The following is a 40,987-nucleotide window of genomic DNA, read 5'->3' on the forward strand; positions in this document are numbered from 1 at the left end:
CGACCGTGACGCCGGCCGCCAGCAGGACCCAGATCGGGTAGACCGTCCAGGCCCCGCCGACGGTGCCGGGGTAGGGGCTCGGTGCGGGCGTCCCGACCACGTCCACCAGTCGGGTCCAGGCGCGGTACGGCATGGCGTGAGCGGCGACCGCGGTCCAGTACCGGTCGGTGCTCAGGAAGATCGGCACCAGCAGCAACAGGACGGTGGAGCCGACCACGGCGCCGGCGCCGTGCCGCACCAGCGCACCGACGGCCATCCCGGTCAGCGCCGACAGCGGTGCCAGCAGCGCGGACGCCGCCACCAGCCGCAGCGCGCCGGGACGGTCGAATGACACCCCGGCGCCGTGCTCGGCGAACACCGCCTGGGTCAGCACGAACGAGGCGGCCGCGAGCACCGCGCCGAAGACCGTGCTGACCAGCCCGACCACGACCACCTTGGCCGCCAGCACCGAGCTCCGGGCCGGGACGGCCGCGAAGGTGGCCCGGATCAGACCGGTGCCGTACTCGCCGGTGACCGCCATCGCGCCGAAGGCCCCGAGCGCGAGCATCAGCACCATCGCCCCGTTCGAGGTGAAGGCGGTCATCAACGACAGCCCCTCCCGGATGAACTCGGCCTGGTCCGCCAAGGTCCGCTCGGCCCAGTAGTGGTTCTGGTCGTAGGCGGTGCCGACGTTCAGACCGAGCACCGCCAGCGCGGCGATCAGCAGCGACCCGGCGGTCGAGCGCAGCGACCAGAGCTTGATCCACTCGGCGGCCACCAGGTCCGCGAACCGGGCGTGGGGTTCGGTGGTCGTCATCGGGTCTCTCCTGCGAGGTATTCGACGCTGTCGGCGGTGAGTTCCATGAAGGCCTGCTCCAACGAGGCGGTCCGGGGGGTCAGTTCGTGCAGCAGCAGCCGGTGCTCGAAGGCGAGCTCGCCGATCCGGGCCGCACTCGCGCCGGTCACCGAGAGCAACCCGTCATCCGTCCGCACCACGGCGCCGTGGGCGGTCAGCACGGTGGCCAACGCGGCACCGTCGGGCGTACGGACCGTCACGCTCGCGCCGCTGCGGGCCGCGAACTCCGCCAGGCTCTCGGCCGCGATCAGCTCGCCCCGGCCGACCACCACCAGATGGTCGGCCGTGTGCTCCATCTCCGTCATCAGGTGGCTGGAGACGAACACCGTGCGGCCCTCGGCGGCCAGCCGCCGGAACAGCCCGCGCACCCAGCGCACGCCTTCCGGGTCCAGCCCGTTCAGCGGCTCGTCGAACAGCAGCACCGGCGGATCACCGAGCAGCGCGGCGGCGATGCCCAGCCGCTGGCGCATCCCGAGCGAGTACCCGCTGATCCGCCGTCCGGCCACCTCGGCCAGGCCGACCTCGCGCAGCACCTCGGCCACCCGGCCGCGCGGGATGCGGTTGCTGACGGCCAGCGCGGACAGGTGCGCCCGCGCACTCCGCCCGCCGTGCAGGTCGCCCGCGTCCAGCAACGCGCCGACGTGCCGCAGTCCGCGCGAGCGGTCCCCGAACGGCCGGCCCTCGACCAGCGCCGAGCCACTGGTCGGTCGGTGCAGTCCGAGGATCATCCGGAGGGTGGTGCTCTTGCCCGCCCCGTTCGGGCCGAGGAACCCGGTGACACACCCGGGCCGCACGGTGAAGGTCAGGTCGTGGACGGCCGTGGTGCTGCCGTAACGCTTCGTCAGTTCGTTCACTTCGATCACCCGGCCAACCCTGCCGATCCACGCCCCCGTCCGACATCGGACCAGCGCTGTCATTCCACCGGAGCTCTGTCGACCCAGGGTGTACGACCACGGTCCGATGACCCGTCAGGTCCGGCTGGCTAGGATCGATCGCATGCTGCTCCCGCTGTTCAAGCGCATATCGCCGGGTGCCTGGACGGCCCTCGCCTGGTCCGTGGGCACCGTGCTGACCTTCCTGTTCCGGATCAGGCTGCCCGGTGAGGGCAGCTCCGCCGTCATGTCCGGCGTACTGATCTACCGCTGGGACGGTCTGGCGATCCTGGCAGTGGCCGCCGCCGTCACGGTGACCGCCGGTCACCGTCTGACGCACCGTCCGCTGGGTGCGCTGGCCGGGGTGCTCGTCGGAGCCGTGTTCGGCACCACCCCGCTCGGCGCCGGGGAGATCCCGCTGCTGCAGTTCCTCGCGGTCGACGTCGCCCTCTACTTCATCGCCGCCGCCCGGCCCCGCCGGACCTCGCTCACCGCCCTCGGGGCGGCGCTCGGCGTGCTGGCCGCTTTCCTGGCCTTCCGGCTGCTGTCCGGCTGGTCGGTCGGGGTGTCGACCGAACTGACGGTCGCCCTGACCGCCGTCGTCGCCTGGCTGGCCGGCAACTCGACCCACCAGGCCCGGTCGTACGCCGAACGGTCCAGGGCCCAGGCCACCGCCCAGGCGATCACCACCGAGCGGCTCCGGATCGCCCGCGAGCTGCACGACGTGGTCGCGCACAGCATCGGCATCATCGCGCTGCAGGCCGGTGCCGCGAAGCGGGTGATGGAGAGTCAGCCGGCCGCCGCCCGGGAGGCACTGGGCACCATCGAGTCCACCGGCCGGGAGACCCTGGCCGGACTGCGCCGGATGCTCGGTGCGCTCCGCGAGGGCGAACCGGAGCGGATCACCCCCGAACTCGGCCTGGCCGACCTCGACCGGCTCGCCGGCCGCACCACCGCGGCCGGGGTCCGGGTCGACGTGGAGTGGCTCGGCGAGCCGCACCCGCTGCCGCCGGAGATCGACGTCTCCGCCTACCGGATCGTCCAGGAGGCGATCACCAACGTGGTCCGCCACTCCGGCACCGACACCTGCCGGGTCGTCATACACCGCCGGGCCGACGAACTCGCCGTCGAGATCACCGACCGGGGCCGGGGCCACGGCCAGGGCCCCGACAGCGGCTACGGTCTGGTCGGCATGCGCGAACGCGCAGCCCTGCTGCACGGCGAGTTCTCCGCCGCGCCGCTTCCCGGCGGCGGCTTCCGGGTCGCCGCTCGCCTCCCTTTCCCGACTGGAGTCCGATGACCGTCCGTGTCCTGCTCGCCGACGACCAGCCGCTGGTGCGCGCCGCCCTGCGGATGGTGATCACCGACGCTCCCGACCTCGAGCTGGTCGGCGAGGCCGGCACCGGCGCCGAAGCCGTCGAGCTGACCGGGGAGCTGCACCCCGACATCGTGGTGATGGACATCCGGATGCCCGGGATGGACGGCATCGAGGCCACCCGGCGGATCATGGCGGGCCCGGGCACCGCCCACGTCATCGTGCTGACCACCTTCGACGACGACGAGTACGTCTACGGCGCGCTGCGCGCCGGGGCGTCCGGGTTCCTGGTCAAGGACATGGCCCTGGAGGAGATCCTGGCCGCCGTCCGGGTGGTCGCCGACGGGGACGCACTGATCGCCCCGAGCGTGACCCGCCGGCTGATCACCGAGTTCGCCGACCGGCCGGCCGCCCCCGTCCGACGGCCCGTCAGCGGGATCACCGACCGGGAGCGCGAGGTGCTCACCCTGGTCGGCAGCGGCCTGTCGAACACCGAGATCGGCGAGCGGCTGGGCATCAGCATGGCCACCACCAAGACCTACATGACCCGCCTGCTCACCAAGCTCGACGCCCGGGACCGGGTCCAGCTGGTGATCATCGCGTACCGGGCCGGTCTGGTGACGGTCTGAACCAGGTCTACCGGGCGAACTCCACCGCGCGGCTCTCCCGGACCACGGTGATCCGTATCCGGCCCGGGAAGGTGAGCTCCTCGGCGACCCGCTTGGCCACCTCGCGGGCGATCACCTGGGCGCCGAGGTCGTCGACCAACTCGGGCTGGACCATCACCCGGACCTCGCGGCCGGCCTGCATCGCGTACACCTTGGCGACGCCGTCGAACTCCCGGGCGATCTCCTCCAGCCGCTCCAGCCGCCGGACGTGGGCCTCCACCGACTCCTTCCGCGCGCCGGGCCGCCCGCCCGAGCAGGCGTCGGCGGCCTGGGTCAGCACCGCCTCCACGGTCTGCGGCTCCACCTCGCCGTGGTGCGCCTCGATCGCGTGCACCACCTCGGCCGACTCGCCCCAGCGCCTGGCGAACTCGGCCCCGACCGCCGCATGACTGCCCGTCACCTCGTGGCTCAGCGCCTTGCCCACGTCGTGCAGCAGAGCGGCCCGCCGCACCAGCGTCGCGTCCGCGCCCAACTCGGCCGCCATCAGCCCGCCCAGGTTGGCGCTCTCCACCAGGTGCCCGAGCACGTTCTGCCCGTACGAGGTCCGGTACCGCAGCCGCCCCAGCATCCGGACCAGCTCCGGCTCCATCTCGCCGACCCGGGCCGCCAGCAGCGCGTCCTCGCCCGCCCGGGTACAGAGCCGCTCGATCTCCCGCAGGCTGCGGGCGTGCACCGTCTCGATCCTGGCCGGCTGGATCCGGCCGTCCGAGACCAGCACCTCCAGGGTGAGCCTGGCCGCCTCCCTGCGCACCGGGTCGAAGCAGGACAGCTGCACCACGCCGGGGGTCTCGTCCACCACCAGGTTGACGCCGGTGACGGCCTCGAAGGCGCGGATGTTCCGCCCCTCCTTGCCGATGATCCGGCCCTTCAACTCCTCGCCCGGCAGCCGGAAGACCGAGACCGCGGTCTCCGCCGTCTGCTCACTGGCCAGCCGCTGCACCGCCCCGGCGACGATCTCCCTGGCCCGGGCCTCGCCGTCCTCGTGGGCCCGCCGCTCGATCTCCCGGACGGTGACCACCGCCGCCCGGCGGGCCTCGGTCTCGGCCGCCTGCAGCACCTCGGCCCTGGCCTGACCGGCCGTCAGACCGGCCAGCCGCTCCAACTCCCGGCGCCGCTCGGCCTCCAGCTCGGCGACGGCCGCCTCACGCCGCTCCAGCTCCGCCCGCCGCCGGCCCACCTCGGCCTCGACGAACTCCACCGCGCCGACCGTCCGTCGCTCGGTGGCCCGCACCCAGCGGAACACCGCCCAGCCCAGCAGCAGCAACGCCCCGACGCACCCCATCGCGATCCACATCGGGCACCGCTCCGTCCTGCTCAGCACATATTTCTGTGAGGCTAAGCGCGGGTCACGAAACGGTCAAGATGCGTCGATGATCCATCACATCCGGGGCCTGAAAGTCCATCAGTCCTGCTCCGCCAGCACCTCCTTCACCACCCGGAACGCCAGACCCCCGGAGTAACCCCGCCGGGCCAGCATGCCGACCAGCCGCCGCGTCCTGACCTGCGGGTCGAGATCCCGCACCGTCCGCAGCTTCCGGCGGACCAGCTCGCGCGCGGCCTCCTCCTCGTCCTCGCTGTCGACCTGCTCCAACGCGCGCTCGACCAGCTCCCCGGTCACCCCGCGCTGCCGCAGCTCCTGGGCCAGCGCCCGGCGCCCGAGACCGCGGACGGCGTGCCGGGACTCGACCCAGGCCGCCGCGAACGCCCCGTCGTCGATCAGCCCGACCTCCTCGTAGCGGTCCAGCACCTCGGCCGCCACCTCGTCGGGGATCTCCTTCTTGCGCAGCGCGTCGGCCAGCTGCTTGCGGGTCTTGGCCGTGCCGGTGAGCAGCCGCAGGCAAATGTCCCTGGCCTGGGCCGCAGGGTCGGTGGGGGTGGCGGCCGGGCGGCGCTCCCGCTTCGGCTGCCGCTCCCGCTTCGACCTGGACGGCTCGGACGGCTCGGGGGGCTGCTCCGCCGGCAGCGGCGCCAGCTCCGTCCGGCGCCGCCGTCGGCCGGCGGTCAGCTCGGAGGCCCGCAGCAGCTCCGGAAACACCTCGGCGCCGGGTTCACCCGAACCCGGCACCTCGATGTCACGCTCGTGCTTCACCGTCGGATCAGCTCTTCGCCGCCGCCGTCTTCTTCGCGGCCGCGGTCTTGGCGGCCGGCTTGGCCTCCCCCTCGACGGGGCCCGCGACGGTGCCCGCGGCGGCCTCGGCCGGGGCCTCCTCCTCCGCCACCTTCGGGCCGATGCCGAGCTTCCGCTTGATCTTCAGCTCGATCTCCTCGGCCAGCTGCGGGTTGTCCCGGAGGAAGTTCCGCGCGTTCTCCTTGCCCTGGCCGAGCTGGTCGCCCTCGTACGTGTACCAGGCGCCGGCCTTGCGGACGAAGCCGTGCTCGACACCCATGTCGATCAGGCCGCCCTCCCAGCTGATGCCGTGGCCGTAGAGGATGTCGAACTCGGCCTGCTTGAACGGCGCGGCGACCTTGTTCTTGACGACCTTGACGCGGGTGCGGTTGCCGACCGCCTCGGTGCCGTCCTTCAGGGTCTCGATCCGGCGGATGTCCAGCCGGACGGAGGCGTAGAACTTCAGCGCACGGCCACCGGTGGTGGTCTCCGGCGAGCCGAACATCACACCGATCTTCTCGCGGAGCTGGTTGATGAAGATCGCGGTGGTGTTCGACTGGTTCAGCGCACCGGCGATCTTCCGCAGGGCCTGGCTCATCAGGCGGGCCTGCAGACCGACGTGCGAGTCACCCATCTCACCCTCGATCTCGGCCCGCGGCACGAGCGCCGCGACCGAGTCGATGATGATCAGGTCGACCGCGCCGGAGCGGATCAGCATGTCGGTGATCTCGAGGGCCTGCTCGCCGGTGTCCGGCTGGCTGACCAGCAGGGCGTCGGTGTCCACGCCGAGCTTCTTGGCGTACTCCGGGTCGAGGGCGTGCTCGGCGTCCACGAACGCCACCGTGCCGCCGAGCTTCTGGGCGCTGGCCGCCGCGTGCAGCGTCAGCGTGGTCTTGCCGGAGGATTCCGGGCCGTAGATCTCGATCACCCGGCCACGCGGCAGCCCGCCGACGCCGAGCGCGACGTCCAGCGCGGTGGACCCGGTCGGGATCACCTCGATCGGCTCGTTGGCCTTCTCGCCGAGGCGCATCACCGAGCCCTTGCCGAACTGCCGCTCAATCTGGGCGAGTGCGGTCTCAAGGGCCTTCTCGCGGTCCGTACCTGCCATGGGTTCCACCCTCGGGTTCTGTCCTGTGCGCTTCATCGTTCTCGACGCTAGCGCGTCCCACTGACAATCCACCCCGAATGGGTCGTGCCTGTGGAAAACTCGCCGCAAGCCAGTATAGGGAACATCAGTTCGATTCGTGTCAACCGACCGACCCACACACCCTCGGCCGGGGTGATATCCGTCAGCTGTCGCCCTTGTCGTCGCTGTCGCGCCGGTCATCCCGGTCGTGCCGGTCCGCCGAGGAGCCGCGCACCATCTGCCGCAGTCGCCGGGCCGCCTGCCGTCGGCGCTCCCGCCGTCCCTTGCGGTCCGCGCCCCGGTCGATCCGGGGGTCGGTGGCCACCTCGTACCGCCGTACGTACGTCCCCACGAAACCCTGCAGGGTGGCCGCCACCGGGATCGCGATCAGCGCGCCGACCGCACCGAGCAGCGCCGCGCCCGCGATCACCGAACCGAAGGCCACCGCGGGGTGCACGTCCACCGTCCGGGCGGTGATCCTCGGGTGCAGCAGGTAGTTCTCGATCTGCTGGTAGACGATCACGAAGCTCAGCACCCAGAACGCGTCCACCGGCTCCACGGTCAGTGCCACCAGGATCGGCAGCGCGCCCGCCAGGTACGTCCCGATGGTCGGCACGAACTGCGACATGACGCCGACCCAGACCGCCAGCGCCGCCGCGTACGGCAGGCCGATCACGGTGAACATGATCCAGTGCGCGAGGGTCGAAGCGATCGCCAGCAGCGCCCGCGAGTAGAGGTACCCGCCGGTCTTGGCCAGCGCGATCTCCCAGGCCCGGAGCACCTCGGCCTGCTTGGCCGGCGGCAGCAGCGAGCAGACGGTGCGCCGCACCCGGGGCCCGTCGGCGGTGAAGTAGAAGGTGAACAGGCCGACCGTGAAGGCCTGGAACAGCCCGCCGATCAGGGTGCTGGAGACGCCCCAGACGTTGTCGGCGGCCTGTTGTGCGTACTTCTCGATGTTGCCGGAGTCCTTGAGCAACTTCTCCTGAAGTTGGTCCAGCGAGACGTTCTGATGGAACGTCCGGTTGAACCAGCCGAGCAGGTTCTCCACCAGGTGCGGCAGGTCACCGGCGATCTTCGCGACCTGGTCGACCAGCAGGGTGCCGAGTGCAGTGAGGAACCCGGCGATGGCGACCGCGAGACCGATGAAGACCAGGAAGGTCCCGAGCCCCCGGCGCACCCCGCGCGCCGCCATCCGGTCCACGGCCGGTTCCATCGCCAGCGACAGGAAGAACGCCACCAGCAGCATCACCAGCAGGTCGATCAACTGCCGGAACGCCCAGTCCACCAGCTGGAACGCCCCGACCAGCAGCAGCGCCAGCACCATCGCCCGGGGCAGCCACTTCGGCATCCCCTGCCCCCACAGCGAGTCACCTCTGGCCGCCATCTCGGCGGTCGGGGCGGTCTGCGCGTCGGACGGGTGTTCGGGATTCTGGGGATCAGAGCTACTGGCCACCCGCCCAGTCTTACCCAAAGCTCAGCGCAGCAGCGCCGACACCCCCTGGGTCAGGCACACCACCCGCCAGACCTCCTTCGCCTCCCAACCGGCCTCCAGCGCCTGACGGACCGTCCGCCCGCCCAGCTCGGCCATCAGGTGGTCGGCGGCGAACGACTCCGCGTACGCCTCGCCGAAGTGCTCGTACATCCGTCGCCAGAACTCCGTCAGCCTCATGCCTCCAAGTATCCCGAACCGGCGGTCGGCCCGGCCTCAGGGCCGAAGCTCACGCAGGGTGTACGCGGTGAGCAGCAGCGCGAGGCCGTGCGCCGTGCCGACCTCCGCCCCGGTCAGCTCGCCGATCCTGGCCAGCCGGTTGTCGACGGTGTTCGGGTGCAGCCCGAGCACCCGGGCGGTCCGCCGCCGGTCCTGCCGCTCGGCCAGGTGGGCCCGCAGGGTGGCCAGCAGCTCGGGCCGCTCGTAGACCGGGTCGAGCAGTGCGGCCAGCCCGGCGCTGCTCTCGTCCGGCCGGGACAGGTGGTACTCCAGCTGAACGTCCGCCAGCCGGTGCAGGCCCGGCGGCCGGCCCAGCGCCCCGGCCAGCCGCAGCACCTCGGCCGCGGTCCGGGCCGCCGCCGCGATCCCGGCCCCGCTGTCGGCGGGCAGCACCGCCACCCGCACCGGAGCGCCGGCCGCGCGGTCCAGACGCTCGGTCAGCTCGCCCGGCAGCTCCGGCAGTTCACCGTTCTCGTCCCGGGGCAGCACCAGCACGCCGCCGTCCGCCTCCAGCCAGACCAGCGGGTCCGGGCCGAACAGCCGCTCCACCGCCGTGCCCAGCCGCCTGGCCAGCCGCCGCCCGGCCACCGGCTCCGGCGCCCCGCCCGGCAGCTCGGCCCGCAGCCGCAGCACCAGACCGCCGCCGCTCACCCCGAGCTGCTGGTACCTGGCCGGAGTCAGCGGGAAGCCCTCGACCAGGGCCCGGACCAGCGTCCGGCGCTCCTCCCTGGCCTCCGAGTCCAGCGCCGCCCGCTCCTCCAGATAGCTCTCCGCCACCGCCGGGACGATCCTGGCCTGCCCGAGCAGCAGCCAGCCGGCCAGCTCGTTCAGCGCCGCCTCCTCCCCCGGCTCGGCACTCTCGCAGAGCGCCTGCCAGAGCACGTGCTGCCCGAGCAGATGCGTCCCCAGCAGCAGGTGCAACGGCACCCCCTCCTCGGCCCGCTGCGCCGCCCGCTCCCGGAAGTACCGGTACTCGAGATCCCCCTCCTCGGCCCGGCCCTCGACCCGCCGCAGAAACAGCCGGACGGCATGCCGGGCCGTGGCCGCCATCTCGACGTCCTTGACCTCCCCCGGCAACTCCTCGTACCTCGGCAACCGCTCGAACGCCTGCTGCGTCATCCGCCGGGCCAACTCGTTGATCCGACCCTCACACCGCGCAGCAACGGCCAACGCCGCAGCCGACAACTCCACCCGCTCCTCCTCACCTTTTGGCACGTGTTCAGGCATCTACGGTCAGGGGCTCGGGGAACTGCGACGCCGACCCTTGCAAGGTGATCCGTCCGTAAATGGCCAGGCACTTTCGCATGTGACCCCGGCGCCAGATCTCCTCGCAGTTCCCCGAGCCCCTGGGTAGTAGACGGCTGAGCGCGGTGCAAAAGGAACCTAGCCGGTGGCAGGAAGCGCCAGCACCCCGGAGCCGAAGAACTGCCGCTCCACGCAGGCCCCCGCCCCGTACGGGCAGTTGCCCCCCGCCGCGTCGGCGAGCAGCGCCACCAGCCGCTCCGGCCGCCAGTCGGGATGCCCCGCCGCCGCCACCGCCACCGCACCGGTCACGTGGGCGGCCGCCATCGAGGTCCCGGCCAGCGCGGCGTACTGCCCGCCGGGCCAGTCCGAGACCACCGCCCCGGACGCCCCGCCCTCGGGTTCGCCGCCGGGCGCCGCGATGGAGATCCGGCCCCGCCCGTAGTTGCTGTAGGCGGCGGGCAGACCGAAGCGGTCGAGCGCACTGACCGTCAGGACCCCGGGCAGCTCGCCGGGCAACCGGATGCACTCGGTCCCGAGCAGCCGGTTCTGCGCCGGACCGGTGAGCCGGTCGTTGGGGCTGCGCTGGTCGCGGCGGGCGGCGCCGAGGTCCTGGCCGTCGTTGCCGGCCGAGGCGACCACCACCGCGCCCTGCCGCTGGGCGTAGCCGACGGCGCGGCCGACCGCCTGGATCAGCGCGGCCTGGTCGGGATCGCTGGGGCAGTTGTACTTCCAGGGGTCGGCGAAGTAGCTGTCGTTGATCGCCTTGGCCCCGTGGTCGGCGGCCCAGAGCATGCCGCAGATGATGTTCTCGGTGTAGTACTGCCCGAGCGGACCGAGCAGCCGGACGGCGGCGATCCGGACGCCTGGCGCCACGCCGGTGACACCCCGCCCGTCCCTGGCCGCTCCGACGATCCCGGCGACGTGGGTGCCGTGGCCGCTCTCGGTCACGCCCCGGTCGGGGCGCCAGGCGCCGTACCGGGCGTCGGGGCGGCCGTCGGCGCAGGACACCGAGGCCCTGGGGTCGACCGCCGAGCGGAGGTCGGGGTGGGTGTCGTCCACGCCGGAGTCCAGTACCGCGACCAGCACCCGACGGAGCGCCTCGCCGGACGGGGCCTCACCCGTCGTACGGAGCAGCGCGGCGGGCAGCGGCCCGATCTGCCGTCCGGCCGGGCCGGTGGCGCCGATCATCGCCAGGTTCCAGTCGGCGGACTCGGCCGGGTCGGGTGTGAGCGACTCGGCGTCGTCCCCGCTGTCGAAGAAGTCGCCCCCGGTGGCGCGAAAGTCGCCCGCGCCGTCCAGCGCCCCGGGCGGGCCCGGCACGCCGGTGGTGCGGCTGGCGCCGACGGCCGCTATCCCGGGGTGGCCGCGCAGCCGGTCGGCGAAGCTGCCGGTGGCGTAGGCCAGCACCACACCGATCTGCGGGTACTCCTGGACCACCTTGCCGCCGGTCGCCCTGACCTGCCGCGCGGCGGCGGCGGAGCCCTCGGCGTCCTGACGCTCCGCCAGCACCAGGTAGCTCAGGTACGAGCGTCCCGGCCCGGCCACGTACGGCACCGCGCCGCCGATCAGCAGCCCCACCATCAGGACCCCGAGCAGGATCCGGATCCTGACCTTGCGCGCTCCAGGCCGTCCCGGCCGTGCAGCGTCGCCCAGACCCATCCGCACGGCGAGACCCAGCCGTTCCATCGCGCGACCTCCACTCGTCGGTGCGCCCGCCAAGATCACGGGTCCGATACATCACCATATGAGCGGATATTCGGGCTTGCCTGATCTGGCTAGGGCAGACGGGCAGCGGAGGCCCTCCCGGACTGTCGGTGCGGACGGGCACCATGGGGGGATGGCGGAACGTGACCTGACGGACTCTCGTGATCTGACGGCTTCTCTGGACGGCTTCGCTCCGGCGACCAAGGCCTGGTTCACCGGAGCGTTCAGCACGCCCACCGCCGCCCAGGCCAGCGCCTGGGGCGCGATCAACCGGCAGACGGACGTCCTGGTGGTCGCCCCCACCGGCTCCGGCAAGACGCTGGCCGCCTTCCTGTCCGCGCTCGACCGGCTCAGCCACACCCCGCCGCCCGCCGACCCGAAGCGCCGCTGCCGGGTGCTCTACATCTCGCCGATCAAGGCCCTCGCGGTCGACGTCGAGCGCAACCTGCGGGCTCCGCTGGCCGGGCTGCGCCAGGCGGCCGTCCGGCTCGGGCTGCCGGAGCCCGACGTCCAGGTCGGCATCCGCTCGGGCGACACCCCAGCCGCCGACCGCCGCCGGTTCGCCACCCACCCGCCGGACATCCTGATCACCACCCCCGAGTCGCTCTTCCTGCTGCTCACCTCGGCCGCCCGGGACGCCCTGCGCGGCATCGACACGGTGATCCTGGACGAGGTGCACGCGGTCGCGGGGACGAAGCGCGGCGCCCACCTCGCCCTCAGCCTGGAGCGGCTGGACGAGCTGCTGGGCCGCCCGGCCCGCCGGATCGGCCTCTCCGCAACGGTCCGCCCGGTGGACGAGGTGGCCCGCTACCTGAGCCCGCAGCGCGGCGCGGTGGTGGTCCAGCCACCGGCCGACAAGCGGTTCGACCTCTCGGTGGTGGTCCCGGTCGCCGACCTGGACGAGCTGCCGAACGACACCGATGACCCGGCCAGGCAGGCCTCGATCTGGCCGCACGTCGAGGAGCGGATCGTCGACCTGGTGCAGGCGCACCGCTCGACCATCGTGTTCGCCAACTCCCGCCGGCTGGCCGAGCGGCTCTGCAACCGGCTCAACGAGATCGCCCACGAGCGCGCCACCGGCAGCGCGCTGCCCGAAGCGCACTCCCCCGCCCAGCTGATGGGCGGCTCGGGCGCCGCCGCCGGAGCACCCGCGGTGATCGCCCGGGCACACCACGGCTCGGTCTCCAAGGAGCAGCGCGCCTTGGTGGAGGAGGAGTTGAAGGCCGGTCGGCTGCCCGCCGTGGTGGCCACCTCCAGCCTGGAGCTGGGCATCGACATGGGCGCCGTCGACCTGGTGATCCAGGTCGAGTCACCGCCCTCGGTCGCCTCCGGCCTGCAGCGGGTCGGCCGGGCCGGCCACCAGGTCGGCGCGGTCTCCACCGGCGTGGTCTTCCCCAAGTACCGGGCCGACCTGGTGCAGTCCGCCGTGGTCACCGAGCGGATGCGCTCCGGTGCCATCGAGGCGCTCCGGGTCCCGCGCAACCCGCTGGACGTGCTGGCCCAACAGCTGGTCGCGATCACCGCCCTGGAGTCCTGGGACGTCGACGAGCTGCTCACCCTGGTCCGCCGGGCCGCCCCGTTCGCCACCCTCCCGCAGTCCGCCTTCGACGGCGTGCTGGACATGCTGGCGGGCCGTTACCCCTCGGACGCCTTCGCCGAGTTGAGGCCCCGGCTGGTCTGGGACCGGGTGGCCGGCACGGTCACCGGCCGCCCCGGGGCCCAGCGCCTCGCGGTCACCTCCGGCGGCACCATCCCGGACCGCGGCCTGTTCGGCGTCTTCATCGTCGGCAGTGACCCGAAGAAGGGCGGCGGCCGGGTCGGCGAGCTGGACGAGGAGATGGTCTACGAGTCCCGGGTCGGCGACGTCTTCACCCTGGGCACCACCTCCTGGCGGATCGAGGAGATCACCCACGACCGGGTGCTGGTCACCCCCGCCCCCGGCGTCCCCGGGCGGCTGCCCTTCTGGAAGGGCGACAGCCTCGGCCGCCCACTGGAGCTCGGCCGCGCGGTCGGCGCCTTCGTCCGCGAGCTGGGCGCCCTGACGCCCGATCAGGCCACCGAGCGGCTGCGGGCCGCCGGTCTCGACGACTGGGCCGCGAGCAACCTGCTCACCTACCTGGCCGAGCAGCGCACCGCCACCGGCCACCTGCCGGACGACCGCACCATCGTGGTCGAGCGGTTCCGGGACGAGCTCGGCGACTGGCGGATCGTCATCCACTCCCCCTTCGGCGCCCAGGTGCACGCCCCCTGGGCGCTCGCCCTCGGCGCCCGGCTGCGCGAGAAGCACGGCCTGGACCCGCAGGTGATGCACGCCGACGACGGCATCGTGCTCCGCCTGCCCGACGCCGACCTCCTCGACTTCCCCTCCGACAAGCCGGTCACCGAGGAGGCCCCGGTCGGGGCCGACGCCGCCCTCTTCGACAAGGGCGAGATCGAGCAGCTGGTGACCGATCAGGTCGGCGGCTCGGCCCTGTTCGCCGCCCGGTTCCGCGAGTGCGCGGGCCGCGCCCTGCTGCTGCCCCGCCGCAGCCCCGGCAAGCGCACCCCGCTCTGGCAGCAGCGCCAGCGCGCCTCCCAGCTGCTGGAGGTGGCCAGCGAGTACGGCTCGTTCCCGATCGTGCTCGAGGCCGTCCGGGAGTGCCTGCAGGACGTCTTCGACGTGCCGGGCCTGGTCGAGCTGATGGGCGATCTGGAGTCCCGCGCCGTACGGCTGGTGGAGGTCACCACCCCCGAGCCCTCGCCCTTCGCCCGCTCACTGCTGTTCGGTTACGTCGCGCAGTTCCTGTACGAGGGCGACTCCCCGCTGGCCGAGCGGCGGGCCGCCGCGCTGGCGCTGGATTCACGCCTGCTCTCCGAGCTGCTCGGCCAGGCCGAGCTGCGCGAGCTGCTCGACCCGGCGGTGCTGGCCGAGCTGGAGGCGGAGCTGCAACGGCTCACCCCGGAGCGCCGGATCAAGGACGCCGAGGGCGTCGCGGACGCGCTACGGCTGCTCGGCCCGCTCGGCACCGAGGAACTGACGGTCCGTGGGGCCGCGCCCGAGTGGGCGGTCGAACTCCAGGCCGCCCGCCGGGTGATCCAGGTCCGGATCGGCGGCGAGCAGCGCTGGTCCGCGATCGAGGACGCCGGGCGGCTGCGGGACGCGCTCGGCACCCCGCTGCCGGTCGGCGTCCCCGAGGCCTTCACCGAGCCCGTCCGGGACCCGCTCGGCGACCTGCTGGCCCGGTACGCCCGTACCCACGGCCCGTTCACCGCGCCCGAGGCGGCGGCCAGGTTCGGCCTGGGCAGCGCCGTGGTCACCGGCATCCTGCACCGGCTGACCGCCGACGGGCGGCTGGTGCAGGGCGAGTTCCGGCCCGGCGAGGGGCACAGCGGCCAGGTCGAGTGGTGCGACGCCGAGGTGCTGCGCCGCCTGCGCCGCCGCTCGCTGGCCGCGCTCCGGCAGGAGGTGGAGGCGGTGCCGCCCCGGGCGCTGGCCGCCTTCCTGCCGCAGTGGCAGCACCTGGGCGGCCACCGGCTGCGCGGCGCGGACGGCCTGCTCCGAGTGGTCGAGCAACTCCAGGGGACCGCTCTGCCCGCCTCCGCACTGGAGAAGCTGGTGCTGCCCGCCCGGCTGCTCGACTACACCCCCGCGCTGCTGGACGAGCTGATGGCCGCCGGCGAGATCGGCTGGTCCGGCGCGGGCGCGCTGCCCGGCAAGGACGGCTGGATCGGCCTGCACCTGCCCGAGACCGCCCACCTGCTGCGTCCCGAGCCCGTGCCGCCGGCCGTCACCCCCGTGCACACCGCGCTGCTGGCGGCTCTGGCGGGCGGCTACGGCCTGTTCTTCCGTCAGCTGACGGAGCGGCTGCCCGAGGTACAGGACGTCGAGTTGACCGAGGCACTCTGGGATCTGCTCTGGGCCGGCTATGTGACCAATGACACACTCGCTCCGCTGCGCGCCCTGCTCGGCTCCGGCCGGACGGCGGGCGCCACCGCGCACCGGGCACCCCGGGCCGCCCCGCGCGGCCGGTACGGCGGAATGGCCAGGCCGGCCGCCCGGGCAGGCTCGCCGACGGTGGTCGGGCGGTGGTCGCTCCTGCCCGAACCGGCCACCGAGCCGACCCTGCGGGGCACCGCGCAGGCGCAGACCCTGCTGGACCGGCACGGCGTGCTGACCAGGGGCGCGGTGGCCGCCGAGCGGGTGCCGGGCGGCTTCGCCGGGGTCTACCGGGTGCTGAGCGCCTTCGAGGAGCGCGGCCGGGCCCGCCGGGGCTACTTCGTGGAGGGGCTCGGCGGCGCGCAGTTCGCGATGGACGGAGCCGCCGACCGGCTGCGGTCGGTCAGCGCGCGGCTGGAGCGCGCGGGCGAGGCGGCCTGGGCGCCCGCACCGGCCGCCGAGGCGGCCCAGACGCTCGTCCTGGCGGCCGCCGACCCGGCGAACGCGTACGGGGCCGCGCTGCCCTGGCCGGAGTTGCCGCCCGCTGCCCAGCAGCACCGTCCTGGCCGGAAGGCGGGGGCGCTGGTGGTGCTGGTGGACGGCGAGCCCGCGCTGTACGTGGAGCGGGGCGGCAAGTCGCTGCTGGCCTGGACGGAGCAGCCGGTGGCGGTGGCGGCCCTCGCGGACGCCGTCCGGGGCGGGGCGCTGGGCAGCAGCGTCACCGTCGAACGGGTCAACGGGGAAGCGGCGTTGACGGCCCCGCTGGGGGCGGTGCTGGAGGAGGCGGGCTTCCATCCGACGCCGCGGGGGTTCCGGCTGCGGGGGTGAGCGGCGCGGGGGCCTTGTGGTGGCTGCTGTGGATCGGGATCAGGCTGAGGCTCCAGCCGCCGGCCAGCAGGCCCAGGGCGGCCCGCCCGGCCCCGAGGCCGGTGCCCAGCAGGGCGGCCAGGCACAGGGCGCCGAACAGCACGGCGGGCCACCACCGTCTGGCAGTGGCCCGCGCGGACCGTACGTTCTGCATCGCAGCCTCCAGATCGGAGGCCGGGGGTCAGGCTGCCACCACGTCCACGGCGGCGGCCTTGGGCGAGATGGAGCTCATCCGGTCGACACCGGGAGCCGGCAGCTGAACCGGTTCGAGTACCGGCCTCAGCAGCTCACCCTCCGAGAGAGTGGCCATCGCCGCAAGTTCGGCGAGCGACAGCTCGTCGCTGACCTCGCGCATCACCTCGGACATCCGGACGTCCAGCGCGTCGCAGATCGCGGAGAGCAGCTCGGAGGAGGCCTCCTTCTGCCCTCGCTCGACCTCGGAGAGGTAACCGAGCGAAACCCTGGCGGCTGCCGACACCTCGCGAAGTGTGCGGCCCTGGCGTTGGCGCTGCCGACGCAGTACATCGCCCAGTAGGCGACGGAGCAGGATCATCGGTGCCTCCCTCCTCGGACTGCGGATCGAGATGTCACGCCCCCACCGTACCGCCTTGTCCGCATCGCGTGCGGGGACCATGGTCGTGTTCACTCTGGGCTGCAATGCTGCCCCCTCCCCTGATTGTTCCCCGCCCGACTACCTGACTACTGCCCATTCGGGGTATCCGATGTAACACGATCCTGCTGCCGCACCGGGTGGTTCAACGGGTTTTCGGGAAAGCCCGGCACGGGACGGCCTCAACGCGCTACGCGATCCAGCATCAGCCGTAGGGCCGCCCGTACGGTGTCCTGCCGGATTGTTTCACGTGTTCCTGACAAGTTGAGCGAATCCGTCCCGGCTCCGTCGGGTCCGGACCAGCCGAGGTGGACGGTGCCGACCGGGCGGCCGTCCTGCTCCTCCGGGCCGGCCACACCGGTGGTCGCCAAACCGTAGTCGGCGCCGAGCAGCCTGCGGACGCCGTCGGCCATCTGACGGGCCACCAGGGGGTGGACCGGGCCGTGCACGGCGAGCAGGCCCTCGTCCACGCCCAGCAGCTCGGCCTTGAGCTCGGTGGCGTACGCGGTCACGCCGCCCCGGTAGCTCGCGGAGGCGCCGGGGACGTCGACCAGGGCGGCCGAGAGCAGGCCGCCGGTCAGCGACTCCGCGACGGCCAGCGTGGCGCCCCGGTCGCGCAGGGCCCGGTGCAGGTCGGCGGCGAGCTGACGGTCGGTCACTTCGCGGCGTCCTGTCGCTGCCCGGCCCGGCGCAGCACGATCGCCTGCCGGACGTAGTCAAGACCAGTGCCGACGGTGAGCAGCACGGCCAGGCCCATCACCAGGGCCCGCAGGGTGGCCAGCCAGCCGGTCAGCTCCAGCACGTACATGCCGACCGCGACGCCCTGGGTGAGGGTCTTGAGCTTGCCGCCCCGGCTGGCCGGGATGACGCCGTAGCGGATCACCCAGAAGCGCATCAGGGTGACGCCGAGCTCACGGGCCAGGATCACCGCGGTGACCCACCAGGGCAGGTCGCCGAGGATCGAGAGGCTGATCAGGGCGGCGCCCATGATGGCCTTGTCGGCGATCGGATCGGCGATCTTGCCGAAGTCGGTGACCAGGCCCTTGCGCCGGGCCAGCTCACCGTCGAACACGTCAGTGATCATCGCGATCGCGAACGAGGCCCAGGCCACCGCGCGCCACTTGGGATCGTGCCCCCCGTCGGCGAACAGCAACAGTACGAAGACCGGGACCAGCAGCAGCCGGATCATGGTCAGCACGTTGGCGATGTTCCACAGGGAGGGGACGGGCGGCGTGTCCGCGGCGCCCGTCGGCTGGGCCGGGGCGGAGGCGCCTGGCCCTCTGGTCATGCCTCGACCCCCACGCGCTCCAGCGCCTCGGCCACCAGGTCGACACCCTCGGTGCCGACCACGGTGGCCCGGTAGTACTGGCCGATCTCGGCGTCGTCGGCGCCCAGCAGGGTGGTCAGACCGTCGGTCTCCGGGGCCTGGTGGGCCGCCCGGCCCTCGACCACACCGTCCTCGACCGACTCGACCAACACCTCGACCTCGGTGCCGATCCGCTGCTCGGCGCGCTGCGCGGTGATCTCCTCGGCCAGCTTGGTGAGCCTGGCCAGCCGGTCCGCGACCACGTCCTCGGACAGCTTGCCGTCGAAGGTGGCGGCCTCGGTGCCGTCCTCGTCGGAGTACCCGAAGACGCCGATCGCGTCCAGACCGGCCTCGGTGACGAAGCGCTCCAGCTCGGCGAAGTCCTGCTCGCTCTCGCCGGGGAAGCCGACGATGAAGTTGGACCGGGCACCGGCCTGCGGGGCCTTGGAGCGGATGGTGGCGAGCAGCTCGAGGAACTGCTCGGTGTTGCCGAAGCGGCGCATCTTCCGCAGCACGGCCGGGGCCGAGTGCTGGAAGGACAGGTCGAAGTACGGCACCACGCCGGGGGTGGTGGTCATCACGTCGATCAGGCCCGGACGCATCTCGGCGGGCTGCAGGTAGCTGACCCGGACCCGGCGGATGCCGTCCACGGCGGCGATCTCGCTCAGCAGGGTCTCCAGCAGGCGGATGTCGCCCAGGTCCTTGCCGTACGAGGTGTTGTTCTCGCTGACCAGCACCGCCTCGGTGACGCCCTGCTCGGCCAGCCACTGGGCCTCGCCCAGCACGTCGGAGGGGCGGCGGGAGATGAACGAGCCGCGGAAGGCCGGGATCGCGCAGAACGAACATCGCCGGTCGCAGCCGGAGGCCAGCTTGACCGAGGCGACCGGGCTGTCGTCCAGCCGCTTGCGCAGGGTGCGCGGGCCCGACGCCGGGGCGACGCCCTCGGGCAGGTCGGCGGGGGTGCCGTGGCCGGGCAGCGCCACCTCGGCGGCGGCGGCCTGCCGCGCGACCGGGGTGAGCGGGAGCAGCGTGCGGCGGTCGCGGGGCTTGTGGGCCTCGATGTTGCCACCGGACAGGATGGTCTGGAGCCGGCTGGAGATGTCGGTGTAGTCGTCGAAACCGAGCACCCCGTCCGCCTCGGGCAGCGCGTCGGCGAGCTCCTTGCCGTAGCGCTCGGCCATGCAGCCGACCGCGACCACGGCCTGGGTCCGGCCGTGACCCTTGAGGTCGTTGGCCTCCAGCAGGGCGTCGACGGAGTCCTTCTTGGCGGCTTCGACGAACCCGCAGGTGTTGACGACGGCGACGTCGGCGTCGGCGGCGTCCTCGACCAGCAGCCAGCCATCCGCCTCCAGTCGCCCGGCGAGTTCCTCGGAGTCCACCTCGTTGCGGGCGCATCCGAGCGTGACAAGGGCGACAGTACGGCGTTCAGGCATAGGGACAAGGTTAACGCGCGGCCCCCGGTGCCGTTCGCCCCGGAGTCCGCGCGCCCTGGATCAAGGGCGGATTGTTGTGAATCAGCCTGCTTGCGGGTCGCCGGGGGTGTAGGTCAGGTGCTTGACCTGACCGTCCTGGCCGGCCGGGCCGAGGTCCTTGCCGTTGACGTACACGTGCACGGCGCCCGCGTTGCCGATCACCAGCTTGACCTGCTTGGGGTCGGTGAAGGTCTGGGCCTCGCCCTGCTCCAGGTTGTTCTGGAACAGCGACTTCCCGGCGCCGTCCGTCGCGGTGACCCAGCTGGTGCCGCCCTCGGCGACCAGCTTGACGGTGACCTTGTCGGCGGGGGCGGCCGCGATCGCCTGGACGCTCGGCGCGGGCGCCGGGGGCTGCACCGAGGGCGAGGCGGACGCCGAGGGGCTGGGCAGCGGGGCGCTGGCGGAGCCGGCGGTGGTGGCGGTCTTCTCGTCGGAGAACAGGTTGAAGCCGATCAGCGCGACCACCGCGACGATCGCGGCCACCATGGCGCCCGTCCAGTTCGGACGGCGGTGGTCGGTGACCTTGATCGGGCCGGTGTCCAGCAGCTGGGTGGGCCGCTGCGCGGACGGGGCGCCGCCGTGCGCGGCGTCGTACTGGGCGACCAGCGCCTCGCCGTCCACCCCGACCGCCTTGGCGAACGCCCGGATGTGGCCCCTGGCGTAGAAGTCGCCACCGCAGCGGGAGTAGTCGTCCTCCTCGATGGCGTGCAGGATCGGCACCCGGACCCGGGTGTCGGCGCTGACCTGATCGATCGTCAGCCCGGTCTGCCGGCGGGCGTCGGCCAGCACCCGGCCGATCGCGGGCAGCTCGACGACCGGCTCCGGCGTGGCCGGGGCTGCGGTCACGGAGTCGGGTGCGGAGGATCGGCGGTTGTCGCGGGGCGAGGACTTGCCGATGGTCACTGGGCGCGCCTTTCGAGCGTTGGCCACCTGCTGAGAAGACAGTCTAGGGGTGGGCCGGGAGGCTTTCTCAAGCGGAGTAGGCCCGAACGTGCGGCACCACCCACCCGCCCTGACACCGGGTCAGCCGGATCGGAGTGCCGTGCACGGTGGGACGTACCCGTTCGGCCGATGGTTCCCCTCCTCCGAACGAGTGAGGAGGGGCCCAGGTCACCCGCGGAGCGTGATCAGGACGGCGTCGAGTTCGTCGGGCGTGATCAGTACGTCCCGGGCCTTCGAACCCTCGCTCGGACCCACGATGCCACGCGACTCCATCAGGTCCATCAGCCGCCCCGCCTTGGCGAAGCCGACCCGCAGCTTGCGCTGGAGCATCGAGGTGGAGCCGAACTGGGTGGAGACCACCAGCTCGGCCGCCTGGATCAGCAGGTCGAGGTCGTCGCCGATCTCCTCGTCGACCTCCTTCTTCGGGCCGCCGCCGACCACCACGTCCTCGCGGTAACGGGCCGTCAGCTGGTCCTTGCAGTGCTGGACCACCCGGGCGATCTCCGCCTCGGTGACGAAGGCGCCCTGCATCCGGACCGGCTTGGAGGCCCCCATCGGCAGGAACAGCGCGTCGCCCTTGCCGATCAGCTTCTCCGCTCCCGGCTGGTCCAGGATGACCCGGGAGTCCATCATCGCGGAGGTCGCGAAGGCCAGCCGGGACGGCACGTTGGCCTTGATCAGGCCGGTCACCACGTCCACCGAGGGCCGCTGGGTGGCCAGCACCAGGTGGATACCGGCCGCCCGGGCCAGCTGGGTGATCCGGACCACCGAGTCCTCGACGTCACGCGGGGCGACCATCATCAGGTCGGCCAGCTCGTCGACGATCACCAGCAGGTACGGATACGGCGTCAGCTCCCGCTCGCTGCCCAGCGGCGGCTTCAGCGTGCCGGCCCGGACGGCCGCGTTGAAGTCGTCCACGTGCCGGAAGCCGAACGCCGCCAGGTCGTCGTAGCGCATGTCCATCTCGCGCACGACCCACTGCAGCGCCTCGGCGGCCTTCTTCGGGTTGGTGATGATCGGCGTGATCAGGTGCGGGATGCCCTCGTACGCGGTCAGCTCGACCCGCTTGGGGTCGACCAGCACCATCCGCACCTCGTCCGGGGTGGAGCGCACCAGCACCGAGGTGATCAGGCAGTTGATGCAGGAGGACTTGCCCGCGCCGGTGGCACCGGCGACCAGGATGTGCGGCATCTTCGCCAGGTTGGCCATCACGGTGTGGCCCTCGACGTCCTTGCCCATGCCGACCATCAGCGGGTGCATGTCCTCGGCGGCGGTGCGCGAGCGCAGCAGGTCACCCAGGTTGACCATCTCGCGGTCCCGGTTCGGGATCTCCACGCCGACCGCCGACTTGCCGGGGATCGGGCTGATGATCCGGACGTCCGCGCTGGCCACCGCGTAGGCGATGTTCTTGGCCAGCGCGGTGATCCGCTCCACCTTCACGGCCGGGCCGAGCTCGACCTCGTACCGGGTGACCGTCGGGCCCCGGGTGAAGCCGGTGACCTTGGCGTCCACCTTGAACTCCGAGAACACCCCGCTGAGCTGTGCCACCACCTCGTCGTTGAGCGCACTGCGGGCCTTGCCGGGAGCGCCGCGTTCCAGCAGGTCCAGCGAGGGCAACGCGTAGCCGCCGGACCCGCCGAGCTGGAGCTGCTCCATCCGCGCCGGAGCCTCCCCGTGGCCGTCCGGGGCGTCGGAGGCGCGGGCGGCCGGAACGGCCGGTTCCTCGGGCGGGGCGGTGTTGTCCTTGACCTGGTGCAGCATGCTCGCCACCGCCGGGGAGGCGGGCACGCCGTAGAGCAGCGCACCGTCCAGGTCGGCGGCCACCCCGGCCGCGATGTCCCTGGTCTGGTACGGGTCCTGGTCCCCCGTCAGCGGCTCCGGCGCGGGCTCGTCGAGCTTCCTGCGCCGACGGCGGCGCCGGGCGCCGATCTCGTCCTCGGGGGTCTCCACGGTGTACGGCAGCGCGTCCGGGTCGGCGTCCTCGGGCGGCGCGGTGGAGTACTCGCGCTCGTGCTCCGGGCTGTCCGGGTCCTCGGGGCCCTCGACCACGCCGAGCTTCTGGCCAAGACCGCGCAGCCGCTCGGGGATCTTGTTGACCGGTGTCGCGGTCACCACCAGCAGGCCGAAGAAGGCGACCAGCAGCAGCAACGGCACCGCCAGCGGCGGCCCGGCGGCGGCCATCATCGGCGTGGACGCGGCCCAGCCGACGATCCCGCCCGCGGACCTTATCCGGGTCGCCCCGCTGCCCATGGCCGGTGCGCCGCAGCCGATGTGCACCAGGCCGAGCACGCCGACCACCAGCGCGCTCAGACCGACCGCGATCCGGCCGTTGGCCTCCGGGAGTTCGGGGTGCCGCATCAGGCGGACGGCAATCGCCGCCAACAGGAACGGGACCAGCACGTCGACCCGCCCGAACAGCCCCGACACCACGGCGGTCGCCGCCTCGCCGAGCCACCCCTGCGGGCTGAACCACGTCCCGGCGGCGGTCACCAGCGCGAGCGCCAGCAGCAGCAGCGCGACGCCGTCCTTGCGGTGCGCCGACGGCAGGTTCTTCGCACCGTCGCCGAAGCCGCGGAACAGGGCGCCTACGGCGTGCGCCAGGCCCAGCCAGACGGCACGTACGGCGCGGAAGAGTATCGGCTTCGGCGGGGGCGGCGGAGCGACGGGCGGTTTGGCCGCCGCCTTCTTCGCAGCGGGGGCCGGCGCCTTCTTGGCGACTGCCTTCTTCGCGGGCGCCTTCTTGGCCGGAGCCTTCTTGGCCGGCCCGGGCTTCGGGTTACGCGCCGCAGCGCCGGGCGTACGAGTGGCCATGGGACAGCACCCTACCGGGGCCCAGGCTCACCGGGCATGTGACGCACACTCAGGGCGCATAACCTTTTGCGCACGCCCCTTCAGTAGGGACAGTGCACGTTACGCAGAGCCGGGACGCAGCGCGTCAAGTGCCTTCCGCAGCCCCGCGAGCTTGCGCTCCAGGTGCGCCGCCGTGGCGGCGGCTGCGGTGTCGGCCGAGCCGTCGAGCTGCTTGACCAGCGCCTCCGCCTGCTCCTCCACCGCGGCGAGCCGGGCGGAGAGTTCGCCGAGCACCGGCGTCTCGCCGGCCTCCAGCTGGAGCCGGAGCAGCGCGGCCTGCTCCTTGAGCTGGCAGTTCTTCACGTACAGGTCGACGAAGACCGAGACCTTGGCCCGCAGCACCCAGGGGTCGAACGGCTTGGAGATGTAGTCGACCGCCCCGGCCGCGTAGCCGCGGAAGGTGTGGTGCGGCCCGTGGTTGATCGCGGTCAGGAAGATGATCGGGATGTCCCGCGTCCGCTCCCGGCGCTTGATGTGCGAGGCGGTCTCGAAGCCGTCCATGCCGGGCATCTGGACGTCCAGCAGGATCACCGCGAAGTCGTCGGTGAGCAGCGCCTTCAGCGCCTCCTCACCGGACGCGGCCCGGACCAGCGTCTGATCCAGCGCCGAGAGGATCGCCTCCAGCGCCAGCAGGTTCTCCGGCCGGTCGTCGACCAGGAGGATCTTCGCTTTCTGCACCACGACCCGCCCTCCTGCCGGTTGTCTGCCGATGGCGGCCGCCTTCGCGCCGCCCACCACTGCCCCGGTCATGCTAGCCGCACCCCCTCACCCGCCACGTCGCTCCCGGCGATCGGCAGCGCGACAGTGCCGAAGCACACAGCAGTGCCGGAGCACCACGTCACCATTCGGTCACTGTTCGCAACGATGCGCGACCTTACCCGGTTCCCGTCCGAACCCGCCAGTGCGGCGGGAGAGCGCGGCCCCGGCGGTTACCTGCCCCTGGCGGACGGCAGCCAGTGGCGCATCACCGCCAGCAGGTGATCGGTCTCGACCGGTTTGGTGACATGGTCGGTCGCGCCCGCCTCCAGGCTCTTCTCCTTGTCGCCCTTCATCGCCTTGGCGGTGAGCGCGATGATCGGCAGACCGGCGTACTGCGGCATCCGGCGGATCGCCTCGGTGGTCGCGTAGCCGTCCATCTCCGGCATCATGATGTCCATCAGCACCAGTGCCACGTCCTCGTGCTGCTCGAGCACCTCGATGCCCTCGCGGCCGTTCTCCGCGTACAGCACGGTCAGGCCGTACTGCTCCAGCACGCTGGTGAGCGCGAAGACGTTGCGGATGTCGTCGTCGACGATCAGCACCTGCTCACCGTCGAACCGGCCCTGGAACTGTGCGGGCACGGTGCCGGACGGCTCCTGACGGGGCGTCGGGTCCGGCTCCTGGGCGGCGGCCCGGCGGCGTTCGGCCGCGCCGCGGCGGCGGACCTCGGCCAGCTCGCGGACCTCCTGGGCCCAGTGCTCGGCCGGGTTCTCGCCGATCGGGACGGGGGTGCCGACCGGGGTGACCGCGATGGTGGCGCGGACCGGCTGCAGCTGCCGGTCCTGGCCGGCGGCGTCCGGCGCCTCGCTGCGCAGCGGCAGGTAGAGGGTGAAGGTGGAGCCCTCGCCGAGCTCGCTCTCGGCGTGGATCTCGCCGCCGAGCAGCCGGGCGATCTCCCGGCTGATCGAGAGCCCCAGGCCCGTGCCGCCGTACTTGCGGCTGGTGCCGCCGTCCGCCTGCTTGAAGGCCTCGAAGATCTCCCGGAGCTTGTTGCCGGGGATGCCGATCCCGGTGTCGGAGACCGAGAAGGCGATCAGCGGCTCGTCCGGGTCGTTGATCGCGCCGTTCTCCAGCAGCTGTTCGCGGACGTGCTGCGGGACGGCGCCGTCGGCCCGGCGGATCCGCAGCTCGACCGCGCCGCTGTCGGTGAACTTGACCGCGTTGGAGAGCAGGTTGCGCAGCACCTGCTGGAGCCGCTGCTCGTCGGTGTGCAGGGTGACCGGGAGGTCGGGCGAGACCACCACCGCGAAGTCCAGGCTCTTGTCCGCGGTGAGCGGGCGGAACGCCGCCTCCACGTAGTCGACCAGCTGGACCAGCGCGATCTTGGCCGGGCGGACGTCCATCTTGCCCGCCTCGACCTTGGACAGGTCGAGGATGTCGTTGATCAGCTGGAGCAGGTCGGAGCCGGCGCCGTGGATGGTCTCGGCGAACTCGACCTGCTTGGAGGAGAGGTTGCCCTCGTTGTTGTCGGAGAGCAGCTTGGCCAGGATCAGCAGCGAGTTGAGCGGGGTGCGCAGCTCGTGCGACATGTTGGCGAGGAACTCGCTCTTGTAGCGCGAGGCCAGCGCGAGCTGCTCGGCGCGCTCCTCCAGGACCTGCCGGGCCTCCTCGATCTCGCTGTTCTTGATCTCGATGTCCCGGTTCTGCTGGGCGAGTTGCTCGGCCTTCTCCTGGAGCTCCTCGTTGGTCCGCTCCAGCTCCTCCTGGCGGGCCTCCAACTCGGCGGAGCGCATGGAGAGTTCGGCGGTGAGCCGCTGGGACTCCAGCAGCAGGCCCTCGGTCTTGGTGTTGACGCTGATGGTGTTGACGGTGACGCCGATCAGGTCGGCGATCTGGTTCAGGAAGTCGATGGCGACGGTGGTGAAGGAGGAGAAGGTGGCCAGCTCGATCACGCCGAGCAGCCGGCCCTCGAACAGCACCGGCAGGACCACCACATGGGCCGGGCTGGCCTCGCCCAGGCCGGAGGCGATCTTCAGATAGCCGGGCGGGGTCTCCTTGAGCATGATCGAGCGCTTCTCCACCGCGGCCTGGCCGACCAGGCCCTCGCCGGGGCGGAAGGTGGTGGGCATCGAGCGGCGCTGGTAGCCGTAACTGCCGATCAGGCGCAGCACGGTGTCGTTCTCGTCGTCGTCCTCGGTGATCAGCTCCGCGGTCCGGCCGGCCGGCTGGGCCAGGAAGAAGGCGCCGTGCTGGGCCGAGACCACCGGGGTGAGCTCGGTCATGATCAGCGCGGCGACCGCCTCCAGGTCGCGGCGGCCCTGCAGCAGACCGGAGATCCGGGCCAGGTTGGTCTTCAGCCAGTCCTGTTCCTGGTTGGTCCTGGTGGTCTCGCGCAGGTTGGCGATCATCTGGTTGATGTTGTCCTTGAGCTCGTCGAGCTCTCCGGACGCGTCCACGTCGATCCGCAGGCTGAGGTCGCCGCGGGTCACCGCGGTGGCGACCTGGGCGATCGCGCGGACCTGGCGGGTCAGGTTGTCGGCGAGTTCGTTCACCGAGACGGTGAGGTCCTGCCAGGTGCCGTCCACGCCGGGCACCCGGGCCTGGCCGCCGAGCCGGCCGTCGGTGCCGACCTCGCGGGCCACCCGGGTCACCTCGTCCGCGAAGGCGCCGAGCTGGTCGACCATGATGTTGATGCTGGTCTTGAGTTCGAGGATCTCGCCCCGGGCGTCCACGTCGATCTTCTGGGACAGGTCGCCGCGCGCGACGGCGGTGATCACCAGGGCGATGTTCCTGACCTGTCCGGTCAGGTTGTTGGCCATCTGGTTGACGTTGTCGGTCAGGTCCTTCCAGATGCCGGCCACGCCCGGTACGCCGGCCTGGCCGCCCAGGATGCCGTCGGTTCCCACCTCGCGGGCCACTCGGGTCACCTCGACGGCGAACGCCGACAGCTGGTCCACCATGGTGTTCAAGGTGCCTGCCAGGGCGGCGACTTCGCCCTGCGCCTCGATGGTGATCTTCTTCGACAGGTCACCCCGGGCCACCGCCGTGGCGACCTCGGCGATGTTCCGGACCTGGGAAGTCAGGTTGGAGGCCATGAAGTTGACGTTGTCGGTCAGGTCCCGCCAGATTCCGGAGACCCCGCTCACCCGGGCCTGGCCGCCGAGGATGCCCTCGGTGCCGACCTCGCGGGCCACCCGGGTCACCTCGTCTGCGAAGGCGGACAGCTGGTCGACCATGGTGTTGACGGTGAGCACCAGCTCGCGGATCTCGCCACGGGCGTCGACGGTGATCTTCTTGGAGACGTCGCCGCGCGCCACGGCGGTGGTCACCTCGGCGATGTTGCGGACCTGCGAGGTGAGGTTGTTGGCCATCAGGTTGACGCTGTTGGTCAGGTCCTTCCAGGTCCCGGAGACCCCGGGCACGCTGGCCTGGCCGCCGAGGATGCCCTCGGTGCCGACGTCCCGGGCGACCCGGGTCACCTCGTCGGCGAAGGCGCCGAGCTGGTCCACCATCGTGTTGATGGTGTTCTTCAGCTCCAGGATCTCGCCGCGCGCATCGACCTTGATCTTCTGCGACAGGTCGCCCTTGGCCACCGCGGTGGTCACCTGGGCGATGTTCCGCACCTGGGAGGTCAGGTTGTTGGCCATCGAGTTGACGTTCTCGGTCAGGTCCTTCCAGACCCCGGCCACGCCGGGCACCTGGGCCTGCCCGCCGAGGATGCCCTCGGTACCGACCGCGCGGGCCACCCGGGTGACCTGCTCGGCGAAGCCGGAGAGCTGGTCCACCATCGTGTTGATGGTGTTCTTCAGCTCCAGGATCTCGCCGCGCGCATCGACCTCGATCTTCCGCGACAGGTCGCCCTTGGCCACCGCCGTGGTCACCTCGGCGATGTTGCGGACCTGGGCGGTCAGGTTGTTGGCCATGAAGTTCACCGAGTCGGTGAGGTCACGCCAGACCCCGGCCACGCCCGGCACCTGGGCCTGGCCGCCGAGCCGTCCCTCGGTGCCCACCTCGCGGGCCACCCGGGTCACCTGGGCGGAGAAGCCGTTGAGCTGGTCCACCATGGTGTTGACGGTGTTCTTCAGCTCGAGCATCTCGCCGGCCACGTCCACCGTGACCTTGTGCGAGAGGTCACCCTTGGCCACCGCGGTGGTCACCTCGGCGATGTTGCGGACCTGGGCGGTCAGCCGGCCGGCCATGGTGTTGACCGAGTCCGCCAGGTCCTTCCAACTGCCGGTCGCACCACGCACCCTGGCCTGACCGCCGAGCTTGCCCTCGGTGCCCACCTCGATGGCCACCCGGGTCACCTCGTCGGTGAACTCGGAGAGCTGGTCCACCAGCCCGTTCACCGTCCGGCCGACCTTGAGGAACTCGCCGCGCAGCGGGTGGCTGGCCCCGTTGGTGTGGACCGAGCGCAGCTCCATCCGCTGGTCCAGGTCGCCCTCGGAAATCGAGGTGAGCACCCGGCCGACCTCGGCCATCGGACGGGCCAGGTCGTCGATCAGCGCGTTGCAGTTGTCGACCGCCGCCATCCAGGCGCCCTCGCCGACCCCGCTCTCCAGCCGCTCGGAGAGCCGCCCCTCCCGGCCCACCGCCCGCCGGACCCGGGCCAGTTCACCGGTCAGGTGCTGGTTACGCTCGGCCACCTCGTTGAAGACCGCCGCGATCTCGGCCAGCGCGCCGTCGCCGGGCACCGTCAGCCGCCGCCGGAAGTTGCCGTCCCGCATCGCGGTCAGCGCACCGAGCAGCTTGCGCAGATCGGCGGGCTCGGCCCCCCGGTTGTGGTTCGGGCGCCGCCCCGAGGCGGCCCGCACCGTCGGACGGCTGCCCTGGCGGGCGACCGTCGGGGTGGTACCGGGTACGTCCTTGGTGGCCGAACTCAACGAGGCCCTCCCAGATTGTGACCGTCTCCACGCCACCCCCTCGGGGTGACCACCGACCCGCCGCACTCGGGGCGGACGCCGGCGCACCTCGACCGTAACCCTTCGGCCGGGTGCTGCGGACCCCCCAGTCTGACAGGACCGCCGCCGGGTGTCCGTCCCGTTGCACAGGGTCTGCACCCGGCCAGCGCAAAGCAACCCCCCGGAGCAGGCCGGTCCCCGGTCAGCCGGGTGGCCGGAATCACCCGCAGGTGCCTCTTTCCGCCCACCGGGCCCACGGAGGTGCCGCCGGAAAGTAGGGTGGGACGCTGCACCGACCCCGGGACGCCCGACCCAAGGGCAGATCCGACCGGGTCGGAGCTATCGGATCTGATGGGAGAAGTGGCACGTGGTCACCGCACGCGCAGCCGCCACCTTCGAGCCGGTCAGCAGGTCGGCCGCCGCGGCGCGCGGCTTCGTCCGCGACGCGCTGCTCGGCTGGGGGCTGCCGGAGGTGGTCGACGACGCCGTGGTGCTGGTCAGCGAGCTGGTCACGAACGCCGTCGTGCACGCCGGGACGGCCGCCGAGGTGTGCTGCCTGCGCGAGGAGGAGACGATCCGGGTCGAGGTGACGGACCGTCACCCGGAGCGCGGCCTGCCCTCGTTCGCCAACGTCCCCGCCCAGAGCTCCGAACGCTACGGCGACCCGGACGGCGAGGGCGGCCGGGGCCTGCTGATGTGCTCGGCCATCTCCAGCTGTTGGGGCGTCGAGTACTCCGCCGGGCAGAAGACGGTCTGGTTCCGCCTCGCCCTCCCCGAACACATCATCGGCACCCGGTACGCGCTGCCCGCCCTGCCCGGCAGCGAACTCCCGGGCGCTGACGGCCCGGTCCTGGTGGCCGTGGTCCAGGTCGACGAGCAGGGCCTGGTCAGCGCCTGGAACCAGGACGCCGAGGCGCTGCTGCGGCTCCCCGCCGAGCAGGCGGTCGGCCGGCCCTGGTCCACGCACGTGCTCTGGCCGCCGGACGGCCCCGAGCTGGCCGAGACGCTCAAGCTGGCCCGCTGGGAGGGCGGCTTCTCGCTCCGGCTGGACGGACAGCCCGAGGTGTACGCGGTGCAGGTCCGGATCAGGGACACCCACGGCATCCCGTCCACGCTCTGCCTGCTGGTGCACGAGAGCGACCGAGCGGTGCTCCGCTCCCCCGCCACCGGCTCCGACGCCCCGGCCGGCGTCGAGCCGCTCGACCTGCTGGTCGGGCACATCGGCACGGACGACCTGAGCGGCCTGCTGCAGCGGATCGTCGAGCGGGCCCGCGACCTGCTGGACGCGGACGCCGCATACCTGCTGCTCACCACCGACGACGAGACCGAGTTCGAGCTGCGGGCCGCCACCGGCCTGCCCGGCGCGAGCCGTCGGCACGCGCCGATCCCGGTCGACTCCGGGGCCGGGCGGTACGACTCGGCCCGGCTGCCGGCCGTGCACGAGGACCTCGCCGTACGGCCCAACGTCGCACCGCTGCTGGCCGGTTCGGGGCTGCGCTCACTGATCACCGTCCCGCTCAAGGTGGACGGCCGGCTGACCGGTTCGCTCGGGGTGGCCGCCGCCGGGCCAGGACGGTACGACAACGAGGACGCGCTGCGGCTGCAGTTCGCCGCCGACCGGGTCGCGCTCGCCCTGGAGAGCGCCCGGCTGACCGAGCTGGAGCGGCTCCGGCGCGGCTCGCTCTCCTTCCTGGTGGAGGCCTCCGACCTGCTCGCGGGCACTCTCGAACACGGCCAGACGCTGGCCCTGATGGCGCAGATGGCGGTGCCCACACTCGCCTCCTGGTGCGCCGTCTACACCACCCACGACGCCGGGGCCGAGCTGGCCTTCGTGCTGCACCAGGACGAGGACCGGATCGACCAGCTGCGCGCGCTGCTGGACAAGACCCCGGCCCCGGAAGCCGGCCCCGACAACGGCGTCCGATTCTGGACCGCCCCGGTCGAGACCGCCCGGCAGAGCGGGCTGACGGACAGCCCGGAGCTGGCCGGGCTGCTCGGCGAGACCGTGGTGCTCCCGCTGGCCGCCCGGAACCGGGTGATCGGCCTGCTGGTGCTCGGCGTCTCCACCGGCATGCGGTTCCGCCAGGAGATGCTGGAGCTGGCCGAGGACCTGTCCCGCCGGGCCGCCCTGGCACTGGACAACTCCCGGCTCTACTCCGAGCGCACCGCCACCAGCCAGGCCTTCCAACGGGCGCTGCTGCCACCGGAGTTGCCGAAGATCCCGGGCGTCGAGGTGGAGGTCTTCTACCAGGCCGCGGGCGAGGGCAACGAGGTCGGCGGCGACTTCTACGACATCTTCCCGATCCGCGAGGGCACCTACGGCTTCGCGATCGGCGACGTCTGCGGCACCGGCCCGGAGGCCGCCGCCGTCACCGGGCTGGCCCGGCACGCGCTGCGCCTGCTGGCCCGGGAGGGGCTGGACGGACCGCAGCTGCTCGGCCGGCTGAACACCGCGATCCTGGACGAGGGCACCCGCAGCCGCTTCCTCACCCTGCTCTACGGCGAGTTGACGCCCCTGGCGGACGGCAGCACCGAGCTCTCGCTGGTCTGCGCCGGGCACCCGCTGCCACTGCGACTGACCACCGACGGCCGGGTCGACGCGGCCGCCACCCCGCAGCCGCTGCTCGGCGTGTTGGACGAACTCGAGCTGGTGGCCGAGCAGTTCACGCTCTACCCCGGCGAGGTCCTGCTCTGCGTCACCGACGGCGTCACCGAACGCCGGGAGGGCCAGCGGATGTTGGGCGACGACGGGCTGGCCACCGTGCTCACCGGCTGCACCGGCCTGACCGCCGGCGCGGTCTCCGCCCGGGTGCAGCGGGCGGTCGAGCGGTTCGCCGCCGAGCCGCCGTCGGACGACATGGCCATCCTCACCCTGCGCATTCCGGAACAGCGCACGGGCTGACTCGGTCGAGAGTTGTCGCCGTACATCTGACGACCCGACAATTTGTGGGATTCACAAGGGTACAAGCCTGTCCGGCCGGGTACACAGATCTCACCGGGGAACACCCCGGAGGGGACTCGACCGACAGCTCCGACCTGCCGGTTCATCACTCAGCCGCAGCCGCCGCACCCTGGAACCGTCCCTGGTTCCGTGCGCCCACGGCCGGCACGCGCACCCACTTCACGCACACTCCTGCCGCGTTCGCGGCGCCCAGAGTGAAAGGAGCCTCCGGTGAGCAACGAAGCTACCGGGGCGAACGCCCGATCCGCCGATGCCGGCAACCTCGGCTACCTGGCTCTCGGTCTGACCCTTCTCGCGTACGGCATCCTCGGCACCGGGGTCTTCTCCGGCACCGGCCTCAAGGACGCCGCCTCAGTCGCCCACCTGGTCGGCGGGCTGACCCTCTTCATCGCCGGTCTCTGGCAGCTGCGCAGCGGCGACGGCTTCACCGGCACCGCCTTCACCGGCCTCGGCGCCTTCTGGGCGACCTGGTCCACAGCAGGCGGCGCAAGCAAGAACGCCGCCGGGCTGTTCCTGCTGCTCTGGGCCCTGCTCGCACTGAGTCTGACCCTGGCCGCCTGGAACTCCGGGCTGTTCAGCCGACTCATCTACGGCCTGTTCACCCTCTCCCTGGTGCTCAGCGCGCTCGGCGTGCTGAACAGCAGCTCCGGCCTCGGCAAGGCGGGCGGCTGGCTGGCCGCCGTCGCCGGCCTGGCCGCCTGGTACTCGGCCACCGCCGCGCTCACCGAGAGCGGCTGGGGCCGGGCGGTGCTGCCGACCAAGTAGGACCCTGTGTCGGTTGGGGGGTGGGTGAAGGAGCGGTGGTGGGGTGCGTGCCTCGGCGGTGCCGAGGAGGGAGTCCATGCGGAGCATCGGCGACCGACGAGAAGCCGTCGAGGTGCGTGCCCCGGCGCCGCGACGCCGCCCCCCAACCGACACAGGGTCCTGGCCTCCACGGAGGTCGGTTCACCACCTACCGCAGCCGGGCCGCCCGCCCCACCGGGCGGCCCGGCTGCGGCGCGTCCCTGCTCAGAGCAGCACCGCGCCCAGCGGCAACCGCCCCGCCGCAAGCTTCCGGGCCTGACCGGTCGCCAGGTCCACCACGGTGATCCCGTCCCAGCCGCCCGGTCGGCTGAACCCGCCGGTGACGTACGCGGTCCGGCCGTCCGGGGACGCCACGACGTCCTCGTGCGGACCGTCCAGCGCGACCAGCCGTTCGGCACCGCCGGGGCTCCGGACGGTCAACGACGGCCCGTGGTCCTCGGCGCCGATCGCTCCGGTGCCCACCACCAACAGGGTGCCGTCCGGGGTCAGTGCGGTGCCGTGCTGATGGGTGTCGGCCGTCATCCGCTCGACCGTCACCTGCCCGGTCGTCGGATCGAGCACCGCCAGCCGCTCCCCCTCGAAGGGCAGCAACAGCCTTCCGTCCGACCGGACTTCGGCGTAGTGCGGCTTCAGCCAGGACCCCAGGCCGCCTTCGGTCCCGTACGGCGCCACCTCCATCCGGCGCGGGCGCAGCCCGTCCACCGGCACGGCCGTCACGTCGAAGGAGTCGTGCCCGACCGCGTACACCTCCCGCCCGTCCCGCGACACCAGCACGTCGAACGGCCGCCGCCCGACCGGCACCACGTCCGTGACCCGCTGCCCCGCCGCGTCGAGCACCTCCAGTACCCCCGGCTTCCCCGGCACGTTGACCCCGACGAAAACCTGCCGCCCGTCCGGCGAGAGCGCGATGCCCATCCCGCCGCCCCGGTACTCGCCGGTGGTCACCGATCCGGTCGCGGTCCGGTACGGCACCACCGCGAGCAGCCGCCGCTCCCGGGTGTCCAGCACGGCCGCCCCCTCGGCGGTCGCCACCCAGGCCCGCCCGTCCGGGCCGAGCGCCACACCCCACGGCGCGGTACCGACCCGCACCGAACCGGTCGGGCCGGTGGCCGGGTCGACGAAGGTCACGGTGTCGCCGCCGAAGTCGGTCACCAGCAGGGTGCCCGGCTGCACGGTCGTCGCCTGCGCCCTCGGCTTCACCTGCTCCGTCTGCTCCGTCTGCTGTGCTGCCGGACCTCCGCAGGCCGCCAGCAGTACCGCCAGTACCCCGAGCCCGACCGCAAGCCGCCGACCGCCCATCTCCGTCCCGCCTTCCGTCGCCCTACCGCCATCCTCCGACCCGTGCCGAGCGCCGGAGTCCGCGATCGGCCGACAACCGGGTCATCCGATCGGCCGTTGCGACCAATCGGAAGAGTGGATTCCGCTCCGGCACAATCGGGAGATGCGCTTCGTACCGTTGCTGCCCGCCGACCGCCCGGCCACCTCCGCGCCCGGACGCTGGCTGCTGGAGGCAGCGGTCGGCGGAGTGGTGCTGCTGGTCACCTACGCGGCACTCCGCAGCGTCGGCCTCTCCGGCACCTTCGACCGCAGCACCCTGCTGATCCTCGGCGCGGCGGCGCTCGCCCTCGCACTGGCCAGGCACCGGTTCCCCGACGCCGCACTGCTCGGCCTGGCCGTCCTGGTCGGCGTGCTGCCCAGCGCCGCGATGCTGACCGCGATCGTCAGCTACACGACCTCCCGCCGGGGCGGCCGCGCCTGGCGACGCGACCTGGTCCTGGTCACCGCCGCGCTGCTCCCGCTGCTGGTCAGCGAAGTCCGGCTGGACTACTGGCAGGGCGGGCGCTGGCAGTACGCACTCGCCCAGGGCGGGGTGCTGGCGGTCGTCGCGGTCCTGATCCCCGGCCTGGTCGGTACCGCCGCCGGGCAGCAGGACCAACTGGTCGGCGCCCTGCGGGAACGCACCGCGGCGGCCGAGCGCGCCAAGCGCTCCGCCGAGAACGAGTCCCGGATCCAGGAGCGCTCCAGGATCGCCGCCGAGATGCACGACCTGGTCGGACACCGGCTCAGCCTGATCTCCCTGCACGCCGGCGGCCTGGAACTCGCCCTCGACCGCCAGGCCCCCCAACTGAGCGGCGAGGCCGAACAGCTCCGGCAGGCCAGCCGGGATGCGATGGACGAGCTGCGCCAGGTGCTCGGCGTGCTCGGCCCGCTCGGCCGGGACACCGGTACGGACGCGCTCACCGACGCCACCGGGACCAGGGCCGACATCCTGGCCCTGGTCGAGGAGTCCCGCGCGGCGGGCATCCCGGTCTCATTCGACTGGCAGGGCGAGGACCTGACCGAGGTCCGGCCCCAGGTCAGACGGGCCGTCAACCGGGTGGTCCGGGAGGCGCTCACCAACGTGCACCGGTACGCGGTCGGCGCCGCCGTCGAGGTGACGGTGGCCCAGCTGCCCGGCAGCGTCGAGGTCCTGGTGATCAACGGCGCACCGCCCGTCCCGCCGACCGTCACCACCGGGCTCGGCAGCGGCCGCGGCCTGGACGGCCTGCGCGAACGGGTGGCGGTCCTCGGCGGCCGGCTGACCGTCGGCCCGGTCCCGGGCGGCGAGTTCGAGGTCCGTGCCATCCTCCCCACCGACCCACCCACTGCCGGGGCCCGCGCCGAACAGGCCGCGGGGAACGGCCCCGCCCCGCTCGCCCTCCCTCTGGAAGCCGCCGGACGGGTCCGCCGCCAGCTCGCCAGCACCGTGTCGGCCGCCCTCGGACTGGCTGGGCTCGGCATGATCCTGCTGCTCGGCCTCGGCCTGGTGCAGCAGACCCGCCCCTACGACGGGCCGCCGCCGGTCAGCGCCGTGCACACCGGGATGACCACGAGTCAGGTCACCTCGGTGGTCGGCCCCGATAGCGCCGCCGTCCGCTCCGCCGCCGCCGGACGCGAACCGGACCGTCCCGGCGGCACCACCTCCTGCCTGTACCCGTACACCACCTGGACCACGGAGAGCGACCGGCTGCAGGTCACCCGCTACTGTTTCAAAAGTGACGTTCTGACCGATATCTCCACCTTCACCACCCCCCTGGCGCCCTGACACCGACCGACCGGGAGCTGCGCATGACCGACGACAGCGCTGAGCGGACCACACCGATCCGGGTACTCCTGGCCGACGACGAGCCCGGCATCCGGGCCGGTCTGCGCCTGGTCCTCCGGCACGCCGAGGACATCGTGGTGGTGGCCGAGGCCGCGAACGGCGCCGAAGCCGTCGCCGAGGCCGCCCGTACCCCGGTCGACGTGGCCCTGGTCGACATCCGGATGCCCGTCCTCGACGGCCTGGCCGCGATCGACCAGCTGATCCGGCTCGACCCCAGGCCCGCCGTCGTCATGCTCACGACCTTCGGCGAGGAGGAGAACGTCACCCGGGCCCTGCGCTCCGGCGCCAGCGGCTTCCTGCTCAAGGACGACGGCCCGCACGAACTGATCAGCGCCGTACGCGCCGCAGCCGCCGGTGACGCCGTGCTCTCCCCCGGCGTCACCGGACTGGTCGTCAGACGCATGCTCGAAGGCGACCCGGCCGACCCGGAGGACCCCGGCGCCGAGGCCGGCCGCCGGATCGCCACCCTCGCCCCACCCGAGCGCGAGGCCCTCGCCCTGCTCGGCGCCGGCATGCCCAACCTGGAGATCGCCCTCCGCCTCGGCATCAGCCCCGACTCGGTCAAGACGGTCGTCGACACCATCCTCGACCGCACCGGCGCCGACACCCGCGTCCAGGCCGCCCTCCTGGCCACCCGAGCCGGGCTCACGCCGGAGAGCGCCTAGCTCCTCAGCGCCCGGTCCCGCACCGGGACTGGTTCGGGGCTCGGCTGCTCCGTACGCCGCCAGCCGGAGGCCGCGTACTGGACCAGGTAGACGATCAGCAGCAGCGCCACGGCCACCAGGCCGTCGGCCCAGAAGTGGTTGGCCGTCACCACGACCACGTAGACGGTGATCACCGGGTGCAGGATCGCGAGCCAGCGCCAGGGGCCGCGCGCGATGACGGCCACCGCGACGGCGACGATCACGCACCAGGCCACGTGCACGGACGGCATCGCGGAGAGCTGGTCCGCCACCACCCCGCCGACCGCGCCGCCGTAGACCGACTGCCCGTACTCCGCCGCCACGTCGACAAAGCCGTTGCCCGGCAGCATCCGCGGTGGTGCCACCGGCAGGAACTGGATCAGCAGACAGGCCGCCGTGGTCAGCACCACCGTGTTCCGCAACCAGGCGTACCGCGCCCGGTGTCGGACGAACACCCACGCCAGCAACGCGAGCATCACCCCGAAGTGCATCACCGCGTAGTAGTAGTTGGCCCCCGAGATCAGCCACGCATGCTCCCGCGCCGATCGCTGCAGGGCCGCCTCGTCGGGCAGTCCCCAGGCCAGTTCGGTGCGATGGATCCAGTCCGCCCGGTCGAGCGCATGGTCCGTACTGAGCACCGACAGGTGCCCGACCAGCTGCCACAGGGTGAAGAGCGCCAGCAGCGTCCCCGCCTCACGACAGACCACCGCCACGCCCGGCCGCGCCACCCGCTTGGCCGCGTACGCGGCGCCGAGCAGGGCGACGGCGGTACCGCCGGCCGTCTGCCAGGTCAGGGTCAGGTTCTGCATTGGCGAAGATTAACGCAGAAAAGCCCCCCGGCTGATAGCCGGGGGGCTTTTCTTGAAAGATTGTTCGGCGGYGTCCTACTCTCCCACAGGGTCCCCCCTGCAGTACCATCGGCGCTATGAGGCTTAGCTTCCGGGTTCGGAATGTAACCGGGCGTTTCCCTCACGCTATGACCACCGAAACACTATGAAACTGTATGACCGCACCACACCCGTGACCAAACGGTGTGGGGTCGTTGTTTCAGAACAACACAGTGGACGCGAGCAACTGAGGACAAGCCCTCGGCCTATTAGTACCGGTCAGCTCCACCCCTTACAGGGCTTCCACATCCGGCCTATCAACCCAGTCGTCTACTGGGAGCCTTACCCTCTCAAGGAGGTGGGAATATTCATCTCGAAGCAGGCTTCCCGCTTAGATGCTTTCAGCGGTTATCCCTCCCGAACGTAGCCAACCAGCCATGCCCTTGGCAGAACAACTGGCACACCAGAGGTTCGTCCGTCCCGGTCCTCTCGTACTAGGGACAGCCCTTCTCAATATTCCTACGCGCACAGCGGATAGGGACCGAACTGTCTCACGACGTTCTAAACCCAGCTCGCGTACCGCTTTAATGGGCGAACAGCCCAACCCTTGGGACCTACTCCAGCCCCAGGATGCGACGAGCCGACATCGAGGTGCCAAACCATCCCGTCGATATGGACTCTTGGGGAAGATCAGCCTGTTATCCCCGGGGTACCTTTTATCCGTTGAGCGACGGCGCTTCCACAAGCCACCGCCGGATCACTAGTCCCGACTTTCGTCCCTGCTCGACCCGTCGGTCTCACAGTCAAGCTCCCTTGTGCACTTACACTCAACACCTGATTGCCAACCAGGCTGAGGGAACCTTTGGGCGCCTCCGTTACTCTTTAGGAGGCAACCGCCCCAGTTAAACTACCCACCAGACACTGTCCCTGATCCGGATCACGGACCCAGGTTAGACATCCAGCACGACCAGAGTGGTATTTCAACGACGACTCCACAACAACTGGCGTTGCTGCTTCAAAGTCTCCCACCTATCCTACACAAGCCGAACCGAACACCAATATCAAGCTATAGTAAAGGTCCCGGGGTCTTTCCGTCCTGCTGCGCGAAACGAGCATCTTTACTCGTAATGCAATTTCACCGGGCCTATGGTTGAGACAGTCGAGAAGTCGTTACGCCATTCGTGCAGGTCGGAACTTACCCGACAAGGAATTTCGCTACCTTAGGATGGTTATAGTTACCACCGCCGTTTACTGGCGCTTAAGTTCTCAGCTTCGCCWWSMCGAARMWTGACTAACCGGTCCCCTTAACGTTCCAGCACCGGGCAGGCGTCAGTCCGTATACATCGCCTTACGGCTTCGCACGGACCTGTGTTTTTAGTAAACAGTCGCTTCTCGCTGGTCTCTGCGGCCGGCCCCAGCTCAGAGTGCAAGACTCATCACCAGTTCCGGCCCCCCTTCTCCCGAAGTTACGGGGGCATTTTGCCGAGTTCCTTAACCATAGTTCACCCGAACGCCTCGGTATTCTCTACCTGACCACCTGAGTCGGTTTGGGGTACGGGCCGCCATGAAACTCGCTAGAGGCTTTTCTCGACAGCATAGGATCATCCACTTCACCACAATCGGCTCGGCATCAGGTCTCAGCCTTAATGAGTGACGGATTTGCCTATCACTCGGCCTACACCCTTACCCCGGGACAACCACCGCCCGGGCTGGACTACCTTCCTGCGTCACCCCATCGCTCACCTACTACCCTGTTGGGTCACCGGCTCCACCACGTCCCTTTGTCCGAAGACTCCAGGCCGGCTTCGCGGGCTTAGCATTCAGAGGTTCGACGTTGGCGCTTCAAAGCGGGTACGGGAATATCAACCCGTTGTCCATCGACTACGCCTGTCGGCCTCGCCTTAGGTCCCGACTTACCCTGGGCAGATCAGCTTGACCCAGGAACCCTTGGTCAATCGGCGCAAGAGTTTCCCACTCTTGTATCGCTACTCATGCCTGCATTCTCACTCGTGAACCGTCCACAACTGGATTCCTCCGCTGCTTCACCCGGCACACGACGCTCCCCTACCCATCACAGCGGGCGTTGGCCCTATWGCTGCAATGACACGACTTCGGCGGTGTACTTGAGCCCCGCTACATTGTCGGCGCGGAATCACTTGACCAGTGAGCTATTACGCACTCTTTCAAGGGTGGCTGCTTCTAAGCCAACCTCCTGGTTGTCTCTGCGACTCCACATCCTTTCCCACTTAGCACACGCTTAGGGGCCTTAGTCGGTGTTCTGGGCTGTTTCCCTCTCGACCATGGAGCTTATCCCCCACAGTCTCACTGCCACGCTCTCACTTACCGGCATTCGGAGTTTGGCTAAGGTCAGTAACCTTTTGGGGCCCATCGCCTATCCAGTGCTCTACCTCCGGCAAGAAACACGTGACGCTGCACCTAAATGCATTTCGGGGAGAACCAGCTATCACGGAGTTTGATTGGCCTTTCACCCCTAACCACAGGTCATCCCCCAGGTTTTCAACCCTGGTGGGTTCGGTCCTCCACGAAGTCTTACCTCCGCTTCAACCTGCCCATGGCTAGATCACTCCGCTTCGGGTCTTGGGCATGCAACTRWATCGCCCTATTCGGACTCGCTTTCGCTACGGCTACCCCACACGGGTTAACCTCGCTACACACCGCAAACTCGCAGGCTCATTCTTCAAAAGGCACGCAGTCACGAGACACACAGCAAGCTGCATRTCCGACGCTCCCACGGCTTGTAGGCACACGGTTTCAGGTACTATTTCACTCCGCTCCCGCGGTACTTTTCACCATTCCCTCACGGTACTATCCGCTATCGGTCACTAGGGAATATTTAGGCTTAGCGGGTGGTCCCGCCAGATTCACACGGAATTTCTCGGGCTCCGTGCTACTTGGGAGAAGCTCAAGTGAGCCGTACAGATTTCGTCTACGGGGGTCTTACCCTCTACGCCGGACCTTTCGCATGTCCTTCGACTATCCATACGGTTTCTGACTCACCGACYGGCCGGCAGACCAATCAAGAACTTTCCCACGACCCCGCTCTGGCAACCCCTGCCGGGTCTCACACCAAAACGGTTTAGCCTCATCCGGTTTCGCTCGCCACTACTCCCGGAATCACGGTTGTTTTCTCTTCCTGAGGGTACTGAGATGTTTCACTTCCCCTCGTTCCCTCCACRCACCCTATGTGTTCAGGTGCGGGTGACAGCCCATGACGACTGCCGGGTTTCCCCATTCGGAAACCCCCGGATCAAAGCCTGGTTGACGGCTCCCCGGGGACTATCGTGGCCTCCCACGTCCTTCATCGGTTCCTAGTGCCAAGGCATCCACCGTGCGCCCTTAAAAACTTGGCCACAGATGCTCGCGTCCACTGTGCAGTTCTCAAACAACGACCAGACACCCACC

Annotated in this window: 26 protein-coding genes and 2 rRNA genes (1 of these 28 cut by a window edge); 7 read left to right on the top strand and 21 right to left on the bottom strand. The window is 71.3% G+C overall.

All coding sequences use genetic code 11. From position 1 onward, the window contains the following. Together ASC99_RS06945 and ASC99_RS06950 are read right to left on the bottom strand one after the other, a co-directional pair. A protein-coding gene (locus ASC99_RS06945) for an ABC transporter permease (protein ID WP_057229445.1) crosses the window boundary here: on the bottom strand, window positions 1-796 show its 5' portion. 26 nt of this gene lie to the left of the window's left edge; only the first 796 of its 822 coding nucleotides appear in the window; it begins with the start codon at window positions 794-796; its stop codon lies beyond the left edge, outside the window. Further along, window positions 793-1,698, bottom strand: a complete 906-nt coding sequence (locus tag ASC99_RS06950; protein WP_200948288.1) for an ABC transporter ATP-binding protein — start codon at window positions 1,696-1,698, stop codon at window positions 793-795. Before ASC99_RS06950 ends, ASC99_RS06945 begins: the two co-directional genes overlap by 4 nt. Window positions 1,699-1,831: 133 nt before the next feature. Between ASC99_RS06950 and ASC99_RS06955 the strand changes: the two genes are divergently transcribed. Together ASC99_RS06955 and ASC99_RS06960 are read left to right on the top strand one after the other, a co-directional pair. Next, a complete protein-coding gene (locus ASC99_RS06955) occupies window positions 1,832-3,007 on the top strand; it encodes a sensor histidine kinase (RefSeq protein ID WP_057229449.1) in 1,176 nt (391 codons plus the stop codon). Beyond that, window positions 3,004-3,651, top strand: coding sequence for a response regulator transcription factor (locus ASC99_RS06960; RefSeq protein WP_057229450.1), 648 nt, complete (start codon window positions 3,004-3,006; stop codon window positions 3,649-3,651). Before ASC99_RS06955 ends, ASC99_RS06960 begins: the two co-directional genes overlap by 4 nt. A 7-nt stretch (window positions 3,652-3,658) precedes the next feature. Here ASC99_RS06960 and rny read toward each other — a convergent pair whose 3' ends face one another. From rny to ASC99_RS06995, 7 genes are all read right to left on the bottom strand, one after another. After that, window positions 3,659-4,984: a ribonuclease Y gene (rny, locus tag ASC99_RS06965; RefSeq protein WP_057229452.1), complete on the bottom strand. Its 1,326-nt coding sequence runs from the start codon at window positions 4,982-4,984 to the stop codon at window positions 3,659-3,661. Window positions 4,985-5,092: 108 nt separating this feature from the next. Then, complete coding sequence (gene recX / locus ASC99_RS06970; RefSeq protein ID WP_235502665.1) at window positions 5,093-5,779, bottom strand: recombination regulator RecX; 687 nt, start codon at window positions 5,777-5,779, stop codon at window positions 5,093-5,095. Window positions 5,780-5,786: 7 nt separating this feature from the next. Beyond that, on the bottom strand, window positions 5,787-6,905 hold the full coding sequence (gene recA, locus ASC99_RS06975; RefSeq protein ID WP_057229454.1) for a recombinase RecA: 1,119 nt from the start codon (window positions 6,903-6,905) through the stop codon (window positions 5,787-5,789). Between the two features lie 181 nt (window positions 6,906-7,086). Next, window positions 7,087-8,376, bottom strand: coding sequence for an AI-2E family transporter (locus ASC99_RS06980; protein WP_369824241.1), 1,290 nt, complete (start codon window positions 8,374-8,376; stop codon window positions 7,087-7,089). Between the two features lie 21 nt (window positions 8,377-8,397). Next, the gene (locus ASC99_RS06985) at window positions 8,398-8,592 is read right to left on the bottom strand and encodes a DUF3046 domain-containing protein (RefSeq protein WP_057229458.1); all 195 of its coding nucleotides are present in this window, start codon (window positions 8,590-8,592) and stop codon (window positions 8,398-8,400) included. Between the two features lie 36 nt (window positions 8,593-8,628). Continuing rightward, on the bottom strand, window positions 8,629-9,822 hold the full coding sequence (locus ASC99_RS06990) for a CdaR family transcriptional regulator (RefSeq protein WP_235583009.1): 1,194 nt from the start codon (window positions 9,820-9,822) through the stop codon (window positions 8,629-8,631). Window positions 9,823-10,014: 192 nt separating this feature from the next. Beyond that, a complete protein-coding gene (locus ASC99_RS06995) occupies window positions 10,015-11,562 on the bottom strand; it encodes a S8 family serine peptidase (protein WP_235502667.1) in 1,548 nt (515 codons plus the stop codon). A gap of 151 nt (window positions 11,563-11,713) precedes the next feature. Between ASC99_RS06995 and ASC99_RS07000 the strand changes: the two genes are divergently transcribed. After that, entirely contained in the window at window positions 11,714-16,324 is a 4,611-nt protein-coding gene (locus ASC99_RS07000) for an ATP-dependent helicase (protein ID WP_157531404.1), read from the top strand. A gap of 220 nt (window positions 16,325-16,544) precedes the next feature. On the opposite strand, the gene ASC99_RS07005 is transcribed toward ASC99_RS07000, so the two are convergent. The 8 genes from ASC99_RS07005 to ASC99_RS07040 all read right to left on the bottom strand — a co-directional run bounded on the left by ASC99_RS07005 (window position 16,545) and on the right by ASC99_RS07040 (window position 28,969). Next, window positions 16,545-16,916 (bottom strand): helix-turn-helix domain-containing protein, encoded by a 372-nt coding sequence (locus ASC99_RS07005; protein ID WP_057229461.1) that lies wholly within the window; start codon window positions 16,914-16,916, stop codon window positions 16,545-16,547. Window positions 16,917-17,155: 239 nt separating this feature from the next. Then, window positions 17,156-17,632, bottom strand: coding sequence for a CinA family protein (locus ASC99_RS07010; protein WP_057229463.1), 477 nt, complete (start codon window positions 17,630-17,632; stop codon window positions 17,156-17,158). Beyond that, window positions 17,629-18,261 carry a CDP-diacylglycerol--glycerol-3-phosphate 3-phosphatidyltransferase gene (pgsA, locus tag ASC99_RS07015; protein ID WP_057229465.1) on the bottom strand — a complete coding sequence of 211 codons (633 nt, stop codon included), beginning with the start codon at window positions 18,259-18,261 and terminating at the stop codon, window positions 17,629-17,631. The genes ASC99_RS07010 and pgsA overlap by 4 nt, the downstream gene beginning before the upstream one ends. Beyond that, complete coding sequence (rimO, locus tag ASC99_RS07020; RefSeq protein ID WP_057229467.1) at window positions 18,258-19,712, bottom strand: 30S ribosomal protein S12 methylthiotransferase RimO; 1,455 nt, start codon at window positions 19,710-19,712, stop codon at window positions 18,258-18,260. The genes pgsA and rimO overlap by 4 nt, the downstream gene beginning before the upstream one ends. 81 nt (window positions 19,713-19,793) lie before the next feature. Continuing rightward, entirely contained in the window at window positions 19,794-20,654 is an 861-nt protein-coding gene (locus tag ASC99_RS07025; protein WP_082598133.1) for a helix-turn-helix domain-containing protein, read from the bottom strand. A 207-nt stretch (window positions 20,655-20,861) separates the two neighbouring features. After that, window positions 20,862-23,504 carry a DNA translocase FtsK gene (locus ASC99_RS07030; protein WP_057229469.1) on the bottom strand — a complete coding sequence of 881 codons (2,643 nt, stop codon included), beginning with the start codon at window positions 23,502-23,504 and terminating at the stop codon, window positions 20,862-20,864. A gap of 99 nt (window positions 23,505-23,603) precedes the next feature. Beyond that, entirely contained in the window at window positions 23,604-24,224 is a 621-nt protein-coding gene (locus ASC99_RS07035) for a two-component system response regulator (protein WP_057229471.1), read from the bottom strand. A gap of 248 nt (window positions 24,225-24,472) precedes the next feature. Continuing rightward, entirely contained in the window at window positions 24,473-28,969 is a 4,497-nt protein-coding gene (locus ASC99_RS07040) for a hybrid sensor histidine kinase/response regulator (protein WP_057229509.1), read from the bottom strand. A 541-nt stretch (window positions 28,970-29,510) separates the two neighbouring features. On the opposite strand from ASC99_RS07040, the gene ASC99_RS07045 reads away from it, so the two are divergent. Both ASC99_RS07045 and ASC99_RS07050 read left to right on the top strand, forming a co-directional pair. Next, on the top strand, window positions 29,511-32,045 hold the full coding sequence (locus tag ASC99_RS07045; RefSeq protein WP_057229473.1) for a SpoIIE family protein phosphatase: 2,535 nt from the start codon (window positions 29,511-29,513) through the stop codon (window positions 32,043-32,045). Between the two features lie 270 nt (window positions 32,046-32,315). Then, a complete protein-coding gene (locus ASC99_RS07050) occupies window positions 32,316-32,870 on the top strand; it encodes a GPR1/FUN34/YaaH family transporter (protein WP_057229475.1) in 555 nt (184 codons plus the stop codon). Between the two features lie 243 nt (window positions 32,871-33,113). On the opposite strand, the gene ASC99_RS07055 is transcribed toward ASC99_RS07050, so the two are convergent. Further along, entirely contained in the window at window positions 33,114-34,208 is a 1,095-nt protein-coding gene (locus ASC99_RS07055; protein WP_082598134.1) for a YncE family protein, read from the bottom strand. Between the two features lie 142 nt (window positions 34,209-34,350). Here ASC99_RS07055 and ASC99_RS07060 point away from each other — a divergent pair, with 142 nt between their 5' ends. After that, entirely contained in the window at window positions 34,351-35,994 is a 1,644-nt protein-coding gene (locus tag ASC99_RS07060; RefSeq protein ID WP_057229477.1) for a sensor histidine kinase, read from the top strand. 23 nt (window positions 35,995-36,017) lie between these two features. Then, the gene (locus ASC99_RS07065; protein ID WP_057229478.1) at window positions 36,018-36,719 is read left to right on the top strand and encodes a response regulator transcription factor; all 702 of its coding nucleotides are present in this window, start codon (window positions 36,018-36,020) and stop codon (window positions 36,717-36,719) included. On the opposite strand, the gene ASC99_RS07070 is transcribed toward ASC99_RS07065, so the two are convergent. The 3 genes from ASC99_RS07070 to ASC99_RS07080 form a co-directional block, all read right to left on the bottom strand. Then, entirely contained in the window at window positions 36,716-37,546 is an 831-nt protein-coding gene (locus tag ASC99_RS07070; protein ID WP_057229479.1) for a phosphatase PAP2 family protein, read from the bottom strand. The two genes, ASC99_RS07065 and ASC99_RS07070, sit on opposite strands and share 4 nt — an antisense overlap. Window positions 37,547-37,608: 62 nt before the next feature. Beyond that, window positions 37,609-37,725 (bottom strand): 5S ribosomal RNA (gene rrf / locus ASC99_RS07075). An 88-nt stretch (window positions 37,726-37,813) separates the two neighbouring features. Beyond that, window positions 37,814-40,935, bottom strand: a 23S ribosomal RNA gene (locus ASC99_RS07080). Window positions 40,936-40,987 lie beyond the last annotated feature (52 nt).

Source organism: Kitasatospora sp. Root107 (assembly GCF_001424875.1).
Lineage (GTDB): Bacteria > Actinomycetota > Actinomycetes > Streptomycetales > Streptomycetaceae > Kitasatospora.

Bases quoted from the DNA above. Each gene is read 5' to 3' on its own strand.
- ASC99_RS07040 (WP_057229509.1), bottom strand. From the start codon at position 28,969: ATGCGGGACGGCAACTTCCGGCGGCGGCTGACGGTGCCCGGCGACGGC.
- ASC99_RS06985 (WP_057229458.1), bottom strand. From the start codon at position 8,592: ATGAGGCTGACGGAGTTCTGGCGACGGATGTACGAGCACTTCGGCGAG.
- pgsA (WP_057229465.1), bottom strand. From the start codon at position 18,261: ATGACCAGAGGGCCAGGCGCCTCCGCCCCGGCCCAGCCGACGGGCGCC.
- ASC99_RS06955 (WP_057229449.1), top strand. From the start codon at position 1,832: ATGCTGCTCCCGCTGTTCAAGCGCATATCGCCGGGTGCCTGGACGGCC.
- ASC99_RS07060 (WP_057229477.1), top strand. From the start codon at position 34,351: ATGCGCTTCGTACCGTTGCTGCCCGCCGACCGCCCGGCCACCTCCGCG.
- rimO (WP_057229467.1), bottom strand. From the start codon at position 19,712: ATGCCTGAACGCCGTACTGTCGCCCTTGTCACGCTCGGATGCGCCCGC.
- ASC99_RS07055 (WP_082598134.1), bottom strand. From the start codon at position 34,208: ATGGGCGGTCGGCGGCTTGCGGTCGGGCTCGGGGTACTGGCGGTACTG.
- recA (WP_057229454.1), bottom strand. From the start codon at position 6,905: ATGGCAGGTACGGACCGCGAGAAGGCCCTTGAGACCGCACTCGCCCAG.
- ASC99_RS07000 (WP_157531404.1), top strand. From the start codon at position 11,714: ATGGCGGAACGTGACCTGACGGACTCTCGTGATCTGACGGCTTCTCTG.
- ASC99_RS07070 (WP_057229479.1), bottom strand. From the start codon at position 37,546: ATGCAGAACCTGACCCTGACCTGGCAGACGGCCGGCGGTACCGCCGTC.
- ASC99_RS06995 (WP_235502667.1), bottom strand. From the start codon at position 11,562: ATGGAACGGCTGGGTCTCGCCGTGCGGATGGGTCTGGGCGACGCTGCA.
- rny (WP_057229452.1), bottom strand. From the start codon at position 4,984: ATGTGGATCGCGATGGGGTGCGTCGGGGCGTTGCTGCTGCTGGGCTGG.
- ASC99_RS07005 (WP_057229461.1), bottom strand. From the start codon at position 16,916: ATGATCCTGCTCCGTCGCCTACTGGGCGATGTACTGCGTCGGCAGCGC.
- ASC99_RS06960 (WP_057229450.1), top strand. From the start codon at position 3,004: ATGACCGTCCGTGTCCTGCTCGCCGACGACCAGCCGCTGGTGCGCGCC.
- ASC99_RS07030 (WP_057229469.1), bottom strand. From the start codon at position 23,504: ATGGCCACTCGTACGCCCGGCGCTGCGGCGCGTAACCCGAAGCCCGGG.
- ASC99_RS07065 (WP_057229478.1), top strand. From the start codon at position 36,018: ATGACCGACGACAGCGCTGAGCGGACCACACCGATCCGGGTACTCCTG.